The following is a 55,516-nucleotide window of genomic DNA, read 5'->3' as shown; positions in this document are numbered from 1 at the left end:
CCCTCTGTGGGGAATAAAGAATTTTCTCTGTGTTTTCTCTGAGCCCGCGTAGGTCGGGTAAGGCCAGGGATGGCTGCCACCCGACAATCGTCTTTGCGTCGAGTGGCGGCGCGCCAAGCATCGCAGCCGGCATGACCACCACAGATGCGCCTTATCCGACCTACGTGGGCTTATGCCTATCTGAACCGGCTTGGTGAGGCGCTGCGACGCGAACACTGTGCTCTGCACGCCGACTTTCCGATGACGAACCATGTCCGGCTGCCGGTTACACCGGAACGTGCAGCATCGATTCCACGACTCACGATAGCAATCTGCACAATCTGCACAATCTGCGCAATCTGCGATTAAAGAGTAATCGTTCAGACTCCTACTGTTGTAGTGAAACTATTGCGATAATAGGGAAGAAGTATGGCAAAGATCATCCCCCAACTAAATAAAGAAACCCTCAGCCGCATGACCGGGGGTGAAAAATGGCTTGCCCGACGCCTGGAGGCGTTGCTGGAGGATGATTACGCGGTCTGGTATGATATTCCTGTCGGTAAAAATCGCCGCTACCCGGACTTTATCATCTTGCATCCAGCCCGCGGTCTGCTGTTTCTGGAGGTCAAGGATTGGAAACTGTCAACCCTCAAAAAGATCAGTAAATCCGATGTCTCTTTGTTGACCAGCAATGGCTTGGTCACTAAGCCGCACCCGCTGGAACAGGCCCGCCAGTACACCTATAAGGCGGTGGATATGCTGTCACGCGATCCCATGCTGCGCCAAACTACCGGGGCCTACAAGGGCAATCTAATCATGCCCTATGGGTGGGGAGTGGTGTTCACCAATATCTCTCGTAAGCAGATCGAGCAGGCGATTCCTGATGACCGACGCGAGGATCTGCTGCCGGATCATCTGATGATCTATCAGGATGAAATGACCGCGAGTGCCGATGCGGAGTGCTTCCAGGAACAGTTGTGGGGGATGTTCAACTATCAGTTTGGTGAAACGCTGACTCTGCCGCAGATCGACCGTATCCGCTGGTACCTCTTTCCTGAGATGCGTATCGACGATGCCGGACAGGCCGATCTGTTTGATGCTGATGAGGAGGACTTGGCTACTTTGGAGCGGAGTCTGCCGGATATTATTAAAATCATGGATATCCAACAAGAGCAGCTGGCCCGCAGCCTTGGGCAGGGGCATCGCGTGATCCATGGCGTGGCCGGTTCCGGTAAGACCTTGATCCTGGGATATCGTTGCCTGCATCTCGCCCAGGCAATGAACAAACCGATCTTGGTGCTCTGCTTCAATATTACCCTTGCAGCTAAGTTAAGGGCCTTCATCTCTGCCAAGGGGATCGGTGGCCAGGTACAGGTCTACCATTTCCACGATTGGTGCGGACAACAGATCAAGACCTATCATGTCGATATGGTCAAGTCGGACAAACCCTATTGGGAACGCCAGGTGGATACGGTCATAAGGGCTGTGGACAAGGGGCAGATCCCCAGGGCTCAGTATGGTGCCCTGCTGATCGATGAAGGCCACGATTTCGAGGCGGAGTGGTTGAAATTGGTAACGCAGATGGTGGACCCGGAAACAGATTCACTGCTGCTGCTCTATTATGATGCCCAGTCCATCTACAAGAAACGTTCGGGCCTGGGCTTTAGCCTCTCCAGCGTAGGGATTAGAGCGCAGGGCAGAACGACAATTCTGAAGGCCAATTACCGCAACACGCGTGAGATCCTCGATTTTGCCTATGCCTTCGCCCGTGATTATATCGACCCACAAAGTGCCGGCGATGATCATATCCCCCTTATCGAACCCATGCCAGCGGGAAGCAGTGGCCCGAAACCGGTGGTAAGAGCCTTTAATACTTTGGCAGATGAGATCAGTTTTGCTGCGGCTTGCCTGAAGAAATGGCATGAACAGGGTACTGCCTGGGGTGATATGGCGGTGCTCTATGCGGCAGGTTATCAAGGAGACAAGCTTGCGACTGAATTAAAAAAGGCTTCGTTACCTCATCTATGGATGGCATCGAAGGATCATAAGGCTGCCTACCAGCCCGGGGACGACAGGGTTTCTCTGCTAACCATTCATAGCAGTAAGGGTTTGGAGTTTTCCCGTGTAATTATGATGGGTGTGGGCCACTTCAAAGACGATGAGGAACAACTGTCTCAGAAGGCCCGCCTGCTCTATGTCGGTATGACACGTGCCATGGAATGCTTGCTGGTAACTACTTCTGCAGAAAACAAATTCAGCCGAAAGTTATCGGCAGTTGCAGTTCAATAGCTTCTTTCTTGTCATAGGAAATGAGGAAAAGGGGCAACGTCCAATCTCTGCTACACTCATGCCCGGCCGCCTGCACATTGACTTCGACGGTATTCCTCTTTACCAGGTGGCCGCTTTGTTCCCATGAGCCCGCGTAGGTCGAGTAAGGCCAGGCGACGATCGTCACCCGACACGGCGTAGCCTACTTTGCATCGGGTGAGGGCGCACCAATCATTGCAGCCGACGTGACCACCACAGACGCGCCTCACCCGACCTACGGGGGCTCTGTTTTTTCGATGAGTAAGACTCTCACGCCTACCTGCACCGGCTTGGCACAGAGTAAAGCGGTGCCTCGCTTGGGGCAATGAAAGCCCCATGACCCCTTGACCGTGTCAACCCGTGGGATTCACCTCCCATCAGGGCATGACCTCAGGTCGGCGCTCAGAGATTTTGCGTGCTGTACTTGACGGTGTTTTCGTAGGTCCGCTCGTCGGTGTGGGGGATTCGCTGAATGATCTTTTTCTCGCCGGTCGCGTGGTTTTTCTCTATGACGGCGGCGTCGTAGAGCGCTCCGGTGGCGGTGTAGGCCTTGTAGCTCGCCCGGTCGCCATCGATTTCGATTACCTGGAAAAACTGGGTGTTGCGGGCCTTGCGCTGGGTGGTGTAGCCCTCGGATGCATACGACTCTAGCTGGCCTTGCTTGATCTTGTACTGCTTGGGGCCGCTGACCGAGGTCACATAGAGGGTTTGGAAGTCGCTGCCCGGCGTTCCATCATTGTCGATGACGGGAACCTGTCCGCGAACATAGCTGTGGTCGTGCCCCTGCAGGACGAAGTCGACCTTGTGCTTGGCGAACAGCGCTTTCCATTTTTGACGGTCTTGCTCATCGTAGTTCTTTCTTCCCATCGGCGAAAAGATGGGGTGGTGGAAGGTGACGACGCTCCAGCGATAGCCTGGCTTCTTCAGCTGGGCCTCCAGATAAGCCACCTGTTCGGAAACCTTTTCATTGGAGTTCAGCACGATGATCCGCACGCCCTGATAGTCGACGGTGTAGACGGTTTCATGCAGGGCTTGGGGCAGAGAAGATTCCACCGGCAGGGTGAATTGCGGCCGCCAGAGCATCGACTTCACGCCTGCATACTCATGGTTTCCAGTCACTGGAATTCCGGTCCATTGCGCATGAAGATAGCCACCCGCTTTGAACCATTCGGCCCACTCGGTGTCGGCATTGGCCCGGTCGATCAGATCGCCGGCGTGCAGCGCGAAGGCCGCATCCGGCGCGGTTTGGTGGGCCATGCGGATGACGCGTGACCAGCGGCTGAGCACGTCGTTCTGGGCGTCGCCGAAATAGATGAAGCTGAACGGCCTGGGCTCCTTCGACGCCGTGCGGAACTGGATCCACTCCGACCATCGTTTGTCGCCGTCGCCAACCCGGTAGGCGTAGAGGGTTCCGGGCCGAAGGTTCTGGAAGATGGCCGAGTGGTAGCGGACCTCGCCCTGGGTCGTGTCCAGCGCCTTGCTCAGATCGATGGTTTCCGTTTTTGCCTCGACGCGTTCGGCCATTTGGTCGAATCCAGGCTCACCCAGCGCCACGGCGATTTCCGCAACAGCGCCCTTAACACTCGCGTCCGTGCGCCAGGTAACAGCGCGGCGGGTCGCCGGATCGCCATGGAACGTCAGGAAAATCCGGTCGGGATCGGGGCTCGCAAGCTCCCAGTGGCGGAGGTCCTGATGATCTCCATTGTGAGCCGCGGCTGACAGGGTGAACGCGAGCAGGAGGGCGGGAATCGGGAACCGGATGGTGGTACGCATGGATGATGTCCTCAAAGTTTAATAGCGGTTAAGCAAACGGCTTCTCATACGCGCTCACCCTGCCCTACGGGCGGCCGACCATGGTCGCCTTTCGGCCTGAGTCAGACGCCCAGCGCCCTTAGATCGAGACGCCCGTCATGCAGCGGTGGGCACCAGAAATAGCTCCCGGAGACGGGCCGGGTGAATCGGAAGAGCGCGTCCTGGATGCGGTCCTCGGAACCGACCATCCGCCGCAGCTGGGCCTCGAAGGCGTCCAAGGTCTTGCCGAAGGCCACGAACTGGAGTCCGCCTCGGCCTTGCCCGTCGCACCAGGGCATAGAGCGTCTGAGGATGAAGGCTGCGGGCTCGAAGTCTTCCTGGGCGGTGCGCTTCACATGGGCGGATGCCGGTGCCTCCTCCAACTCCTCGTTGTCGCGCTTACGCCTGCCGATCGTGTTGTCCTGCGCTTCGGGCGACATGGCGTCGAAGCGATCGAAATCGTGCAGCCATTGTTGAACCGCTACGAAGCTGGCGCCGTCCAGACCCGGACCGGCACCCTTTACCACGGCGGCAGCCAAGGCGTCCGGCCCTTGCGGGTTCTCGGTACCGTCCTCGTATCCGGTGAGATCCAGGCCGGTTCCATGTCGGAACCCGTCCACGGCCCGCACGCGCATGAAGGCCCTAGCGATTGCCTGCTCGATCGCCCTGCCGCGGTGCAGCAAATCTCCGCGGTCGTCCCCCCGCAGCCAGCACCAGAGTGCCGCCGGCGTGGACGGCAGCGCGATGCCCTGTCCAACCAGGGCGGGAAACACCCGTAGCCCGTCGATCTCCACGCCCAAGGCGAGTGCCAGGGAATGTCCCAAGCCGACGACTGTGCCCTTGCCGTCGACCAGGTCACGCAACGCCGCCAGGGATGCACGAGGGTCCGCACCTGGGACGGGCTCGAAGAAGAGGTAACGACCCTGGAGGGGAATCGGGTCCAGGATGCCCGGCTGTGTCTGGTTCATAGGACTGCTTTCGGCTCCGAATGAAGAAAATGTCGGCGGACTCTATACCCAACCTTACCTTATTTGCCGGTCCGCGCCGAGTTCAGGAGGATGTCACAAAAGGCACTGATCTTCGCCCTTTGACCCTGAAGTATCCCCACAAATCAGCCTCTGGCTCCCACGCTCCAGCGTCATGAAACCTTGGCCGCTGGAGCGGCCACAACGGCATTCCCACGCTGGAGCCTGGGAACGAGCCATGAGGGCCTCGTGGCCGCTCATTCGCTCCATAACTCGTTGTTTTAGATTGCAATAATGTGGGGATACCTCAGCCTTTGACCCCCTCTCCCCAAGCCCCCTCGCTGCGCTCGGCGCAGACTCTCTCCCGGCGGGAGAGGGGCTTTTGCGATACCCTCGGTTCAGGGCTTGGGTAGGGTGACGCCCTGCTGGCCCTGATACTTGCCCCCATGGTCCCGGTACGAGGATTCGCAGACCTGGTCGGACTCGAAGAACAGGATCCGGGCCACGCCCTCGTTGGCGTAGATCTTGGCCGGCAGGGGCGTGGTGTTGGAGAACTCCAGGGTAACACGACCCTCCCACTCGGGCTCCAGAGGCGTGGCATTGACGATGATGCCGCAGCGCGCGTAGGTGCTCTTGCCGAGGCAGACTGCCAGCACATTGCGGGGAATGCGCAGCTATTCCATGGTCCGCGCCAAGGCGAAAGAGTTCGGCGAGATCATACAGACCTCCGACTTGAGGTCCACAAAGCTGTTGGCGTCGAAGTTCTTGGGATCGACAATGGCCGAGTTGATGTTGGTAAAGATCTTGAATTCATCGGCGCAACGGATGTCGTAACCATAGCTCGAAGTGCCGCAGGAGATGAGCCGGCCGCCGCCATCGGACCCGCGGACCTGGGACGGCTCGCAAGGCGCAATCATGCCCTCCTGCGTCGCCATGCGGCGAATCCAACGGTCGGACTTGACAGACATCGAGGATAGCCCCGGAAAGTGCACCTGGTTGCGGATTATACCCGCCGCACACAGGACGAGTGCCTATAAATCTTTCCGCAACCAGTGGGGTCCCGGAAGAACCACAATTCGTGGTTTCCGCGGGGAGACCGACCTGAACCGGTGGCTCCGACAAGCTGCACTGGGGCGGAAGATCCGGGCGGGACGGGTATAGAATACCCATCGGTCACCAATGTCCAAGCGAGGAGTTTCAAGTGGAAGAAAGAAGCGTCGACGTCGCCGTCATCGGGTCGGGCACCGCCGGCCTCAACGCCATCGGCCAGATCCGCCGTGCCGGCAAGTCCTTTGTCCTCATCAACGGCGGCGAGCCCGGAACCACCTGCGCCCGGGTGGGCTGCATGCCGTCCAAGGCCCTGATCCAGGTGGCAGAGGACTATCACCGTCGGATGGTTCTGGGCAAATACGGCGTTGACGGCTACCGGGCCCTGACCCTCGACGGCAAACAGGTCATGGAGCATGTCCAGGACCTACGGGACACCTTCGTCGACCGGGTGCTCGGCAAGTCCACCGACAACATGCCCCAGGACCGCTTTATTCAGGACTATGCCAGATTCATCGAGCCCACCCTGCTGGCGGTGGCAGGGCAGCGTATCCGCGCCCGACGCGTGGTCATCGCCACCGGCTCGCGGCCCTTGGTGCCGCAGGCTTGGCAGGCCTTCGGCGAGCGGATACTCACCACCGACGACCTCTTCGAGCTGGAGGACCTACCGACCTCCCTGGCAGTCATCGGGCTGGGCACCATCGGTATCGAGCTGGGCCAGAGCCTGCACCGCCTGGGCGTCGAGGTCACGGGCTTCGATCAGCTGACGACTATCGCCGGCACCCAGGACCCGGAGGTATCGGCCAGCGCCATCGAGCTGATGGGCAAGGAGTTTCCCATCCACTTAGGGAAGGCCGTTCAGATCGCCGAGGCAGGCGACAAGCTGCGCGTGACGGCCGGTGAGCACAGCGTGCTGGTGGATCGGGTCCTGTGCAGCATCGGCCGCGTCCCGAACCTGGAAAACCTGGGCCTGGAGAATCTGGGTGTGGACTTGGACGCCCGCGGCCTCCCGGCCTACGACCCTAACACCATGCAGGTGGGGGATCTCCCGGTCTTTCTCGCCGGCGACGTCAACGACGAACGCCAGATCCTCCACGAAGCTGGCGACGAGGGCAAGATCGCCGGCTACAACGCTGCCCGCGACCAGGTCACCGCCTTCCGCCGCAAGACACCTCTGCTCATCAACTTCTGCGACCCCAACATCTGCGCCGTGGGTAGGCGTTGGAACGACCTGGACCAGGCGGCCACCGCCGTGGGCCAGATCCGCATGGCGCCCGTGGGACGGGCGCTGATCATGGGCCAGAACAAGGGCGTGCTGCGCGTTTACGCCGATCAGCCCAGCGGCCTCATCCTGGGCGCGGAGATGATTGCGCCCAAGGGAGAAAACCTGGCCCACCTGCTGTGCTGGTGCATCGAGCAGGGGCTGACGGTCGGGCAGTTGCTGCGCATGCCCTTCTACCACCCGGTTATCGAAGAGGCCCTACAGGCGGCCCTCTACGACCTCTACGGCAAGCTCGAGGCCAAGAACGAGGGACTCACCGAGCTGGCCCCCATCACTCACCAGCCGACCCGTCCATCGCGCTGAGGTCTGCGCCAACACCCGTACAGCGCCCTGGGGGACATGGCCCCGGCGTGCTTGTATACTCAAGCACCCAATTATGAATATACTCATAGACTGGTACGGATGCTTCCAGCTGCCGATAACATTAGAATGAGCAGGATCTTCACGGATTGAGCCCTTGGGCAAAGCCCGCAGGATGGTGGTAGGGCGGGTAAGCCAGGGACGGCGCCACCCGCCATATGTGCGGTGAGCGCCTGCCGATCACCCCAGAGACGCCTGCCTGTGCCGACATGGCAGACAGGGGGCAGGCAGCGATTGAGTGGAGCCCGACCCTGATCGGAGACCGGGAGTGCCGTCACTATGCAGCCACCCAACTGTGGCCATTGCCTACGACCAGCGCAAACCAGCCGCATCGCCAGGGAGCTACTGGAGCAATGCCGTCCCATCAACCTGATCGGGGGTCGGGGTCAGGGTCGAGCCCGGCTGCTCGACGACCTGATGGGCATCGACCCCGACATCTTCTGGTTGTACGCGGATCTCAAGGAACATCGCTACCGCTTCGCCGGTCTGCTCGAGACCCTCTGGGACCAGACCGGTCTCGTCGGCTATCCGCCGTCCACCCTCGGGGGTCTAGTCGATAAGCTCACCGCCGGCAACCGGCCGGTCTGCCTGCTGCTGCACCACTTCGACGCCATCCTCGATAATCCGGATCCGAACCTGGATGCGGGCTTCGACGCGGCCTTCCTCGATACCCTGAATGCGCTCAAAAACCGCGGCGTCTCGCTCCTCTGCGTCACCAGGCGTGCCTACGACCCTTATGGGATGCTCACCCGGTCCGGCGAGCGCCGGGGCTCCACCCTGGTCCTGGAGCCTGAAGCGCTCGCGCCCCTCTCCCAGGCCGAGATCCGGGCCGAGCTCGACCGCTGCCTACCGGGCCTGGACGCCAACGACCTGGATCTGCTTGCCGCTTCCTTGCTCAGGCATCGGCACCCTCTCTCCTTTCTGGGCTACGTGCGGAGACGGCTCCGGGACGGCGATGTCGCCGCATGGCCCTTCGACGAACGCCTGAGCCATTGGGAGGACAAGTACTGGGTCCGGTATGGTGGCCTTACCACCGCCGATGCCGTTGCCCCGCGCCACCGAATCCGCTCCTGGTACCGGGCCTTATTCGGTCGCATCAAGCCCCTCTCGACAGGGCCCATCAAGCAGCTCGGGCGCCGGCTTGCGGGAAAGGACTAGTACCTCATTTCGCTTGATATTGCAGGTCGAGTCGCTTGAGCTTGATGCGAGCTTCCTCACTCTCAATGCTATGAATTTGCAATATCACATGAAACTAGGTACTAGTGCTCCGTAGCGGAAATCCTAATACCATTATGTAAACTGGACTTGTATCAGCAAACTGTTGACCGCCTGGTTGCAAGAATGGTCTTAGGATTTCCGCTACGAGGCTCTGGCGCGCCGACCTGTGTCCGTGCCATCTCCCATCAATGCCTGTCGCGCGCTAAATCGTCGTCGCCTCCTACCGCTGCCATAGGTTCCACGTCTTCCACTGAGAGACCGAGCAGCTCGGAGACCTCCGCCACACCAAGCCGGCTCAACAGAGGACGCACAACCTGTGCCTTACCTTCTTCCCGACCTTTTTTCTTACCACCTTCAAAGCCAGTGCTTTCTCTCCATGCAACCCGAGAGATTGCCTAAGAACTAACGCTTTGATTGATATATCCGTGGGGTCGGCTTGCAACCCATCGGGCCGGATAGAAGACAACTCGGAAGCTGTCTGGTTAAAACGGATCCTCGCGTCGTGTTGTGTTACGCCGTGTTGTTCCCTCAGGCGTTTTCTCGCGCGGCTTAACGCAACCTAGCACTTAAGGCGAGGTCCGCACGTGCAGACCGCGCGGGGGATCATGTGGGTGTAGGTTGTGTTAAGACGCTGGCACTAGCCTGGCCCTAGACCAACGAGCCGTTGGGCGTCGAACGCAACACATCAAACCCTGTCCCGACGCAGGAGGGATCTTCTCCCCCAAACAGCGCCGAATAATTCAGGATTGCTTTTAACCAGACAGCTTCTCAAATCATGCAAAATCAATGGGTTGGTTTTTGGACAGCCTCTAAGGGACCGGCCTCTGAGGGACCGCAGGGCAAGCTCGATTCCGTTGCCGGTTGGCTGTGGGCGACGCTGGTCTTGGTAACACTCTGGCGGGTTTGGGCGGCCTGGATGCTCCCGGTCACTCAGGACGAGGCCTATTATTTCGATTGGGCACGCAGCCTGGCATGGGGCTATTTCGATCACCCCCCCGCGGTTGCCCTGTTCGGGATCGGCACCCGTCTCGCACCGGCAGCGGCGTTTGCCGGACGCCTCGGCACTATTCTGGCCGCTACGCTTTTGCTGGTGGTGCTGGTTCGCCTCTATCGCGCCTGCAATCTGCGGGGCAATGAGCTGGTGGTCGCCGTGGTCGTCGCGTGCGCAACCTTGCCGGGCCTTGCCTCCGGGGTGCTTGCTACCCCGGATACGGCGCTCGGGCTCGCCTGGGCTCTCGCCTTGCACGAGGGTCTGGCGGCCTTGCGTGGCGAGCGGCGGCGTTGGTTGAGCGCGGGGATTGCTATCGGTCTCGGCCTGCTTAGCAAGTACACCATGGTGCTCATCGGTCCGGTTTTTCTGGGGGCGATCCTGTGGGCAGACCCCAAGGCCCTGCGGACGCCATGGCCTTATCTGGGCGGTCTATTGGCGCTCCTGGTCTGCGGCCCGAATCTCCTCTGGAACGCGCAGAACGATTGGCTGACCATTCGATTTCAGTTCGGCCACGGTTTTTCCACCGAGACCGGTACCCTGGTGACCAATTCACTGCCGGTTCCCACCGGGGATCACAAGGTTGCGACTACCCTCTCCTCCGAGCACCGCTCGGTGGCCGAAGGTCTCGGTGGCCTGCTGGATTTCTTGGGTACCCAGATCGCCCTTTGGGGGCTGCTGGCATTACCTGCGATCGCCGGTTTGTTTCGTAGGCACGGAGCCGGGCCAAAGCAGGGGCTAACGGTCTTCGATCCGGCGGCACGGGCGCTCTTGGTCACCGGGAGCCTGTTTCCACTCGCCTTCTTCGCGCTGGTGGCGACCTTCAGCGAGGTCGAGCCCAATTGGCCGGTTATATACTTATCGGCAGCCGCGCCGCTCGTCGCGCTTGCCGCGGCCAGACTGCGGATGTGGGTGCTGGCGGCAGCCGGGGGGAATCTCTTGCTTGTGGGCCTGTATGTGCTGCATGGCTCAACGGGTAGCCTGCCCCTACCCGACGGCTACAACCGGATCCTGCGGGAAACCCACGGCTATTCGGAGCTGGCGCAAAGGGTAGCAACCCTGCCCGGACCCCTGTTCTCCGACCGGTATCAGATCGTCGCCATGACGCGATTTTATGCACCGCACCGGCAGATAACCCAATGGCCGGGCATATCACGCCCTTCGGAGTATCTACGGGGCACCATTGCGCCCACTGCAACCCGGAAGCGGATCGAGCAGGCCGGTGGTTTCTGGTACCTGGGCCGCCGGGTCCTGCCAATGGGGATACCGGGCTTCAGTCTGCGTTCACAAAACAGCCTCTATTACTGTATGAACGGTGGTCTGGTGGAAACACCGACGGGTGCCGCCCAGCCATGCCCCGATCCCCTCCATCGTTGGCAGCTCTTCGCGTATACCGCGGACGGCATGTGGTAGTTGATTTCTTGTCAAGACGAATAAAACAGTATCGAAGTACCGATAACATCTGCTTGGTTCTTCCGCTGGGAAATTCTTTTTGCCGCAAATGAACGCGAATGAACGCAAATTGGTCGAAATCGATTCGGCATCATCGATAGTTCTTCATCCCATTGCGTTTATTTGCGTCCATTTGCGGCTAACTCTTCCGTGAAGATCCTGTTCACGCAATGTTGCCGGCAATTGAGAGCATTTGTACCAGCACGTGCGAAATCTCTGACGCCTCGGACAGGATAGATACATGCCGCAATTTCCAAGGCACTCGTTTCCCGTTGAGATTCATATGAAAAGGCGGTTTCTTTGGGTTCCTTTCTGGGTGTGGATCGCGTTTGCCCTGGTCAGCGCCCTGTTGGTTTTTTATCCGGAGATCGATCTTATGACTTCCCGGTTCTTCTATACGCCGGGTGTCGGCTTCGAGGCGAAAGGAACCTGGGTCGAACGCCTAATTTACAGATCCGTGGGTTTCCTGCTCGTGGTTGGAAACATCGGCCTGATTGCATGGTGGTTGTCCGCCCGCTTTGCAAGTCGGTTGCGGATTCGGTTCACTGCCAAAGAACTTGCGTTCCTGCTGCTCCTGCTCGCGTTGGGTCCCGGCTTGATCGTCAATGGACTGTTGAAGGAAAACTGGGGGCGGGCCCGACCTATCAAGCTTGCGCAGTTCGGTGGTAGCGATAGGTTCACGGCCGCTTTCGTCCTATCCGACCAGGAGGGCAAATCATTCAGCTCGGGACATACGGCTGCATCGGCCTACTGGATCGTCGCCGTGCTCCTGCTCGCACCGCGGCGAATATGGCTCTTGGGCGTTGCGATTGCGTACAGCCTTGCCGTTTCATGGATGCGGATGGCTGCCGGGGGGCACTTCCTGAGTGATGTCGTGACTTCCTATTTCATTGTGGCGATCCTGGCGCTCGCGCTCTACGGGCTCTTCTATCAGCCACCCAGGGAATCCACGGAGTCTTGAACCACTAACCCTTAACTTAATGGCATTGGGTTCAGCGCGGGTCGATTTCGCAATCGAGTTGCGGCGGGCGCAATCCTATTGTGCCCGTTTCCGTCAGTCCTCTCCGATGACACGCTCGTCCCGGGGTTTGGACAAGAGCTTCTCGGCTTCGGCCTGGCTGTTTGCAAAGGCCATCCGATACTGGAACACCGCTTCGGATGGCTGCTCTCGACGCAGCCGGCGCACCCAGGCACGCGCATTCTGATAACGGTCTTCCGTTCCTATGTGCGTCAGCAATGACGGCGGCGAGATTTTGTAGACGAAGTAGGGCATCTGATTTCAACACTCATCTTCATATGAAAAACAAAGAATTACGACATCGCTAATACGCATTCGTTTTCCTCTAATACATGGACGGCTCCCACATTTTCCTTCTTCTAATGTAATCCGTTCCAGGAAGTTACTTTTCATACCATTTTCTCCTATTTCTAGTAACAGTTAACTAACATGCACGAGCCTGATGGTGTGCTAGGATGCACACATATTAGCACACATTGGCATTTATTTGCGGCAAAGAAATGATTCCCATGTTATTCGGTACTGCGGTGCCGTTGTACTAGAACGGCAGTCCGCGATGGGATATGCGGGCTAGCCAGCGGACCAAAGGCTCTATTGCTGCACCCATAAACACAGTTTTTGACGGGGAAAAGCGGCGACTATGGTATGGTTTGTACCCTAAATAATGCCGTTGCTCCAACCCCTATAGCACGACGGCCACACAACTCCGCAACCTACCACAAGGTCTGCATAAGCTATCGCAAACGAGATTTGCCTCGTCGCGCGTGCCTGTATCGGACGCCCGAGCGCAAGTCCTAAGGAGAGGCAGAAGATGATCAAACCAGTCGGCTCCGACGAGCTGCAACCATTGTTCGTTTATGATCCGGACCAGCACCATGAGCTGATGCGTGAGGCGAGGGATTTGCCCTCGGTGATGATCAGCTCCCAGGCTGCGGGTAACGCGGTCATGATGGGCGGCGGCTATTTCAGTCCGCTCAAGGGCTATATGAGGGTGGAAGACGCCGTGAGCGTAGCCCGAACCATGAAGACCACCGATGGTCTGTTTTTCCCCGTGCCTGTGCTGTGCCTGCTCGACAGCGTCGCTACCATCGAGGGGGCCCGCCGCATTGCCCTGTGCGACCCGAACATGGAGGGCAATCCGGTTCTCGCGGTCATGGATGTAGAGGACATCGAGACCGTCAGTGACGAACAGATGACCCTGATGACCGACCAGGTCTACCGCACGGATGATATGGGACATCCAGGTGTTGCCGCCTTTAATCGTCAAGGTCGGTTTGCGGTCTCCGGCCCCATCCGGGTGCTGCATTTTTCCTATTTCCAGGACGATTTCCCGGACACCTTCCGCACCGCAGTGGAGATTCGTCACGAGATCGCCGAGCGCGGATGGAGCAAGATCGTCGCCTTCCAGACCCGCAACCCGATGCACCTGGCCCACGAGGAGCTGTGCCATATGGCCATGGAGCGCCTCGGGTGCGATGGCTTGGTCATCCACATGCTCCTGGGCAAGCTCAAGTCCGGTGACATCCCCGCTCCGGTGCGGGATGCAGCTATCCGCAAGATGGTTGAGCTTTATTTCCCGCCGAACAGCGCCATGGTCACCGGCTACGGCTTCGATATGCTCTACGCCGGCCCGCGCGAGGCGGTTTTGCACGCCTATTTCCGCCAGAACATGGGCGCGACCCACTTCATCATCGGTCGCGATCACGCCGGGGTAGGGGACTACTACGGGGCCTTCGATGCCCAGACCATCTTCGACGAGGAGGTCCCGAAGGGGGCGCTGGAAATCGGGATCTTCAAGGCCGATCACACCGCCTGGTCCAAGAAGCTCGGCAAGGTGGTGATGATGCGTGAGGCACCGGATCACACCAAGGAGGACTTCGTGCTCCTGTCCGGCACCAAGGTGCGGCAGATGTTGTCCGAGGGCGTTGCCCCGCCCGAGGAGTTCTCGCGTCCTGAGGTAGCCCGGATTCTGATGGATTATTATCGATCCTCGAAGTGATCCTGAATGATTTGGCACGGTTTGGGGGACCGGACGTGTTGCGTTGCGACGCTCAAAGGCTCGCTGATCGTCTGCTTGGGTCATGCCGGCGTCTTAACGCAACCTACACCCACATTACCCCCCGCGCGGCCGTCGCGTTGCGCATAGGGCCGTAGGATGCGGTGAGCGCCTGCCCACCGCCTCAAGAACGCCTGCCTGCTCGCTGCTCCACTTGATCACCAAGGACGTCGTGGACCAGATGAGCACCATCCCCAGCTAGGCGGCCGGAACCGACATCATCGATCCTCCGTGAGTATGCGGGCTAAGACCAAGAGCAGCCGCCGCTGGCTCGATCGGCACTTCAAGGATGCCTATGTGAAGCGAGCCCAACAGGAGGGCTACCGTTCCCGTGCCGCGTATAAGCTGTTGGAGATCCAAGCGAAGGAGCGGATCTTGGGCCCCGGTATGTCGGTTGTGGACCTAGGGGCGGCGCCGGGCGGCTGGAGCCAAGCAGTGGCCCGGATCGTCGGGCCGCAGGGGCGGATCGTCGCCCTCGACAGCTTACCGATGGAGCCCTTACCGGATGTGATCTTCATTCAGGCCGATTTCCGCGAAGAGGCCTCCCTGGCTCGGCTTCGGCAAACCCTGAACGGTGAGACAGCGGATGTCGTGCTCTCGGATATGGCACCGAATCTGAGTGGCAACCCCGCGGTGGATCAACCGCGCATGATCTATCTATGCGAGCTGGTCCTGGATCTGGCACGGCAGTTACAAAAACCCGGTGGATCACTGGTGGTCAAGACCTTTCAGGGGGAGGGCTTCGAGGCGTTCCACAAAGCGGTGCGCGCTTCCTTCAGGCGCGTTGCCAGCCGTAAGCCGAAATCCTCCCGTCCCAGGAGCCGAGAACTCTATTTAGTAGCAACAGGGTATGCTTTATAGTAAGTTGCAGCGAGTGGATTTGCTCTTTGATAGAAACCGCTGGCGTCCCCATTTTCCGAGTAGATGCTCGAAAACGCCACCGGGGCCGGTTTTCGTGGAAGCAAGAGGGCTCATGCCTTGAGCGACATGGCGAAGAATGTGATTCTATGGGTGGTCATTGCGATCGTCCTGATGTCGGTGTTCAACAACTTTACGTCGACCCAACGTGGTCCGCAGGCGATGGCCTACTCCGACTTCGTCGATCAGGTGCATCAGGGCCAGATCGCGGAGGTGACCATTACCGGCCGCACCATCGAAGGGGTGAACCAATCCGGTCAGCATTTCTCTACCTACAGCCCCGGGGATGACGGTCTGGTGGGCGATCTGCTCAACAACAAGGTGCTGATCAAGGCGGGTCCTCCGGAGAAGCCCTCGGTCCTGATGCAGATCCTGATCAACTGGTTCCCGCTGTTTATCCTCATCGGTCTGTGGATTTTCTTCATGCGCCAGATGCAGGGTGGGGCCGGTGGTCGCGGGCCCATGTCCTTCGGCAAGAGCCGCGCGCGCATGCTCTCGGAGGATCAGGTCAAGGTCACCTTCAGCGACGTGGCCGGTGCCGACGAGGCCAAGGAAGAGGTCACGGAGATGGTCGACTTCCTGCGCGATCCGTCCAAGTTCCAGAAGCTCGGTGGTAAGATCCCCAAAGGCGTGCTCATGGTGGGGGCCCCGGGTACCGGCAAGACGCTCTTGGCACGGGCCATTGCCGGTGAGGCCAAGGTGCCCTTCTTCACCATCTCCGGCTCCGACTTCGTCGAGATGTTTGTCGGCGTGGGTGCCTCCCGCGTGCGCGATATGTTCGAGCAGGCCAAGAAGCACGCCCCTTGCATCATCTTCATCGATGAAATCGACGCCGTCGGTCGCCACCGCGGTGCAGGATTGGGAGGCGGTCACGACGAGCGCGAGCAGACCTTGAACCAGCTCCTGGTGGAGATGGACGGCTTCGAGGGCAATGAGGGCGTCATCGTCATCGCCGCCACCAACCGGCCCGACGTGCTCGACCCGGCCCTGCTGCGCCCGGGCCGCTTCGACCGGCAAGTGGTGGTACCTCTGCCGGACGTGCGTGGGCGCGAGCATATCCTCAAGATCCACATGCGCAAGGTCCCGGTGGGGGAGGATGTAAAGGCCTCGATCATCGCCCGCGGCACGCCGGGCTTTTCCGGCGCCGACCTGGCCAACCTGGTGAATGAGGCGGCCCTGTTCGCTGCCCGTGCCAACAAGCGTCTGGTCGATCAGGAAGAATTCGAGAAGGCCAAGGACAAGATCATGATGGGGGCGGAACGCCGCTCCATGGTCATGTCCGAGGAGGAAAAGAAGCTCACCGCCTATCACGAGGCCGGACATGCCATCGTAGGTTACTTGGTGCCGGCCCACGATCCGGTGCACAAGGCGACTATCATTCCCCGCGGCCGGGCCCTAGGCGTGACCATGTTCCTGCCCGAGGAGGACCGCCACAGCTGGTCGAAGCAATACCTCGAGAGTAAGATCTCAAGCACATTCGGCGGGCGTATCGCCGAGGAGCTGATATTCGGCAAGGAGAAGGTGACCAACGGCGCCACCTCGGATATCGAGGTCGCTACCCGGATCGCGCGCAACATGGTTACCAAGTGGGGCCTGTCGGAGAGGCTGGGACCCCTCACATACAGCGAGGAGGAGCAGGAGGTCTTCCTCGGCCACTCGGTGACCCAGCACAAAAACGTCTCCGACGAGACAACACACCTCATCGATGAAGAGGTACGCAGCTTCATCGACCGCAACTATGAACGGGCCCGCAAGCTACTCGACGGAAACATAGACAAGCTGCACACCATGGCCGATGCCCTCATCAAATACGAGACCATCGATTCGGACCAGATCGATGACATCATGGCCGGGCGTTCCCCGCGGGCACCCAGAGACTGGGACGAAGAAACAGAGGGTGGGTCCGGCAGCGCAGGGGTGACCCTAGGCCCCAAGCCCGAAGGCAGTGCGACCGGTGAGGGTCATATCGGCGGCCCGGCGGGTGAACACTAAGAAGCTGTCCGGTTAAAACGGATCCGAGCGTCGGGTTGCGTTACACCGCGTTCGGCACTGTGCCTGTTCGGGCGCAGTCCTGGGTTATTTGGCGTTGGTTGTAGGAAAAGATCCCTCCTGCGTCGGGACCAGTCCGGCGTGTTGGGTTACGGCGCGTTCGGCCACGTCACCGTGCTTCGGGATCGGACAGCGCGCCTAACCCAACCTACACTTAACGCGAGGCCGCGCGGGCCGGCAGCGCGGGGGTAATCTGGGTGTAGGTTGCGTTGAGACGCCGGTACCGACCTGGCCGTCGATCAATGAGCCGTTGGGCGTCGCAACGCAACCCGTCAAACCCTGTTCCGACGCAGGAGGGATCTTTCCCCCCAAACCGTGCTGAATCATTGGATAGGCTGTGCCCACCGGGTAGGCACAGTATTGGTGGGCACAGCCCACCCTACGCAAAATATGCATTCACTACTCAAAAGACGGTCTACTCGGGCGTGGCGGTCTCCTCGCCGGGGGCAGTATAGTTGCAATCCTTCCGGGGACAGACCTTCCGTGCTCCATCACGCTTGGTGACCTTGAGCGTGAGCACCGGCCAGCCGCATTGGGGGCATGGCCCGGCGACCGGCTCGTTCCAGAGCGCGTAATCGCATTTGGGGTAGGTGGAGCAGGAGTAGAAGACCTTGCCCTGCCGCGACTTCTTCTTCAGCAGGGTCCCCTGGTCGCACTTGGGGCAGGTGACACCCGTATCCTGGGGACGCTCCAGGGGCTCGATATAACGACACTTGGGATAGGCGCTGCAACCGATGAACTTGCCGTATTTGCCGCGCTTCATCTGCAGCTCGGAGCCGCACTCGGGACAGCTGCGTCCCTCCACCACCTCGGCCGGGGGTTGCTCGGGCTTGGTCGCGTCCGCCAGGTCCCGCGTATAATCGCACTCCGGATACTTGGTGCAGCCGATAAAGCGGCCGTGACGCCCGAGACGAATCGATAGGGGCGCACCACACTGGGGGCAGGCCTCTTCGATGGCCTCCTGGGTAACGTCGCTGCGCTTGACGTGCTCCTGGGTGTGATCGACGCGGTCCTTGAAGGGTCGCCAGAACTGTTCCAATAGGGGGATCCAGTCCTCTTCTCCGCGGGAGACCGCGTCCAGCTCGTCCTCCAGCTTGGCCGTAAAGTCGTAATCTACGTAGGAGGTAAAGTACTCGGTCAGGAACCGGTTGACGATGCGGCCCACATCGGTCGGGTGGAAGCGTTTCTTCTCCAGCTCCGCATACTCCCGTTCTTGCAGGGTGGAGATAATGCTGGCGTAGGTGGAAGGGCGGCCGATCCCGTATTCTTCCAGGGCCTTGACCAGGGACGCCTCGGTGTAACGCGGCGGCGGCTCGGTGAAGTGCTGCTCCGGGCGGATGGCCTTCAGGTCCACCAGCTCGCCTTCCCGCAGCTGGGGCAGCATCCGCTCCTGGTCGTCGTCCGCCCCTTTGGCGTCATCGCGTCCCTCCAGGTACACGCGCATGAAGCCGGGACTGACCACCGCGGAGCCGGTGGCCCGAAACAGGTTGCCCGCTCCCGCGCTCAGATCCACTGCCACCATGTCGATCAAAGCATGGGCCATCTGACAGGCCAGGGTACGCTTCCAGATCAGCTCGTAGAGCCGGGCCTGATCCGCGGTCAGATGGGCCTTGAGGTCCTGGGGTAGGCGCCGGATGGACGTAGGCCGGACCGCCTCGTGGGCCTCCTGGGCGTTCTTGGCCTTGGTCTTGTAGATGCGCGCCTGGGGTGGCAGGTGGTCGGCGCCGTAGCGTTCGCCGATGAACCCACGGATCTCGTCCAGGGCCTCGGTAGCCAGGTTGACCGAGTCGGTACGCATATAGGTGATGAGCCCCACCGCACCGCCGCCCACGTCCACACCCTCGTAGAGCTGTTGAGCGATCTGCATGGTGCGCTGGGCGGTAAAGCCGAGCTTGCGCGCCGCCTCCTGCTGGAGGGTCGAGGTGATGAAAGGAGGGGCCGGATTGCGTTTGCGCTGCTTGCGCTCTACCAGCTCGACCTTGAGCTTCCCCCGGGCCGCCTCCACCAGGGCGCGTTTAATCTCCTCGGCCCGGGCCTCGTCCCGGATGCTGAACTGCTCTAGCTTCTCGCCGGCAAACCGGGTGAGTTTGGCCTCAAAATCTTTGTCCTCCTTGACCGCGTCCGCGATAAGGGTCCAGTACTCCCGGATCTCGAAGGCCTCGATCTCCTGCTCCCGCTCCACGATGAGCCGGAGCGCGGGGCTCTGGACCCGGCCGGCGGACAGGCCGCGCCGGATCTTCTTCCACAGCAGGGGCGAGAGGTTGAAGCCCACCAGATAATCCAGGGCCCGGCGCGCCTGCTGGGCGTTGATCAGATCCACGGAAAGCCGCCGCGGATTGGCCACCGCGTCCTGCACCGCACGCTTGGTAACCTCGTTGAAGACGACCCGGTGCACCGGCCGCTTGCCGAGCTGACGGCGGTTCTTCAAGAGCTCGTAGAGATGCCAGGAGATGGCCTCCCCTTCCCGGTCCGGGTCGGTTGCCAGATACAATGCCTCGGCCTGCCTGAGCCTCCTGGCGATGTTCTGAACGTGCCGTTCGTTGCGCTCGATGACCTGGTACTGCATGGAAAACCCCTGGTCCGGATCGACCGCCCCCTCCTTCGGGACCAGGTCGCGCACATGGCCGTAGGAGGCCATGACCTCGAAGTCGGGACCTAAATATTTCTTGATTGTCTTCGCCTTGGCGGGCGACTCCACGATGACCAGGTTCATGGGTTTGCTTAGCATCCGATGGTGAAGGGCGCATAGAAAACGCGAGAAGCCACCTCGATGTCAAGCGATTGTTGGGAACGGATACATCGCCAAATCCAAAGCGGCGGCAGGATTGTGCCACTTGGCCGACCCCCCGCTTATGCCTGGCGCTGTCGATTCCGGTAAGCATCGGGGTAAGGTTGCCGCCGCACTCCAAAACGTCCGGTGGGACCCTTCCATGATCGTTGTCAGTCTGGAATCCATAAAGAGCCTCCTGAATTATTTGGCGCGGTTTGGCGGACCGGACGTAGGGAACCTGCTGCCCGTGCCCAACACAAAGATCCCTCCCTACGGTCGGGACAAGTGTTGGGCACGCCCACCGTCCAAAGATGCGGTTCGCCGCCGGGCACGTCCCGCACCCGGCGGCTCACCACATCCTTGTATGTTCTGTTTCCAAGGGAGAGCCAAGGATAAGCTATAAAAGGATTTGATGAAGAGGACCTGGGAAGCCGTCGCATCCTGAGGCCACGAGCCTGCACGTAGATTGGCTCCCCGCCCGCTGCCAATACCGAAGCGTATCCGAGGCCGTGAGCGGTGCTCGTGAGCCTGCAGACACAAGGTCGGTAGGCGAGGGTCCAGGGTCGGGGAACCGGGTACAGATCTTACTGGTTTTTTCGGATTGGAGACATGAACATGAACGTCGCCGGAATCGATGTCAGCTACCAAACCGTTACCTTGGTCATCAGCCAAGCCGGTCGGATGGGAAAATCCCGCGAATTCAAGAACACCTCCCAGGGGCACGCGACCCTGATCAACCGCTTGCGCAAGGCTCAGGTCAGTCGCGTCGGTCTGGAGGCGACCGGTCTCTATCACCTCGATCTGGCCCTGGATGACGCCGGGTTGGAAGTCATGGTCATCAACCCCAAGGCCGCCAAACGCTTCGCCGAGGCCATGCAGACCCGGACCAAGACCGATGCCGTCGATGCCACGCTCCTCGCCCAGTTCGCCCTGCGCATGCCCTTCGAGCCCTGGCAGCGTCCCGACGCACTGGCCCTGACCATCCGCGCTTGCGCGCGCCGCATCGCTGCCCTCAACCAGCTCCGAACCCAAACCAAGAACCAGCTCCATGCCGCTGAGCAAACCGCCGCGACACCAGACTTTCTCCTCGCTGACCTGCAACAGAGCATCACCCAGCTCGATGCGCAGATCGAACACCTGCGCCAGCAGGTCTTGGACCTCATCGCCGCCGATCAAGACCTCCAACCGACCTTCGAGCTCCTCATCAGCGTCACCGGCATCGCTGCCGCCAGTGCCATTCAACTCCTTGGCAAACTGCTGGTCCTGCCCCACGACATGCGGGCCAAGCAATGGGTCGCCAGGGCCGGACTCGATCCGCGCCAACACCAATCCGGCTCCAGCGTCAACAAAAAGCTCCGCCTGTCCAAGGCCGGCAACCGCTACTTGCGTATCGCGCTCTACATGCCGGCACTCAGCGCCGCGCGCCACGACCCTAACGTCAGGGCCGACTACCGTCACCTCATCGAACGACGTGGCCTCAAGAAGATCCAAGCCGTCTGTGCCATCATGCGTTAGCTCCTGCACACCATCCATGCCATGCTTAAGAACCGCACCCCCTTCGACAGCAGCCGCTTCTTTACCCCCACTGAAACCGCTGCCTGATAAATCTAATTTATCCATCGGAGGTGAATTTTTGTGGATCAGGAGGCACATTGGACTTGCATTGGAACAGAGTATCTACATGAACTGTCAGTCATTGATCTCGTCGATGTACTCTTGATCCTTCAGCGCCTTGCCGATTGCCGTATCGAGCCGTCGTAATAGCGCATCGAGTGACTCGGAATCCCGCCTGACAAGCGCGGCCAGCATGTTATGTTCGTCGGATGCCATTGCGGCGACTTCACCAAAGTCGAGAGCCTCGGAATAACCGATCTCGATGTTGCCCCCGTTTTCAATGAGCCATTCAATGTTCGGCAGTTTCATTGTTTGCAGTCCTGTTATTTATATTAATCGCTCGTAGGATGTGGTGAGCTTGCCTGCCACGCCCCAGGGATGGGGCAGGCACGGCGAACCGCATCATTGATGCAGTGAGCGAAATGAACCATATCATCAGTACGACGAGTAACGCGAACCAAATTAATCATGTCATTCTCCGGCTTCGACCGCCTCAACCGGTTCGGTTGCCCAATCAAGCGAATAGATCCCTCGCTCCACGAACGAATGAAAACTAGAGTGTTTCCAATCCGAAACCCGCTTTACCCATCCGTGCTTAACCGGATTCCAGTGGATATAATCAACGTGATGCATATAATCCTTATCGTCGCGAATCAGGTGCTCCCAGAATCGCCGTTGCCAGATTCCACGCTCTCCTCGTTTCCGACGGCTTTCGGAACTTTGCTCTCCTTCTCCCGGAACGAGCCCGCGCGAAAATCCAGCCTTTATCAATGCCCATCGGGTTGAATAATCGCTGTCACCCCACGGCAAGGTCCAAATGCAGTGTAAGTGATCCGGCAGTACCACGACTGCGTCGATAGCGAATGGATGATCGGCTTTGACCTTTCGCAAGACCTGTCGTAATCCGTCGATGTTTTCCGTCAGCAATCGGTTGTCGTGCCTCTCTGCCAAGTTCACCGTGAAGAACCAGGTTGCGCCTGAAATCTTTGGTCTTCTGTAATCGGTCACGTGACCTAGCCTCAAGGCACACCGAACGCCGATGCGCGCCGATTCATGATAATCCACGTCAATTCACGTAGGATGCGGTGAGCGCGGTAGATCTTACAGGATGGCACCACATAGGAGACGCGAACCGCATCATCGATGCCAGCCGGGAACCACGAATGAACACGAATTTTCACGAATCGGCGTAGCCTCTCGTAGGTGTCTTCTCTGAAGGTTGGCACAGATCCACAGGTCAGCACGAGGGTCTGCCCCTCCGGTACCGACGAGTGGGTTAGCGTGCATTCATGTGGATTCGTAGTTTATCTTCCAATGCGGTTCGTGTTACTCACCGCACCCTACGTGGGCTTTTTGATATATTATCAATGTGGTGTGCCCATAATTAAATCCTGAGCCTTCTGCTCTGGCAACCACTCCATAGTAAAATTCAGATGCTCAGCTTTTTTCTCTGACTTTGAGAACTGAATAGCGCACAACCTCCCCACACCTTTGGGTAAATTATGACGCTCTCGATAACTAACTATCCTCTTTGCAGACTCTAACGCTATGTTTCGCTTAATATCCAGTAATGTGCTGGAGATTGTTCTGAAAGCCTCCCCCCAGTTGTGAAGGCTATCTATGACAGATATTTTTTCCTGTGATGTCCTGAGATCTGCTATTAATTGCTGGTTCCAAACCCCTTTTTCTTCGAGTAGTTTATCTCTCAAGATATCCAGTCGAAAGCCAATTCCTTCTTGCTCGATGCTATCCGTAAAAGATATCTGTATCGGTGGCATACCAACATGCTGACAATAATTTCTTAGTTTATAAAACAACCTATATTCAAATAGATTGTCATATTGTTCAGATTGAACTTTCTTCCATCTTCCAAATTGACCCGAGTTCCTTCCAAACTTTCGTGATAGCGAATGATTAGAATGGTCAAGTAACGACCTAAACATACTGAAAATATTTAGCAGTAGTCTAGAAAAGTTCAGAGATATTGAGTCAAATTTTTCCTCATTCATATCCCTAGTTTCTAGGAAGTTAGCTGCATAATGCACAACAGCTTCCAGAAACTGCTGAATATTTAGTTGAACACTATTAACCAACTGCAAGCTGTTGTGATATTCTGAGATAGCCCTTCTATCTTGTTCTAAAGTGTCATGGCAAATCACTTCAATTGCATTTATTTTTTGGGTTGGTTCCGCTTTCCCTTCTTCAAGCTCACCAACGACAAAAGCTAGATACCACTCTTCTTTATCTTGATTATCCATGAGCTTTTTTGGTTACCTAATAAGTTTTGCAACAGACCAGTGGATTACACTTATCCCTAGTCAACCTACTCCTATATTTCATTATCTCGGCGTCCTCTGTGTTTCTTTTGTGGTTCACCTTCCGATGCGGTTCGCTGCCTACCTGTGCGTCCCTGCACGCAAGCAGGTACTCACCACCCCATTGATGCGGTTCGCGACCCGGGTCAATGCTGTCCTGAGTGTCTGATCCGCGCTCACCGCATCCTACGCGGGTTGGCGCCTTTGCGGTTCATTTTGATGCGGTTCGCGCCCCCTGGTGGTGCCATCCTGTAAGACCTACCGCACCCACCACATCATTGATGCGGTTCGCGCTGGTCGCTCCGCTCCCGGCGCTCACCAGCATCCTACGATTCTTTGTGCCTTTGCGGTTTTATTGGCACGCCTCGCATTCGGGATCCAGTATCGAGCAGGCCTGGATTTCATCCGCCCCGTTTCCTTTACCCGAGGGGTAATGACCACCCACGGCATTCAGTTGGCTGGCCTTGGCGGCATCTGCCATGGTGGATTTCTCCAGATGGGTCGCACCCATGGAGCGCAGGTAGTAGGTGGTCTTGAGTCCCCGTACCCAGGCTAGCTTGTAGAGGTTGTCCAATTTCTTTCCGTTCGGCTCACGCATGTAGAGGTTGAGGCTCTGGGCCTGGTCGATCCATTTCTGGCGGCGACTGGCGGCCTCCACCAGCCAGCGGGGGTCGATCTCGAAGGCGGTGGCGTAGAGTTCCTTGAGTTCTTGGGGGATGCGGTCGATGGCCTGGATGGAGCCGTCGTAGTACTTGAGGTCGTTGACCATAACCGGGTCCCACAGATTCCGTTCCTTGAGGTCTTTGACCAGGTAGGGATTGACCACCGTGAACTCCCCGGACAGGTTGGATTTGACGAACAGGTTCTGATAGGTGGGCTCGATGGACTGGCCGACCCCGACGATGTTAGAGATGGTGGCCGTCGGGGCGATGGCCATGCAGTTGGAATTGCGCATGCCGACGGTGCGGACCCGCTCCCGCAACCCGTCCCAGTCCAGGGTGCTGCCGCGGTCCATCTGCAGATAACCGCCGCGGCTCCCTTCGAGCTGGGCGATGGAGTCGATGGGCAGGATGCCCCGGCTCCACAGGGAGCCCTCGAAGCTGGGGTAGCGCCCGCGCTCCTCGGCCAGGTCGGTGGAGGCGCGGATGGCGTGGTAGGCGACGACTTCCATGGAGAGATCGGCGAAGCGTACTGCTTCCTCGCCGGCGTAGGGGATGCGCAGCTTGTAGAGGGCATCCTGAAAGCCCATGATGCCGAGCCCTACCGGGCGGTGGCGCAGGTTGGACTTCCGGGCCTGGGGCACGCTGTAGTAGTTGTAGTCGATGACATTGTCGAGCATACGCATGGCGGTACTGACAGTCCTAGCCAGTCGGTCCGTGTCCAGGCCCCGTTCGCCCACATGGGCGGCCAGGTTCACCGAGCCCAGGTTGCACACGGCGATCTCCTGGTCGTTGGTGTGCAGGGTGATTTCGGTGCACAAGTTGGAGCTGTGTACCTGTCCTAAGTGCTGGTTGGTGTAACGCAGGTTGCAGGGGTCCTTGAAGGCGAGCCAGGGGTGGCCGGTCTCGAACAGCATACCGAGCATCTTGCGCCACAGGTCGACGGCCTTGAGGGTCTTGGCGACCCGCAGCTCGCCGCGGGCGGCCTTTTGCTCATAGGCGTAGTAGGTGTCCTCGAAGGCGCGGCCAGTGAGGTCGTGCAGGTCCGGGGTCTCGTCCGGGGAGAACAGGGTCCAGGGGCCGTCTTCGGCGACCCGTTTCATGAACAGGTCCGGCACCCAGTTGGCGGTATTCATGTCGTGGGTACGCCGGCGGTCGTCGCCGGTGTTCTTGCGCAGCTCCAGGAATTCCTCCACGTCGATATGCCAAGTCTCCAGATAGGCACAGACGGCGCCCTTGCGCTTGCCGCCGTTGTGGACCAGGGCGGCGGCGGTCATGTAGGTCTCGTCGCCGTCCACCTTGAGGTCGTGGACCTCGGGTACGGGCCGGATGGGGGTAACGGATTTGATCCTGGTGAAAATGCAGTTACCGAGGCGGAACCAGTTGTGCTTGGTCAGTGGCGGTACGCCCACCAGGCCGGCGATTCGGGGTACGGCGGGAATACGCAGATCGAAGCCGCAAGAGATACCGCTGAAGGCCACGATGGAGCCGTCGCTCCGGGTGCCCTCGTGGGTGTTGTTCCGCTCCCGGTACTGCCCGGCGCAGGGAACGCCGAGACGCAGGAGTTGATAGCGCAGACCTTCGGCTAGCGGAGCGGAGACGGAGGTAAAGTAGATTTCCTTGCCGCGCGAGACCCCGCCGTCGGTCTCCAGCAAGCCCTGGATCAGGGCCAGGGTCTGGTCATGGGGCAGGTGGCTGAAGCGGCGGGCGACGCGCTTATTGCCGCCGGCGTCGTAGAGGTCCTCGTAGGCGAAAGGCAGGTGGGACTGATCCAGACCCACGAAGCGCCCGGTAGTGGCACAGCGGGCTAGGCCCCGACCGACACTCCACTTGATCTGCACATAGGTATCGCCGCGCCCGTTCTCCCAGTAGCGGATACCCCGGGCATCCAGGTAGTCGCGCACGAACCGGAGCTGTCCGTTGTCGCCGCCGGGATTGCCGGAGACACCGAATTCCGAGCCGCGCGTCAGGTGACCGTCCCCGAGCAGGATGCCGTAGAGGCGGGCGTCGTCCCTGGTAAATCCGGGCACAGGGACCACTTCGTTCGGGATGACCTGGGCCACGTAGTCGCCGTGCGCGAGCCGGCCGGCCTCGATCCAGTCGGGAATGAAGCGCCCCTTCTCGATCTGTCTCAGAGTACGCTCGATGGACTGTTCCATGGGCACCCCTCGGATGGCCCAGAAGGGGTGGCCGGCGGTGACTCGCAAGTCCCGGATCGCGTGTTTGACCGCAATCCGCACCATGGGGGCGTCTTGCTGTTCGTAGACCAAGTGCTCCGTGATCTGCCGGTAGCGGCCCCGCTGGCCGAGCACCAGGTCGCCGACCTTGACTTGGTCAATGGATCGGGGTCCGTCGGCGGTGAAAACGGTGGTGTCCGGCGCGAAGCATTGGTTCACCGCCACCGCGGTGTCGTTGGCTACCTTGAGGAAGGGCACTACCCCTTGACTCTTGCCGTTGGTGCCCTTGATATGGGCGCCCATGCCCCGCACCCGGGTCCAGTCGTTACCCAGCCCACCCGCGAATTTGGACAGCAGGGCGTTGTCCTTGATGGCACCGTAGATGCCGTCCAGGTCGTCCGGGACGGTGGTCAGATAACAGGAGCTCAGCTGGGGACGCGGGGTACCGGCATTGAACAGGGTCGGGGTCGAGCTCATGAAATCGAAGGAGGACAGGAGCCGGTAGAACTCGATGGCCCGTTCCTCGCGGTCGAGCTCGTTCATGGCAAGACCCATGGCAACCCGCATGAAGAAGGCCTGGGGCAGCTCGCAGCGCACGCCGTGCGTGCTGTGGATGAAGTAGCGGTCGTAGAGGGTCTGCAACCCGAGATAGGTGAAGGCGAGATCACGCTCGGGCTCGAGGGCGGCGCCCAGGCGTTCCAGGTCGTACTGGGTCAGGCGGCGGTCCAAGAGCTCCAGGTCCGCCGCCTGCTTGACGTAGGCGGTGAAATAGTCACCGTAGCGTTCCGCCAGATCTGCTTGGGTCTCGACCCCCACGGCCATCCCCAGGAAGCCCAGAGCCTCCCGGCGTAGGATGTCCAGCAGCAGGCGGGCGGCGACAAAGCCGTACTCCGGCTCCTGCTCGATCAGGGCACGGGCGCTCATAACCAGGGCCTGGCTCACGTCCGCCTCCTTGATCCCGTCGAACAGGTTGCGGCAGGTGTCGTCCAGGACGGCCTGGCCGTCGATCGCTGCCAGGCCCCGGCAGGCCTCCGTCATCAAGCGCTGCAGACGGGCCATGTCCAACGGGTGGGTGCTGCCGTCGGCGCGGGTAACCTTGATCCGGTGTGTTTCCCGCGGTGCGACGGCGGCCTTCTCGGCCCGCTCGCGGGCCCGCTGCTCCCGGTAGAGCACATAGGCGCGGGCCACCTTGTGTTCGCCGGCACGCATCAGGGCCAGCTCCACCTGGTCCTGGATGTCCTCGATGTGCACCGTGCCGCCACCGGGCAGACGGCGGGTAAGGGCACCCACCACCTGGTCCGTGAGGGTCTTCACGGTATCATGGATCCGGCTGGAGGCGGCCGCGTTGGATCCCTCGACGGCCAGGAAGGCCTTGGTCATGGCCACCATGATCTTGTTGGGATCGAAATGGGTGACCTCGGCGTTGCGTCGGATCACCTGCACCTGTCCGGGAACACGGGCAGCGATCTCGGCCCGGTTATCCTGCGGCTCGCGCGCGGACGACGACGCAATGGGATCCGGTGGAACGATGGATGGCGCTTTATCAGGGGCCACGTTTCCTCCTCGGGCGGCTCGATTCGGGGTTTTCTCTGGGTTCTCCCACAGACGGGGTGGGTGGTGGGACACACACCCATAAACACAATATATACGCTGACAAAAGGCTGACTACTATATCTTGTGTTGACCTAGAGCAATCCTGAATTATTTGGCGTTGTCCGGAGGGTTTGACGTGTTGCGTTTCGACGCCCAACAGCTCATTGATCTACGGCCAGGCCCGGTTTGCGTCTCAACGCAACCTACACCCATATTACCTCCTGTGTTGCCTGCCCGTGCGGACCTTGCCCGAAGGCGTTGCGGGTTGCAATCCTGAGTGATTCGGCGCTGTTGGGGGGACCGGACTGAACATCCAGCAATCCTTTCACCATCCCCGGAGCGTGGGAGTCAGAAGTGGAAGCTCTTCCAGAAACCGTTCGCTCAGCCACAATCCACCACGGTCCCTCAGCTCCTCCAATGCGACAAATGGGTTCTCTATGAAGCCCGAATCAGAGGCTGCAAAGATCACACCCACGGTGCCTGTAATATTCAGATTTAACCGGGACGCTGATCGATGGCCTGCCAGATCTCGATGATCAAAAGGTCGCTCTTAATCTGTAAGGCCAATGCAATGGCTGCCGCCTCCCCGGCATCGACTTCGGCCTCCAACAGGCGCAGTAGGTTATCCGTTGCAGGGTCTATCTCCCGGACAAAGGGGAGCGAGTTCCGCCAATCGCCGTGTGTAGCCTGACCTAGGTCCAGCTCGATGGCGACAGCTTTCGGAATGGCAATGCTGCCGTAGAGTTTTTCGAGTAGATCTGCCTTTCCGATCCTCAGTAGACAAGACAGGGGGGTGGTATTGGAAACGATCATCTACCGGCCGGTTTCGCCGCGGCACGAGCGGTGTCGAGATCGCGGAGGGCGTCTGCCGGTGACCCACCCCAGGGCACTCGCCGTCGGGCAAGGAGTTCATCGAATGCGACTCGCTCCATTCGGGCGATCCGACGCGCCGGCGCTCGATCGAGCAGGCCTTCTTTTACGAGAAAGACTGCAAACTCACGCCGTAATTCCTCTTCGGCCCGCCCGGGGGGTAGCTTGAGAGAATGGGCGGCATCTTCCGGTATCTGAAGCGAGACAGCAGACATGATCGAGCCTTCCTTTCATAGCAAACGCCTTTCCGAATCCTAAGCATAGGAGGACCGCTGGACAAGCAGTAGGACTTCCTAAGTGAAAGGTTGATTGCTCAATGACTACAATAGACTGCATATCATTGCCGCCAGCCTATTACCGCTCTGGCGGTTTCTCGCTCGCCCTCGCTTGGCCGAAGCTCAACCCCCGGCAGGGCGAATAGCAGGGCGAAAAAAATTTCGCCGCGACAAATTTTGCTTGAGGCAGCGCGGGCGCGGCTGCGAATTCCACCAGGCCGGTAATCTCCTAAAAATGTGCAGGCCGGTGAGATATGAAAACCGGCCACCGACGGCAAGCGCCATCGCTTCCCTACAGCTCTACGTCCAACAGGACGCGATAGGCGGCCTGCTTATGCTCCGGTTGCCTGCGGTAGGCACACAACAGGGCGGACTCCTGGTGGGAAAGCTCGGCGGGACCCTGGCGACCCAGGAGTTCGGTAATCCGGTGCAGATCCGCTGCTTCCGCCCGGCGACTATGAGGCAGGAAGGTTTGCCGTAGCTCATAGGGACCCAGTTTGCCCGCCTGCAGCCGTTCCAGCTCCGGCTCGCCGATCGCAGTGAGATGCAGGCGATCCATTGCCATCTCCTGCATCATCGCATGTCCTACCTCGGCCACCAGGATGGTGGCTATGTATTGGGTCACGGCGTTCCGGGCAATAGGCCGCCGCTCGGAGCGAGTAAGCACCAGGGCCGGTATTCGTGTGAGCTCCGATGTGGTCAGTAGATGATACTGCTCATCTCCGTTTTGCTTCCGGAGCAGGGTTACTCCGTCCTGGTCCGTGAGGTGCCGCACACAGAAGGGTACGGCATCCCCCGTCAACAGCCAATCGATAGAGACGCCCTCTGCCCGATGAATGATCTCCAGGGCGTCCGCCGTCGGCACCTGACCCAGAAACATCTGGGTGATGCGTGTGCCTCGAATACCCAAGGCCTGTCCCCATGGGTGTTTTTTCCGCCCACCCAAAATAAAATTTATTCTCTCTAAAAAATCTTTATTACTCATTTAAAAATTATTCCTGGAATTATACTTATAAACAGTAATACGCCTTATCCGCCGTTTTGGCAAGCCAACTTCTAAGGTTCGCTCGGATCGGATTCAGATAAAGCGATGTTTTTAAAAGGTTTTATATGCGCTCATCCGGCCCGCCGGAGGCTTTGCGTACCCGTGCCGAGAGCTGGGACCATGCGCTCGCGGGTAGTGGTAAATCTTTAACTGGTAGAGGGTTAGGTTGGGTTGCTGCGCGGCTCGGCGGACTCAATTCTTTTGGGACTATCAGCTACTCTATCAGTTAGAAATTTACCACTACCCGCGCCTTTGTGGTTCAAATTGATGCGGTTCGCTCCGGTCCCGTCCCTGGGGCCGACGCTCACCCCATCCTACGCGGGCTGGTAATCAGTCCAGCATCTCCATCCCGCCCAGATAGCCCCGCAACGCCTCGGGTATCCGCACGCTGCCGTCCGCCTGCTGATAGTTCTCCAGCACTGCCACCAGGGTCCGGCCTACGGCCAGGCCCGAGCCGTTGAGGGTATGGACCAGCTCGGGCCTGCCGGTCTCCGGGTTGCGCCAACGGGCCTGCATCCGCCGCGCCTGAAAATCCTCGAAATTGCTGCAGGACGAAATCTCCCGGTATCTCTGTTGGCCCGGCAGCCAGACCTCCAGATCATAGGTCTTGGCGGCGGAGAAACCGAGATCCCCCGTGCATAGGGTCACCACCCGGTAAGGCAGGCCAAGGCGCTTAAGGATCGTCTCGGCATGGCCGGTGAGCTCTTCCAGGGTGGCATGGGAGTCCTGCGGACGCACCGCCTGTACCAGCTCCACCTTCTCGAATTGGTGGTGGCGGATCATGCCTCGGGTGTCCTTGCCGTAGGAGCCCGCCTCGCTGCGGAAACAGGGGGTGTGGGCCACCCACTTGCGGGGCATGTAATCGGCATCGATGATGCAATCCCGGACCAGATTGGTGACCGGGACCTCCGCGGTAGGGATCAGGAACAGATCCCGCTCCCCCGGAATCTTGAACAGGTCCGCCTCGAACTTCGGCAGTTGAGCCGTGCCGTACAGACTCTCCGCGTTGACCAGGTAAGGAACATAGGTCTCGGTATAGCCGTGCTCGGCGGTGTGGGTGTCCAGCATGAATTGGATCAAGGCCCGGTGTAGTCGGGCCAGGGGACCGCTCAGGACCACGAAGCGCGAGCCGGCCAGCTTGGCCGCCGTGTCGAAATCCATCCAGCCCCTGGGCACGCCCAGGTCCACGTGATCTTTGGGCGCGAAGTCGAAGACCTGCGGCTCGCCCCAACGCCGCTCCTCGCGATTGTCATTCTCCCCCGTACCGTCCGGGACGCTGGCGTGGGGGAGGTTCGGCAGATCCAGGGCGAGCCCCTGCAATGCTTCCTGCAGGTCGGCAAGCCGCGCCTGGGCCGTTTTGAGCCGCTCGCCCAGGTCGGCCACCTCCGCCAGCAGGGGTGCCGTGTCTTCCCCCGCGGCCTTGGCCTTGCCGATAGCTTTGGAACGGCGGTTGCGTTCGTTCTGCAGCGCCTGGGTCTCGACCTGCAACGCCTTGCGTTGGGTCTCCAGGGCCTCGCAGCGCTCCTTGTCCAGCGTCACGCCCCGCCGTGCCAACTGCGCGGCTACAAAGGAGCGCTCGCTCCGCAACCGTCGAGGATCTAGCATGGTTTCCCGCCCCCTTCGATGGTAACCGGCCAGGACACCACATGCCCCGGCGCGACGAAATCCGCAATCCGCTCGATGGCCCGCTCCGCCTTCTCCGGCAGGTCGAAGAACTCGAGCACCAACGGCAGATCCACCGAGAGATCCACCAGCGAGGCCTCGTGTACCACCCCCGAGCCCCCATAGCCGGCGATCCCCCGCATGACGGTGACGCCGCATACCTGCAGCTCGTCATGCAGGCATCTGAGTAGGGATTTCATCTCGTGATCCGACTCCGAGAGATAGACCCGGACCATCAGGGCACGGACGCGACTCACAGCCACCTCCCGAGCAACAGGCCCACCCAGCAGGCCAACACACAGACCAGCACACTCAGCACCAGGTTGAGCAAGGCCCGGCCCGGATAGCCCCCTTCAATCAGTGCCAGGGTCTCCATCGAGAAAGTGGAAAAGGTGGTGAAGGCCCCCAGAAACCCCACCAGCACGGCGGCCCGCAGCTCTGGCCCGGCGGTCGACCGCTCCATGAAGAGCACAAACAGCAGGCCCATCAGAAAGGACCCCAGGGTGTTTACCACCAGTGTCCCCCAGGGCAGGTCCCGGCCCAGCAGGCGATAGACACCGCTCGACATCCAAAAACGCCCCAGGGCCCCCAATGCACCGCCGCCGGCAATGGCCAAGATCTGCAGCAAGCCCCTGTCCTCCTCCCAAAGTCAGATAGTCTACACCGGTGCGCCGTCTCCCACCGTGTTTGGCACGCGGCGGCCGGGGCGAGCCTATATAACCTTGTTGTGGTGGGTCGGGTTAGACGCGCCTTCCGGCGTTGACGGGTATCTGCGGGACCGAACGCGCCGTAACCCGACAACCCCGTCTTCCGAATCCGCAGAGGCGCTCGAAGATCCCCGCTCACGGAAATCGGTTGAGCAAAGCCGTAGATACTCTGTTCCGATTATGCAGCTGATGACATAGTGCAGGAGTGTGGCCCCGACGGCGAGGAAGACGCCGACGCTCCCGGCGATGAGCTCTATCTTCCCGACCCCGGAGTAGGTGAGCGTCAACCAGGTGAGATAGGCGCTTACCCCGGCGACGAAGAACACCACGAAGAAGGACAGGGCGGGCGAGCTGCATTTCCGGCAAAGTTTCGTTGAGCGGAACCTGTTCATTCTTTTATCTTTGCCATTTTATACCTCGTTGTGTCTCGTCGCGGAGGTTTCCAATGGAAGTCGATGCTGTCCCTCGTCGCCTGCTCGCCGGAGTCTTCGATCAAGCCCTGGGGGCAGTGCGGGGGCGGTCGGTGGTGCGGCGGGCCTTGCGGGCACGGGGAATCGAGGGAGCCGTGATCCTCATCGCCGTGGGCAAGGCAGCCCAGTCCATGACCGAGGGCGCCTGGGACGCTCTGGGCGAGCAGATCCGTGGCGGGCTGGTGATCTCCAAGCCGGGCCATCTGGTCCCCGGGCAGCTGGCGCGCTTCGGCCTTGAAGGTGTTGTCGGTGGGCATCCCGTCCCCACCGCCGGCAGTCTGGATGCGGGACGGCGTCTGCAACGGGTGTTGGACGGAGCGGGCGAGGAGACCTTGCTGTTTCTGATTTCCGGTGGCGCCTCCAGTCTCGTGGAGGTGCCGGCCGCCGGGCTCGGTCGCGCGGAGTTGGCGCGCATCAACGCTTGGCTCCTGGGCAGCGGATTGCCGATCGAGGCCATGAACCTCATCCGCAAGTCGGTCTCCCGCATCAAGGGTGGTGGGCTCCTGACCAGGCTCGGGGGACGCGATCCGCGGGTGCTGGCTATCTCGGACGTGCCAGGAGACGATCCGGGCGTCATCGGCTCCGGGCTGCTGGTTCCCGAACCCCGGCTCGCGGCGCGGCTGGCGGCGCTGGAGCTGCCGGATTGGCTACGGACCTGGACCAAGCGGGCGATGGCCGAGCGTACCGGCATCCCGGAGCAAGGCCCCGAGATCGAGCTGGTGGCAACCCTGGACATCGCCAAGGATACCGCTGCGGCCGTTGCTCGGGATGCAGGGCTCGAGGTCCATCTGCATCGGGAATTCCTGGCAGGCGATGCTGCCGAGCGGGGAAGGGCGCTGGCCCGGCGGTTACTCGACGGACCGACCGGGCTACATATCTGGGGTGGCGAGACGACTGTGCGTCTGCCCGAGCGCCCTGGGCGCGGCGGGCGCAATCAGCAGCTGGCCCTGTCCGCGGCGGTGGTATTGGCCGGACGGGATGACTGCTGCCTGCTCAGCGGCGGTACCGACGGCACCGACGGCCCCACCGACGATGCCGGCGGCCTGGTGGACGGCGGCACCCTGTACCGGGCGGAACAGGCCGGATTCGACGCCGATGCCACGCTGGCCGCGGCGGATGCAGGTACCCTGCTGGCCGCCACCGGCGATCTGATCCACACCGGTCCCACCGGCACCAATGTGATGGATCTGGTGTTGGGTCTTAAGGTGGGTTGACGTTTAGCGAACCGCATCAGCCAAGTAGATAGGGATGCGCCATGCTCGAAATCGAAATCGGGGTCGAAATCGGGATTCCGATTGCGGTCCCGATCCCGATTTCGGTTTGCGTTGCGACGCACCAAATCTCGCTGATCGTCCGCCGGGTCAGTGCCGGCGTCTTAACGCAACCTACGCCCATATTTCCCACCACGCGGTCTGCCCGCACGGACCTCGCGTCGAGTGTAGGATGCGGTGAGCGCGCTGGCTCCGAGCTTACTAGCCGGTCCAGGCCCTTCTCGCGCGAACCGCATCAATGAATGGCCCGTACCCGACCAGTTGGGTACGCCCACTGTCCACAGATGCGGTTCGCGGCCTGCCTGCCCCGTCCCTGGGACGGTCGGCAGGTGCTCATCGCACCATTGATGCGGTTCGCGCCTCCTCGTGGTGCCATCCTGTAAGACCTACCACGCTCACCGCATCCTACGGGCGGTGGTGCCGGAATCGACGTCTTAACACAACACGACGCTAACCGGGCCTGATCTCTTCTCGCTCCCAGCCGTTCTCCGAAACCGCCAATATTTCACTTCGGTCTGCGTACCATTCGGCGAGCACAAGACGGGTCACGGGGTTGCCGTCGAGCGTGAAGGAATGGTCCGCCGGTCGGTGGGTATGGCCGTGGATCAGCCGTCGGGCCGAAAAACGACGCATGTATTCTTCAACCGTCCGCTGGTTCACGTCCATGATCGCTGGTGTCTTCTCTGCTATGGCCACGCCACTCTTCCGGCGGTAGTCGTCGGCGATGGCGCGCCGCTTGGGTAGGGACTTCCAGAGAAAAAGACGCCGCACGACGGGGTTGCGTATGCGTCGGCGGAACTTCTGATAGGGCACGTCGTCTGTACACAACAGATCCCCGTGCATGAGCAGGGTGGGGGTTCCCGCCAGCTCCACCGATGTAGGGTCTGCGAGCAGTGTACAGCCGGTATCACGGGTGAAGGTGCGCCCGATCAGAAAATCCCGGTTGCCGTGCATCAGGTAGCAGCTGGTGCCTGCTTCCGTCAGCCTGCGCAATGCGGCGCGGATCTCGGGATAGGGGGGTTGGTCGTCGTCATCGCCGATCCAGGTATCGAACAGATCACCGAGGATGTAGAGAGCCTGGGCCTCCCGCGCGCGCTTGCGGAGAAAGCCGAGAAAGCACTCGACCGTGACTGGTCGGTCGGGGGCCAGGTGGAGATCGGAGATGAAGAGGGTAGCGGGCATTGGGGGAGGGGTCGGTCGGGGGTCCGGAACAGAGTCCGCGGCGAGACTGTACAAAGAACTGCGTAATCTGCGGATGGAGGATGTCGTTACAAACCCTTGCCCGCGGGTGCGAGAAACGGCTTGTAGAATCACGCTGCTTTATGGCGCTTCAATCCGATAATCGCAGGCGTTCCACGCTCCGGCCTCCGACTAGGTGTTCGGTCAGGATCTCCTCGATGTCTTCCCGGTCCACATAGGTGTACCAGGTAGCCTCGGGATAGACCACGATCACCGGACCTTCGGCGCAACGGTCCAGGCAACCTGCCGTGTTGATGCGAACGCCCCCGGGACCTGCGATGCCCAGCTCCTTGGAACGCCGCTTCATGTGATCGCGCAGACCCGACGCGTCGCACTGGGCGCAACATTGGCTGCCGTCGTCCCGCTGGTTGGTGCAGAAAAATACATGGTAACGATAATAAGCCATGATCGACATCCGACTGCTGGAATGATGGGCACAGGTTACCATCTTGAACCCGCCTGATCGCCGGCGCACAATCAAAGGCAGCTATCATCGAACTACCCGCTTTATCAGCCATGACCACACGCAAGTTCAGTCCCCTCGACCGGGTCCTGCTCAATCTGGACCGGGCCGTACGCACCGTCTTCGGCAGACCGCAGACCACCGGGCGGCCCAATCCGGCCGGGGGTATCGCCGAGACCGAGCTCTCCGAGCAGGAGCGCAGACACATCGCACGCCTGATGCGGATCAACCATACCGGGGAGGTCTGTGCCCAGGCCCTTTACCAGGGTCAGGCCCTCACCGCCCGTCTACCCGAGGTACGACGCGCTATGGAGCGCTCGGCCCGGGAAGAGAACGACCACCTCCAATGGTGTGAGACCCGCATCGATGAGCTCGGCGACCGCAAGAGCCTCCTTAATCCGTTGTGGTACGCGGGTTCCTTCACCATCGGCGCCCTCGCCGGGCTGGCGGGTGACAAATGGAGCCTGGGATTCGTGGTCGAGACCGAGCGCCAGGTGGAAGGTCACCTGGACCAGCATTTAGCTAAGATCCCCGTAATCGACCGGAAGACCCGCGCCGTCCTCGACGAGATGAAGGCGGACGAGATTCACCACGCGGAAATAGCTCACGCCGCCGGAGGCGTATCCCTGCCGGGACCGGTCAAGCTCGCCATGCGCTTGGCGTCGAAGGTCATGACCCGCAGTGTTTACCGGATCTAGGGTGGGTTGACATTCACAACCGAACGGCTGATTTCGGGCGTTGGGAAAAAGGACACCGGGAGCTTGAAACGGAGGCCTTGTCACCTTACCGTTCTCGATTGGGACTCGCCTACCATGAATCCTGTCGATGACCCGCATCGAACACATTGCTCGGCCGAATCGTCCATGGGAGTGGCTTTGATCTTTGCGGCCTGGGCAAGCGGCACCCACTTGAGGCGACCTTAACCACTGCCGCGAAAATTGGAGGGGCCTAATGAAACGACAGCAACCACAGAGGAACCCGCAATCGGGATGGGTAGCGGCGCTTGGCCTCGCCCTGGTGGGCGTCAGTTGTGCGTTGCCGGCGGCCCAGACCGGCTATTGGCTCCCGAACCCTGATGACAGTGTCTTCGGCCAAATCTTCTATGTGAAGAGCGAGCGCAAGGATACCCTGTTGGATCTGGGCCGCCGGAGCGGATTCGGCTATGACGAGATGAAGTCCGCCAATCCCGGGGTGGACACCTGGTTACCGGGCAAGGGCACCCATGTCCTCGTGCCTGCTCAATATGTGTTGCCCCAGGCCCCGCGGCAGGGACTAGTGCTCAACCTGGCGGAGAAACGGCTCTATTACTTCCCCACGTCCGGCAAAGTGGTCACCTACGCCGTCAGCATCGGGCGCGAGGGCTGGGACACGCCGCTCGGTAACTTCAGCATTGTGAGCAAGGTCAAGGACCCGACCTGGACGCCCCCGGCCTCTATTCGCGCTGAGCACGCGGAGCAGGGAGAGATTCTGCCGGCGGTAGTTCCGGCAGGGCCGGACAATCCCTTGGGACAATACGCCCTGCGCCTGAGCGCCAAGAAGTATCTCATCCACGGCACCAACAAGCCCTGGGGGCTCGGTATGCAGGTCAGCCACGGTTGTATCCGTATGTACCCGGAGGACATCGAGCAGCTGTTCCCGGAGGTCCCGATCGCCACACCCGTCACGATCGTCTACCAACCCTTCAAGGTCGGTTGGCGCGACAATGACCTCTATCTGGAGGTCCACGCCAAGGACAAAGACAAGTCTAGATCCCCCAAGGAGGTCATCCCGCCGGCGATCGCCGAGGCGCAGGGGGTGAATGTGGACTGGAGGGAAGTGCGTAGGGCCATAAAAGAAAACACCGGCCTTCCACACCTGGTGGGAGGCCGGCAACAGCCGCCGCAGCGGCTCTATCTGGATAGGATCTTCTAACTGCGCTTACTTGCGCATCGTCTTCTGGAACATGCGGTCCAGGCGCTCGGTGTTGGCGTCGCAGCACGCCTGAGCGTCGGTGGCCTTGTCGTAGGCTTCCTGGACCTTCTTCTCAAGGTCCTTAGTGACCGTAGCGCATCCACCTAGTAGGCCGATGCCCAAGACGGCAGCTGCGGACAGAGAAGTGAGCGTAATCGTTTTCGACATTGGTGTGTCTCCTTGTGTGGAAAAAGCCAATCGGCCCTTTTTTATATCACATTGAGTGGGATTTTTCCGAGCATCGAGAATAATAGCGTATGTAGGATAAGGGGTCTAAACCTATTGCAAGGCTACACGCAACATGCAGCTGAGATGATATCCTCTTAATTTGAAGAAAAGCAAGGCAGTCGATCCCAACCTCGCCGGCAGCAGCCGGGACCGACGCGGGTATTTAGAGGCCTGATCCTGAGGTATCCCCACAAATCAGCCTCTGGCTCCCACGCTCCAGCGTCATGAAACCTGGTCCCGACGGAGGAGGGATCTGACGCTCCAGCGTCGATTAAGCGCCTCGGTCGGCTAACCGCCAACGCCGATTAACGCAGAGGAGCTGCGTCCGCTGGAGCGGACAAGACGGCGTTCCCATGCTGGAACGCGGGAACGAGCGCATACATGACCAAGATCCGCTGAGATGGTACGGCGCTACTACGACAAGACAGAAGATACCGGGGACGGGAACCCCTTCCGAGGCCACCAGGGCTTCCTGGGCGATGCCCACATCCGGCGCGCCGGCGGAGCGGACATGCCGATCCGCGAGCTGCCGCCGTTCCTGCGTGCCCTTCTGGTCATGGACGGCACCGTCACCAAGATCCTCGAGGCCTATTTCTGGGAGCCGGTGGAGGTCGTGACCCTAAGACAGGAGTTCGTCCACGCCGAGCGTCCCATCCCGTGGATACGGATCGACCCCGGCGACCGGGTGTTGATCCGCCGCGCGCGTCTCAACGGCATAGAAAGCAAACGCGCCTATGCCACGGCCTTCTCGGTCATACGCACCCAGCTGATGCCGGAGGCTTTCAAGTTACAGCTGATCAGCCGCCGGATCGGCATCGGCGTACTGATTCGCGACAGTGGCCTGGAGAGCTACCGCGAGGTGCTGGAGATAGGTATCGAGCCGGCGGGTGGGAGCGGCGACCCGACCGCCCTCGATGAATCGGATCTTGTCTTCCGCACCTATCGCATCCTCATCGACGGCGAGCCGGTGATCCTGATTACCGAGCACTTTCCCCTAGATTTATACAGATGATCGAATGACTAGCGAGGCTTCACCTCAAATCGACGAGTCGTGAGTCGCTGTCGGCAAGAACCACGGATGAACACGAATGGACACGGATCTTTAAAATTAGTCGCTACCAGCTACCAGCTACCAGCTTTTCTCTCGTTCCCACGCGCCGCGTGGGAACGCGGAAGCTCCGAGCCGCAGAGTGTCTCGGAGAGGCTACGAGCCCTAGTCCGCAGGTCGGGTCAAGCGCGTGCTTGGGTGTTCGGTCGAGGACCGTAGGGCGGGAAAGCGCCGCGCATCCCGCCGTGCGGTGGGATGCGGCCATCCAGCCTGTGAAAACCATTGGTCAGTGCAGATAACAACCGGCAAGGGAACCACGGATGAACACGGATGGAGACCAATCCGTGTTTATCTGTGTCTATCCGTGGTTCGATATAGCGAGGATCAGATAGTGCTCTCGTTCCCACGCGCCGCGTGGGAACGCGGAAGCTCCGCGCCGCGGAGGGTCTCGGAGAGGCTACGCGCCCTAGTCCGTCGGTCGGGTCAGCGCGTGCTTAGGTGTTCGGTCGAGGACCGTAGGGCGGGAAAGCGCCGCGCATCCCGCCTTGCGGTGGGATGCGGCCATCCCTGGCCTTTCCCACCCTACGCGGGCTGTTGGCTCACACGCTTGGCTTTCACGCTCCAGCGCCAAAACTAGCAGAATCGATCGAAACCAGGCACTAGAATTCACCACTACCCAAAATTCCAGCGGATCTGAACATGCGTTGTCGGGCACACTATCTCCTGATCGCGGTCATCACCCTGTCGGGTATGGGACAGATGATCGTCGCCTGCGGTCAAAAGGGGGATCTCTACCTCCCGGAGCCGGAACCCGCGCAGCAAACGACGGCGGGTACCGAGACCAAGGCGGTACGGCAGGCTAAAGCCGATGGCAAGGCAGCGGCGGAAGCAGGACCCGCGGCGGCTTCCGAAGCCAGGCAGCCGGGATCGGAACCCGCGCAGCAAACGATGGCCGGTGCTGAGGCCGACGCGGTGCGGCAAGTTGCAACCGAGGATGAGTCGGCAGTGAAGGCAGGGCCCACGGCGGCTTCCGGGGTTGAACAGCCGGAGCAGGAATAGATCGATGGACTACTTTCAGTACCGGGGTACCGAGTTACACGCCGAAGATCTGCCCGTCGCCGCCATCGCGGAGCGCTTCGGTACCCCCTGCTACGTCTATTCCCGCGCCGCCCTCGAGCGTCATTGGCACGCCTTCGATGATGCATTCGGAAATCGGTCTCACCTGATCTGCTTCGCCGTCAAGGCCAATCCCAACCTCGCGGTACTGAACGTCCTGGCGCGCCTGGGCTCGGGTTTCGACATCGTCTCCGTGGGTGAGCTCACCCGGGTGCTGGCCGCCGGCGGAGATGTCTCCAAGGTGATCTTCTCCGGTGTCGGCAAGCGCGGTGACGAGATCCGCCGGGCCCTGGAGCTGAACATCCGCTGCTTCAACATCGAGTCGGAGCAGGAGTTGGAGCGCATCGATGCCATCGCCGGGGAGTTGGGCACCCAGGCCCCTGTTGCCGTGCGGGTCAACCCGGACGTAGATGCCCGCACCCATCCCTACATCGCCACGGGACTCAAGGAGAACAAGTTCGGCATCGACATCCAGGCAGCGGAGGCCGTCTACCGGCGGGCGGCGACCTTACCCAATCTGCTGGTGACCGGCATCGACTGCCACATCGGCTCCCAGCTGACGGAGCTTGCCCCCTTCGTCACCGCCCTGGAACGGGTCCTGGCGTTGGCGGACAGGCTGGAGCAATCCGGTATCCCCATCGTCCATCTGGATCTGGGCGGGGGGCTCGGTATCCGCTACACCGACGAGCAACCGCCGGCGCCGGATGTCTACGCCCGGGCCCTCGATCATCTCCTCACAGGACGCCGCTACACGCTCATCCTGGAGCCGGGGCGGGCCATCGCCGGCAATGCGGGAATCCTGCTGACCCGGGTGGAGTACCTCAAGGCCACCGGGCGTCGACACTTCGCCATCGTCGATGCGGCGATGAACGACCTGCTGCGCCCGGCCCTCTACCAGGCACGGCAGCAGGTCGTACCCGTGCTGCGTAATCGCACCGGAGCGCGTGCCCGTTACGATCTGGTGGGTCCGGTCTGCGAGACGGGGGACTTTCTCGCCGAGGAGCAGGCTCTGACCTTGACCCCGGGCGACCTGCTGGCGGTGCGTTCCAGCGGTGCCTATGGCTTTAGCATGAGCTCCAACTACAACAGCCGCCCACGGGTCGCGGAGGTCATGGTGGATGGCGCCGAATCCTACCTGGTAAGACGCCGCGAATCCCTCACAGACCTTTACCGGGGCGAATCTGTCCTGCCCGGATAACCCGATGCAACGCCGACCGGAACCCGAATTGATGACGGAGGCCGAACAGGCCCGCGCCTACGCCCAAGCCGACTCCTCCGAGCCCAACGCGCTCTTCATCCGGTTGCTCGACGCCCTGAAGCCGGGCGAGCTCACCGGGGCCCGCGCCCTGGATCTGGGCTGCGGACCGGCCGACATTACCCTGCGCTTCCTTAAGGCCTACCCCCAAGCCGAATGCGATGCGCTGGACGGCTCGGCCGCCATGCTGGGGGAGGCCCGCCGGGCGCTGGACGAGCGGCCGGGATTGGCCAGGCGTTGTCGGCTGGTCCGGGATGTCCTACCCTCCACGCGCATCCCCCAATCCGCCTATGATCTGGTGCTCTCCAACAGTCTGCTCCATCACCTGCACGATCCCCAGGTCCTGTGGCAAAGCATCCGCACCGCCGCCAAGCCGGGCGCCAGCGTGCTGGTCATGGACCTGATGCGCCCCCCATCGGCCATGTGGGCCGAGTCCCTGGTGGTGGCCTACGCCGCAGATGCCCCGGAGGTGTTGCGCAAGGACTTCCGCAACTCCCTGTTCGCCGCCTTCGAGCCCCAGGAAGTGGTTGCCCAGCTCAAGCAGGCGGGGCTCTCCGAGCTCGAGGTCGGCGTCGTCAGCGATCGCCACCTGGCGGTACAGGGGCGGCTCGGTTAAGCGCAGCAGATCCCGTGCAGGGAAGAAGGTCCCTTTTTAGAGTCCGCAAATGGACACGAATCGGAAAGCTCTCCGGTGGCGGGTAAGTTTTAAGTCTATGAAATTTAAACCACAGAGAACACAGAGGACACTGAGAAGAGAACTAGTCAATTCTCTGTGTCCTCTGTGCCCTCTGTGGTTCAAAATCAAGTTAGGGTAGGGTCCGCTGTGCGGACCGCCTACAGGTTGCGACCATTTTCCTTGGTGAAAATCCGCGCAATCCGTGGATAAAGTCAGGCTCTTTATGGATTCCAGACTGTTTTGGAGTGCGCCGGCAAAGCGGCGCGGTCGAATCGAACCTCAGCAATCGGGGATACCCGTGGTGTTTACCGGGAACCTGGACGCCGGGTTGCGCACGCGCCGCGGCGACGGCGCTTTCCCCTGGCCGCCGTGCCTTTACGTTACCGAATCCAAAGCGGCGGCGGGTCGGTACGCTCGGCCCGTTCCGCGGCTGGGTCGGGTCCCGCGGATTCCGGTCGCTATCGGGGTCAGGTTGCCGCCGCACTCCAAAACATCCGGTCGTGCCCTTCCATAATCGTCAGCAGTCCGGAATCCATAAAGAGCCAACCCGGAAACATAAAAAGCCCCTCGCCGGGGGAGGGGTCGGGGAGAGGGAATCAAATGCCCAACCTGCACTCATCGTGCCTTCCCTGCGCGCAGATTGCCGAGGAGTAATAGGATCACACCCAGGGTGATGGCGCTGTCGGCCACATTGAACGCCGGCCAGTGCCAGTCGCCCACATAGAGGTCGATGAAATCCACTACGCGGCCCGTGAGCACGCGGTCGATCAGGTTTCCCACTGCCCCACCGACGATCAGAGAGAGGGCGGCGGCCATGAGGCGTTCCCGCGGCCCGAGCCGCAGCAGCCAAATGACCAGCACTACCGACATCAGGATGGCGAAGCAGGCGAAGAACCAGCGTTGCCAACCCCCGGCGCTGGCCAAGAAGCTGAAGGCGGCCCCCTCGTTATACATCAAGGTCAGGTTGAGCAGCGGTACCAGGGGCAAGGGGCGATAGGGATCCAGCATAGCCGCGGCCAACCACTTGGTCGCCTGGTCGAGCACCACGACCAGCACGGAGAGCCACAGCCATCGGGCCATCGCCGGGTTTGTTATCAGCTGCATTGGTCTGTCGATGCTCTAGTAGGTCGTCTCTCGTTCCCACGCTCCGGGACCCCGGTGATTTTGCCTCGTCGATGAAGGGCCGTACCTTGGGTCGAGGCTCCACGCTATCTGCGAAGCGTCAACTATAAAGCCGGAAACGCGACCGGACCAGCGTCGGGAAGCAAATTTGCCGGCTGCCAGCTAACAGTCACCGGCTTCCAGTGGCTGGCAGCCGGCGACTGGTAGCTGGTACTGATTTATACGCACTTGCCCTGGGGCAACCCCGATTGGTGATAGCATTATGGGTCCTGATGCCTTACCCCGAGGAGTACCCATGTCCAATGTCCGTTTCTTTCGAGGAAAACATCCCCAAATCGCCGCTGACGCCTGGATCGATGCCTCTGCTATCGTCATCGGCGATGTGAAGGTCGGCCCGCGCTCGTCGATCTGGCCCTTGTGTGTTATCCGCGGCGACGTCCATCGCATCGAGATCGGGACCGCTACCAATATTCAGGACGGCACCATCCTGCATGTCTCTCACGACAGCCGCTTCCTGCCCGGGGGCGCGCCTGTCATCATCCACGACCAGGTAACCGTGGGTCATCAGGCCGTACTGCACGGCTGCGAGATCAGAGACCATTGTCTGATCGGGATCGGCGCGCGGGTGCTGGACCGAGCGGTGCTCGAACCCCGCACCATGGTGGGTGCCGGCTCACTGGTGCCACCGGGCAAGGAGCTCGAGGGCGGCTACCTCTGGGTGGGGACGCCGGTCAAGCGCATTCGGGCTTTGAAGGATCCGGAGATCGAGTATCTGGACTATGTGGCCGAGCATTATGCCAAACTCGCAGACGGACATAGAGATGAGGCCACTGGTCAGCTGTCTTGAGCCCCGGTCGGCACGCCGGGTTTGCCGTTCGCTCCCGCAGGTAATCAGTAATCGGGTTCGCCTTCGCCTACCGTTAACGGAGGTTCCATGGGGCGACTAATCCCATGCGAAAATTAAAGGGTTCTACGATGTTCGAGATGTTTTCTTTGGGGCGGGTTCACGCACTCTGGTAACGGATCCGAAGCTGCTGTCGCCGATCAAGTGATGAGAGGAAAGGAACCATGTACCACAATCGATTTGTTCTGGCTGTCTTGGTTTTGTCCGTACTCTTCCCCGTCGCGGCGCTTAGCGGCACGTCCGAGCCCGTTCCGAGCTACCAGGAGGCCCTCGATGCCTTCAACGCCGAGCATGCCAAGTCCGATGCTCCACCTTTGGGCGCTGAGGACCGCCGGATTATGGAAGATGCCGCCCAGGAGCTGGCCGTTCGGATGCCGGAGCCTGGCCTCAAGGTCGGGGACAAGGCCCCGGACTTCAGCCTGCCTAACGCCTTCGGTCGGCAGGTACGCCTGGCCGACCTCCTGGGGCAGGGAGCGGTCGTCCTCACCTTCTACCGTGGCGCCTGGTGCCCCTATTGCAACCTCCAGCTGCACGCCCTGCACCGGACATTGCCGCACATCGAACAGCAGGGGGCACGGTTGGTGGCGGTGACCCCGCAGCTGCCGGACAAGTCCCGTGAGCAGGTCGCAAAGGACGGCTATCCGTTCGAGATCCTGAGCGACCTCGACGACCAAGTGATGAAGCAATACCGGCTCTATTTCGAGGTGCCCTCGGAACTGAGCGACCTGTACCAGCGGCGCTTCTCCCTGGATCTCGCCGACTACAACGGCGCGGGCCGCTATGTGCTGCCCGTGCCGGCCACCTTCGTGATCGATCGGGACGGTGTGGTGCGGGCCGCCTTCGCCGATGTGGACTACCGTAAGCGTATGGAGCCTGCTGCCATTCTGGCGGCGCTGAAGGGGCTTGGGACCAGGTAGGATCCAGAGGCGAACGCACGTATCCATCTTCCGGGGACATGGCCTCGGCAGACTTTTCTGCCTGGCGGTGGACAGCCGCCTGCGGATCGACTTTTTCAGCATCAGGAACTGCGGCCAGGCTCGGGTTTTGAAAAGGTTTATACGCGCTTGTCTGTCGAGCTGCCGAATCCCAGCGGTATTCTGAGGAGGATTTCCCATCATGGCGCTTTCCAGCCTGACTGCCGTATCTCCGGTAGATGGTCGCTATGGCTCTAAGACCTCGGACCTGCGGCCCATCTTCAGTGAATTTGGCCTGATCCGACACCGTATCTTGGTGGAGATACGCTGGTTCCAGGCCCTGGCCGACCACCCGGGCATCACCGAGGTCCCACCCCTATCCGAGCACGCGACCGGTATTCTGAATGGGATCCTGGAGAATTTCTCGGAAGCGGATGCGAGCCGAATCAAGGATATCGAACGCACGACCAACCACGACGTCAAGGCGGTGGAGTATTTCATCAAAGAGCGCATCGCCGGTGATGCCGAGCTCGAGGCGGTGAGCGAGTTCATCCATTTCGCCTGCACCTCCGAGGATATCAATAACCTGTCCCACGCCCTGATGTTGCGCGAAGGGCGCGGACAAGTGCTGATCCCCCGGATGGATGAAGTCGTGGAGGCGGTCCGTGGCCTTGCGCACGAGCTCGCGGGCCTGCCGATGCTCTCGCGTACCCATGGTCAACCCGCGTCCCCCACCACCCTGGGCAAGGAGATGGCCAACGTGGTCTACCGGCTCGACCGCCAGCGAAAGCAGGTGGCCGAGGTGCGGCTGCTGGGCAAGATCAACGGTGCCGTAGGTAACTATAATGCCCACCTTGCCGCCTATCCGGACCTCGACTGGCCGGGGTTTGCCTACGGTTTCGTCGAGTCGCTCGGTCTCGACTGGAATCCCTATAGCATCCAGATCGAGCCCCACGACTACATAGCGGAGCTGTTCGACGCCAGCGCCCGCTTCAACACTATCCTCATCGACTTCTGCCGCGACCTTTGGGGCTACATCGCGCTCGGTTACTTCCGGCAGAAGACGGTGGCAGACGAGATCGGTTCATCCACCATGCCCCACAAGGTCAATCCCATCGACTTCGAGAACGCCGAGGGGAACCTGGGGTTGGCAAACGCCATCTTCGGGCACCTGGCCCAGAAGCTCCCGATCTCACGTTGGCAGCGGGACCTGACCGACTCTACCGTGCTGCGTAACCTGGGGGTCGGGTTTGCCCACACCAGCATTGCGTTGCAATCCATCCTGCGCGGAGTCGGTAAGCTGGAGCCGGACACAGAGTGCCTGGCGGCCGATCTGGATGCCAATTGGGAGGTCCTGGCGGAGCCGGTCCAGACGGTGATGCGGCGCTACGGGGTCGAGCAACCCTACGAGAAGCTCAAGGCGTTGACCCGTGGTCATCGGATCACCCAGGCGGACCTGGCGCGGTTCATCGACTCCCTGGATATCCCGGACGCTGCCAAGGCCCGTCTGAAGGCGCTGAGTCCGGGGAGCTACACCGGAAATGCCTCAGCTCAGGCAAGGGCAATTTGAGATTGGAGTCCGATTCTGCGTTATTTTGGGTTGCCCGAGAAGGCGTCTTTTTAATCCGCAGATTACGCAGATTTTCACAGATTGTTTCGTTCTTAATCTGCGCAAATCTGCGTAATCTGTGGATAAAGAAAGTCCGGTCCCCCAAACAGCGCCAAATCATCCAGGATTGCTCAAGACTCCCTTCAATTGTTCTGGATCATGATCCGTGGGAACTTGGCCGCATAATCCTTCGCCTACAGGGACAGCTTGGCCGCGGTCCTGCGGGCAATCTCCCGGTAGATCTCGCTGATGCGTGAATCGGGCTGAGCCACGAGGGATCTTTTCCCTCCGGACAACACCAAATCATTCAGGATCGCACCCGCAACATCTCCGGTCCCCAAACGGCCTAATATGTCAACATGCCCTAGTACCTAGTTTCAACCGATGTTGCAAGTTCATAGTATCTGCTGGCTCACACGCTTGGCTTACCTGCTCCAGTGTGTGGACTAGCAATATCGATCGAAACTAGGTACTAGCCCTTCGGATATCTCGGTCCAGACCTCAGGTTTCTGCCCAAGCTATGCGAGCGGGCAATAAGGGTCAGCTGCGCATTATCGGCGGTCGCTACCGGGGGCGCAGGCTGTCGATACCCGCGCAACCTGGGCTGCGTCCCACGGCGGATCGGGTGCGCGAGACCCTGTTCAACTGGTTGCAGCCGGTTATCCTCGGTTCCCGTTGCCTGGATCTCTTTGCCGGCAGCGGTGCCCTGGGCTTCGAAGCGGCCTCCCGCGGCGCGGACGAGGTGCTCATGATCGACTGTTCCGAGCCCGTGACCCAGGTGCTAGCGGCCAGCGCCCGCAGCCTGGGCGCTGCTCAGGTCCGAGTCCGCAGGGCGGATGCCCTGCGCTGGCTAGCCGGGAGTGGTGGACCCTTCGATCTCGTCTTCCTGGATCCGCCCTTCCACAAGGACCTGTTGGCACCGAGTTGTACCCTGCTGAGCAGTAGAGGCTGGCTCGCCCCCGGGGCACTGGTCTACCTGGAGGTACCGGCAAACCGAGCGGTCCTTAGCCTACCTCCGGATTGGACACTGATACGCGATAAACGGGCCGGCCAGGTGCGCTTTGCGCTCGCCGCCGTTGAACCGCAAAAGTGCAACGGACCCGAAGGGTAGGTCAGGTTAGGCATGTGTTGAGCGGTTCAAATTACACAACCTGGCGTCCTGTTGCGTTACGCCGCATTCGACACCGTGCCTGTCCGGGCTCGATCCTGGGTTATTTGGTGTTGGTTGTGGGATCTGACTGGCGCTATTCGGCGTTATTTGGTGTTGTCCGCGCAGGCGTCTTTTTAATCCGCAGATTACGCAGATTTTCACAGATTGTTTCGTTCTTAATCTGTGAAAATCTGCGTAATCTGTGGATAAAGAAAGTCCGGTCCCCAAATAGCACCAAATCATCCAGGATTGCTCAAGACCCTCCTCAATTGTTCTGGATCACGATCCGTGGGAACTTGGCCGCATAATCCTTCGCCTGCAGGGACAGCTTGGCCGCGGTCCTGCGGGCAATCTCCCGGTAGATCTCGCTGCTGCGTGAATCGGGCTGAGCCACGACGGTCGGCCTACCGCCGTCCGTCTCCTGCCGGATGTCGATATCCAACGGTAGTGCGCCCAGCAGTTGCACCCCGTACTGCTCGGCCATGGCCTGACCCCCACCCTCGCCGAAGATGTGCTCCTCGTGCCCGCACTTGGAACAGATATGGATGCTCATGTTCTCCACGATACCCAGCACCGGCACCTCCACCTTCTGGAACATCTTCAGGCCCTTGCGGGCATCCAGCAGCGCGATATCCTGGGGTGTGGTGACGATGACCGCACCGGAGACGGGCACCTTTTGGGCCAGGGTGAGCTGGGTATCGCCGGTGCCGGGCGGCAGGTCGATCACCAGATAGTCCAGATCCGACCAATTGGTATCATTGAGCAATTGCTCCAGGGCCTGGGTCACCATGGGGCCACGCCAGATCATCGGCGTCTCCTCGTCGATCAGGAAACCGATAGACATGGCCTGGAGGTGGTAGCTGTTCATAGGCTCGAGCGTGTTGCCGTCCCTCGAGTCCGGTTTACCGGTGATGCCGAGCATGCGTGGCTGTGAGGGACCATAGATGTCCGCATCCAGAATACCGGTCTTGGCGCCTTCGGCGGACAGCGCCAGGGCCAGATTGACCGCAGTGGTCGACTTGCCGACGCCGCCCTTGCCGGACGCTACGGCGACGATGTTCTTGACGTTGTCGATCGGCTTCAGCGACTTCTGGACCGAGTGTGCGACCACGGACCAGGTGACATCGACCTCGGCCCGGGTGACGCCTTCCAACCCTTCCACCGCCGCTTTGACCTCGGCAGCGATCGCCGCCGCCACGGTCTTGGCCGGAAAGCCAAGGACGACCTCGATCTTGACCCGGTCCCCCTCGATCTCGACGCCCTTGACGCACCCGGCGCTGACCAGATCCTTTTCCAGGTGGGGCTCTCGGTAACCCTTGATCGCCGCTTCGACTTGTTCTTTGGTAACTGCTGACATGGTTTGCTCCATCTGGTCAGGCGCCGAACCTGTCGGTCCGCCCCGAAGTTCGCGAGAACACAATAAACAACCTGGTCGCTATTCTATCCGAATAGCCGCCGATCCCCCCGCGACAGTTGGTCTTTATGTCAGGATTTCAAGCTCGGACTGACTGATAGTGGCTCAGTTCGCGAAAAATCGGAAATTGCGAAAAAACGCAATGACGCAAGGATGCCAAGACGCAAAGAAAGAACAAAGAAACTTTGCGTCTTGGCGCCATTGCGTCGTGGCGTTAAATGGGCCGGAAAGTGAGCGGCCAAGCATAAAATTTTCAAACTGAGCCACTGCCGACTGACTCCTTCCCTTGCATCCGGGCCGTGAGCCGGCTATTTTTCCCAGCGGTTTCTTAAGATTCTCGGAGCTGATTGTGGCAGCCGTCATCGAGCGCATCGACAGCCTCGAACAGACTGTGCAGGATTTCGTCAGGAATGCCGACGTCCAGTTCAACCGGCTTTACAACTCACAGCTACAGACGGAAGCGGAGCTGCGCCTATTCAAGGACGAAATGCGCGTATTCAAGGACGAAATGCGTGTATTCAAGGATGAAATGCGCGACTTTAAGGACGAGACGCGCCGGCAGCTTCGGGAGATGAACAAAAAGTGGGGGGAGCTCTCCAACAAGCTGGGCACCCTGGTCGAAGACCTGGTTGCCCCGAGTCTACCCCGTATCATCGAGGAACGCCTGAACGAGCCCGCCTATGACCTCATGGTGCGGCTCAAGCGCCGTTTACCCGACGGGCGCGTGAAGGAATTCGACGCCCTGGTGGTCACCCCCGATTGCGTCTGCCTCAACAGCACCAAGGCGACCCTGCGCAGCGGCGACGTGGATGGCTTCGTGGCCGACATCGCCGAGTTCCGGACCTTCTTTCCTGAGCACGATGCCCTGCCCTTGGTGGGAATCCTTGCCAGTCTCAGCGTAGAAAAGAACGTGCTCACCTACGCGGAGAAACAGGGTTTTCTGGTGCTGGCGGTCGGTGATGAACTCATGGAGGTCAAGAACCGGCCCGGTTTCGAGCCGCGGCGTTGGTGACCCTAGCATCGTGTTGGGTTACGGCGCGTTTGGCCCTGTCGCTGTACTTCGGGATCGGACAGCGCGCCTAACCCAACCTACTCGCCGATGCCGACATCGGGCATTGCCGGTTCCCGCGGTTTTGCCATCCCCGACAACCGGATGCCGGCGTCCCCGCCGGAATGACGCTTTGGTTGCCGGATTGCCGGCGGGCTCGGCTTGTGGATGGGCTCGCTTTGCGGGTGGGGACGCCCGCGGTCCCAGCTAGAAGTGGCGTCTCGCCGCCTGGGACCGCGGACGTCCCGTCCGCATTTGGGTGTAGGTTGCGTTAAGACGCCGGCACTGACCTGCAGACGGTCCGAGCCTTTGGGCGTCGAACGCAACCCGTCAAACCCTGTCCCGACGCAGGAGGGATCTTTCTTGTCCCGACGTAGGAGGGATCTTTTCCCTCCGGACAACGCCGAATAATTCAGGATTGCCGGGCTCGGTTCGATGGTACCCTCGACAGGATTCGAACCTGTGACCTATCGCTTAGGAGGCGATCGCTCTATCCTGCTGAGCTACGAGGGCGGGTGATGGGAGGGCGGGTGGTGGAGCCGAGGGGGATCGAACCCCTGACCTTCGCATTGCGAACGCGACGCTCTCCCGGCTGAGCTACGGCCCCGATCTGATCTACCCATGTCACACCTGGGTTTCACGCTGCGCTACAAAGGACGCACACCCGCTCGCGACATTGCACCGCAAATCCGCAGGACCCATAGGCGACGGGTATGTTAAGAAGTCCCTATTGAAGGATAAAATTCTAGCATTTCTGCCCGGGCAGGCGCGTATAAATTTCCTTCCCGATTAACAGGCACTGGGGTCCGCTCAGCGTTGCAGGATAAGCTCTAGCACCGCCTTGCTGCCGAAGTAGGCCAGCACCAGGATAACGAAGCCGCTCAGGGTCCAGATGATGGCCGTGCGACCGCGCCAGCCGTAGCGCAGGCGCCCCAGGAGCAGGGTACCGAAGACCAGCCAGCCGAGGGTAGAGAGCACGGTCTTATGCACCAGGTGCTGGGCGAACATGTCCTCCAGGAAGGCAAAGCCGCTCGCCAAGGCGAGGGTAAGCAGCACGAATCCCACGCCGATCATCTCGAACAGCAGGCTCTCCATGGTCTGCAGCGGGGGCAGGGCGCGCAGGAAACCGGCCGGTTGTCGACTATGCAGGTGATGATCCTGCACCGCCAGCAGGATTGCCTGTACGCTGGCCAGGGTCAGCAGGCTGTAAGCGAGCATGGAGAGCAATACGTGGATCTTGATGGGCCAGCCCGTGGATTCACGCATAAAGCCCTGGCTTGGGTAGCGGGCTTCCAGAAACAGGGTCAGGGCCGCTACGGGCAGGATGAGAATCCCTAGATTCTCGACCGGCTTGGTGAGGCTGGAGACGAGCAGGAGCGCGACGACGGTCCAGGCGGCCAGGGCCAGGGCGTTGAAGAAGGCCAGGTTGAGTCCCGGCTGGCTGAAGATGGCGTCGTAAATGAGCCAGGTGTGCAGAATCAGTCCCGCGAACCCGACCATCAGGATGGAGGGGTGTCCGGGTAGAGCGGGCTGGTCACGGCGAAACAGCCGCAGGGCGATGAGAGAACCGCAGATCAGATAGAGCAGGATGGCGACAGATGAAATCAGGGTGTGACTCATGGTGGCGGATGATGACATAAAGCAGGGCGTCGGGAAAAGCCGATGCGGCACCCAGGGCGGGTGCGTATAGTTGCAAGGCCACGTGATCTCTCCGTAAGGGTGCCGGTGGAGTCGCGGCGCTTGTTCCCCATGAGGTAGCTGATGTTCGAGAATCTCCAGGATCGTCTCGGCGGTGTTCTGAAGAATGTCCGGGGCCGGGGCCGGCTCACCGAGTCGAATATCAAGGACACCATGCGCGAGGTGCGCATGGCCCTACTCGAGGCCGATGTGGCCCTTCCCGTGGTACGTGAATTTGTGGAGCAGGTGCGCGGGAAGGCTATGGGGGAGGATGTCCTCACGAGCCTCACCCCGGGCCAGGCCCTGATCAAGATCGTCAATGACGAGCTGATGGGCCTGATGGGAGAGGCCAACCAGGGTCTGGACCTGAACGTTCAGCCTCCCGCGGTGATCCTGATGGCGGGCCTGCAGGGCTCGGGAAAGACCACCAGCGTCGCTAAGCTCGCCCGCTGGCTGCTGGAGAAGCAGCACAAGAAGGTCATGGTGGTAAGCTGTGACATCTACCGGCCGGCCGCCATCGAGCAGCTGCGGACGCTCGCCGCGGAGGTGCAGGTCGAATGCTTTCCCAGCAGCGGCGACCAGGATCCGGTGGATATCGCCCGGAGGGCCCACGAGGCCGCGCAGCAGGGTCTTTTCGACGTCTTGATCGTCGACACCGCGGGCCGTCTCCACGTGGACGTGGCCATGATGGACGAGATCAGGGCCTTGCATGGGGCCATCGATCCGGCCGAGACCCTGTTCGTGGTAGACAGTATGACCGGCCAGGACGCGGCCAACACCGCCAAGGCGTTCGACGCGGCCCTGCCCCTGACCGGCGTGGTGTTGACCAAGGCCGACGGCGATGCCCGCGGCGGTGCCGCCCTCTCGATCCGCCACATCACGGGCAAGCCCATCAAGTTCCTCGGCGTGGGCGAGAAGACCGCTGCCCTGGAGCCTTTCCACCCGGACCGAGTGGCCTCGCGCATCTTGGGTATGGGGGATGTGCTCTCGCTGGTCGAAGAGGTGCAGAATAAGGTCGACCACGAACAGGCCCAAAGGTTGGTCAAGAAGCTCAAGCGGGGAAAGGGTTTCGACCTGGCGGACTTCCGTGAGCAACTGTTGCAGATGTCCAATCTCGGGGGCTTGACCGAGTTCATGGATAAGCTTCCGGGCATGAACGAGATTCCGGATCAAGTCAAGAATCAGGTGAACGACAAGGAGCTGGTCAAGCTGATCGCCATCATCAACGCTATGACCCCACACGAGCGGCAGTTCCCGGCCATCATCAAAGGCTCGCGTAAGCGCCGCATCGCTACCGGCTCGGGGACCCAGGTTCAGGACATCAACCGGCTGCTCAAACAGTTCTCCCAGATGCAGAAGATGATGAAGAAGATGAAGAGCGGGGGCATGGCGAAGATGATGCGCGGCCTCAAGGGTCGGATACCGGGCGGGATGCCGCCTGGGAGGCTGCCTTTTTAGGGCGAGTGCGTATGAACCGCTTGTGGGTAGTGGTAAATTTCTAACTGATAGAGTATTGGTAGTCCCAAAAGAATTGAGTCCGCCGAGCCGCGCAGCAACCCAAGCTACCCTCTACCAGTTAAAGATTTACCACTGCCCGCTTGTGGGGTGGTTTCGATAATACGGCACAGGGCCGCGAGAACGGCTGTGTCCGAGGCGCCGTCCGCCACCTCCACGCGGGTAAACCCGAGCGCCGTGGCGGTTTTCCCGGTACGTTCGCTGACGACCACCAGGGACGTGGCGAGCAGCAGATCCCGTCCCTTCCCCCCGATCAATGTGAGCAGATTCTCCAGTATCTCTCCGCTGGTAGCCGTGGCGAGCTGTACGTCTCGCCGCCAGCGTGTCAATAAGGAAGCGGCATCGGTGACGGGAAGCGTGCGGCGGTAAACCTCGGCGTAGGCGAGCCGTGCACCCCGCTCGATCAGGGTATTTCCCAACAGACCACGGCCGCCTACTCCGCGCACAATCAACACCCGTCGGCCGTCGAGATCCGCGAGCTCCGGGAGCGCCAGCAGAGACTCACTGTCGAAGCGGCCGGTGGGCATCAGATCCGGGACCCGACCGGCAAGGGTCAGGGCCTGGGCGGTAGCCGCGCCGACTGCACCCAATCGTGGGTCCGGGGGCAAGCGACAATCGGGGAACAAAGGCAAGGCCTGCTCAACCGCGTTGCGACTGACAAACAGGATCAGGTCCCACTCTCGGGCCAGCAGCTCCCGGGCCGGTTCCCGATTCGCTACGGGCTCGATGGCGACGGTGGGGAAACGGATGGCCCTACCTCCAGCGGCCGCGACGAGCCGACACAACCCCTCAGCCTGGGCCGCGGGACGGGTGATCAGCACCCCCCGACCAGCGAGGTCGCAGGGATTCAAGGGCTTATTGTTTGCCAATTGGATCCTGGATCACTTCGTTCTTAAGAGCGATTTTTTGTCAGAAACCGGTGGCCTTGTCCTCAGCCCGATCCGCAGGGCACCTTGAAAAATACAGTTTTCGTCAACGGTATGTCTAAATAATCAATGGGTTGGAGTCTCTCGATTGGTAAAAACACCTATTTTTCAAGGTGCCCTCAAGCAGATTGTATTCGTGCATCATTCTCCGAGGCTCCGGGGTCACATCATCTATTCCATTGGTTGTCTTCGGGATTCCGCCGTTTTCTTTGCCCGCAACCTATCCAAACACAAGTTGAAATCAATGTTCGAGGGGAGGACAGTGGGCCGTTCCCGACTTGCTACGAGCTCCCTCGCTCTCTTTTGTAACTCATCTTGGCATGTGGCAAAGAGGATATTGCCTTCCTCGAAGCCCTCCAGGGGATAGCCGTAGGGCTGTTCGGAAAAATCCGATAAGGGAGGGG

At 60.5% G+C, this 55,516-nt stretch carries 44 protein-coding genes, 2 tRNA genes and 2 pseudogenes; 22 read left to right on the top strand and 26 right to left on the bottom strand.

From position 1 onward, the window contains the following. The first annotated feature begins 408 nt into the window (after positions 1–408). A complete protein-coding gene (locus E1958_RS15590) occupies positions 409–2,268 on the top strand; it encodes a 3'-5' exonuclease (RefSeq protein WP_133512684.1) in 1,860 nt (619 codons plus the stop codon). Positions 2,269–2,688: 420 nt separating this feature from the next. On the opposite strand, the gene E1958_RS15585 is transcribed toward E1958_RS15590, so the two are convergent. The 3 genes and pseudogenes from E1958_RS15585 to dcd form a co-directional block, all read right to left on the bottom strand. Then, a complete protein-coding gene (locus tag E1958_RS15585) occupies positions 2,689–4,059 on the bottom strand; it encodes a purple acid phosphatase family protein (RefSeq protein WP_133512683.1) in 1,371 nt (456 codons plus the stop codon). 101 nt (positions 4,060–4,160) lie between these two features. Then, the gene (locus E1958_RS15580) at positions 4,161–5,045 is read right to left on the bottom strand and encodes a Dyp-type peroxidase (protein ID WP_133512682.1); all 885 of its coding nucleotides are present in this window, start codon (positions 5,043–5,045) and stop codon (positions 4,161–4,163) included. A gap of 395 nt (positions 5,046–5,440) precedes the next feature. Continuing rightward, positions 5,441–6,010, bottom strand: a pseudogene (gene dcd / locus E1958_RS15575) (dCTP deaminase). Between the two features lie 233 nt (positions 6,011–6,243). Between dcd and E1958_RS15570 the strand changes: the two are divergent. The 4 genes from E1958_RS15570 to E1958_RS15555 all read left to right on the top strand — a co-directional run bounded on the left by E1958_RS15570 (position 6,244) and on the right by E1958_RS15555 (position 12,350). Next, positions 6,244–7,674, top strand: coding sequence for a dihydrolipoyl dehydrogenase (locus E1958_RS15570; protein WP_133512681.1), 1,431 nt, complete (start codon positions 6,244–6,246; stop codon positions 7,672–7,674). A gap of 336 nt (positions 7,675–8,010) precedes the next feature. Then, positions 8,011–8,889 (top strand): hypothetical protein, encoded by an 879-nt coding sequence (locus tag E1958_RS15565; RefSeq protein ID WP_133512680.1) that lies wholly within the window; start codon positions 8,011–8,013, stop codon positions 8,887–8,889. An 835-nt stretch (positions 8,890–9,724) separates the two neighbouring features. Next, a complete protein-coding gene (locus tag E1958_RS15560) occupies positions 9,725–11,350 on the top strand; it encodes an ArnT family glycosyltransferase (RefSeq protein ID WP_133512679.1) in 1,626 nt (541 codons plus the stop codon). A gap of 322 nt (positions 11,351–11,672) precedes the next feature. Continuing rightward, positions 11,673–12,350, top strand: coding sequence for a phosphatase PAP2 family protein (locus E1958_RS15555; RefSeq protein WP_165741702.1), 678 nt, complete (start codon positions 11,673–11,675; stop codon positions 12,348–12,350). Between the two features lie 93 nt (positions 12,351–12,443). On the opposite strand, the gene E1958_RS15550 is transcribed toward E1958_RS15555, so the two are convergent. Continuing rightward, a complete protein-coding gene (locus E1958_RS15550) occupies positions 12,444–12,662 on the bottom strand; it encodes a hypothetical protein (RefSeq protein ID WP_089724456.1) in 219 nt (72 codons plus the stop codon). A 556-nt stretch (positions 12,663–13,218) separates the two neighbouring features. Between E1958_RS15550 and sat the strand changes: the two genes are divergently transcribed. The 3 genes from sat (at position 13,219) to ftsH (ending at position 17,373) form a co-directional block, all read left to right on the top strand. Further along, positions 13,219–14,406, top strand: a complete 1,188-nt coding sequence (gene sat, locus E1958_RS15540) for a sulfate adenylyltransferase (protein WP_133512676.1) — start codon at positions 13,219–13,221, stop codon at positions 14,404–14,406. Between the two features lie 294 nt (positions 14,407–14,700). Next, positions 14,701–15,324 carry a 23S rRNA (uridine(2552)-2'-O)-methyltransferase RlmE gene (rlmE, locus tag E1958_RS15530; protein WP_133512675.1) on the top strand — a complete coding sequence of 208 codons (624 nt, stop codon included), beginning with the start codon at positions 14,701–14,703 and terminating at the stop codon, positions 15,322–15,324. A 126-nt stretch (positions 15,325–15,450) separates the two neighbouring features. Then, on the top strand, positions 15,451–17,373 hold the full coding sequence (gene ftsH / locus E1958_RS15525) for an ATP-dependent zinc metalloprotease FtsH (RefSeq protein ID WP_207787654.1): 1,923 nt from the start codon (positions 15,451–15,453) through the stop codon (positions 17,371–17,373). A 472-nt stretch (positions 17,374–17,845) separates the two neighbouring features. Here the strand turns inward: ftsH and topA are convergent, their stop codons facing one another. Further along, on the bottom strand, positions 17,846–20,143 hold the full coding sequence (gene topA / locus E1958_RS15520) for a type I DNA topoisomerase (RefSeq protein WP_133512673.1): 2,298 nt from the start codon (positions 20,141–20,143) through the stop codon (positions 17,846–17,848). Positions 20,144–20,809: 666 nt separating this feature from the next. Between topA and E1958_RS15515 the strand changes: the two genes are divergently transcribed. Next, complete coding sequence (locus tag E1958_RS15515; RefSeq protein ID WP_133512672.1) at positions 20,810–21,715, top strand: IS110 family RNA-guided transposase; 906 nt, start codon at positions 20,810–20,812, stop codon at positions 21,713–21,715. A 174-nt stretch (positions 21,716–21,889) separates the two neighbouring features. Here the strand turns inward: E1958_RS15515 and E1958_RS15510 are convergent, their stop codons facing one another. From E1958_RS15510 to E1958_RS15460, 12 genes are all read right to left on the bottom strand, one after another. Further along, entirely contained in the window at positions 21,890–22,123 is a 234-nt protein-coding gene (locus E1958_RS15510; RefSeq protein ID WP_133512671.1) for a hypothetical protein, read from the bottom strand. 162 nt (positions 22,124–22,285) lie between these two features. Beyond that, a complete protein-coding gene (locus tag E1958_RS15505; protein WP_133512670.1) occupies positions 22,286–22,822 on the bottom strand; it encodes an REP-associated tyrosine transposase in 537 nt (178 codons plus the stop codon). Between the two features lie 356 nt (positions 22,823–23,178). Then, positions 23,179–24,072: a hypothetical protein gene (locus E1958_RS15500; protein WP_133512669.1), complete on the bottom strand. Its 894-nt coding sequence runs from the start codon at positions 24,070–24,072 to the stop codon at positions 23,179–23,181. A gap of 409 nt (positions 24,073–24,481) precedes the next feature. After that, positions 24,482–28,477 carry a ribonucleoside-diphosphate reductase subunit alpha gene (locus E1958_RS15495; protein WP_243725287.1) on the bottom strand — a complete coding sequence of 1,332 codons (3,996 nt, stop codon included), beginning with the start codon at positions 28,475–28,477 and terminating at the stop codon, positions 24,482–24,484. A 406-nt stretch (positions 28,478–28,883) separates the two neighbouring features. Then, positions 28,884–29,027: a hypothetical protein gene (locus E1958_RS22255; protein WP_481752903.1), complete on the bottom strand. Its 144-nt coding sequence runs from the start codon at positions 29,025–29,027 to the stop codon at positions 28,884–28,886. 26 nt (positions 29,028–29,053) lie between these two features. Continuing rightward, positions 29,054–29,371, bottom strand: coding sequence for a PIN domain-containing protein (locus E1958_RS15490; RefSeq protein WP_133512668.1), 318 nt, complete (start codon positions 29,369–29,371; stop codon positions 29,054–29,056). After that, positions 29,368–29,643 carry a UPF0175 family protein gene (locus E1958_RS15485; protein ID WP_133512667.1) on the bottom strand — a complete coding sequence of 92 codons (276 nt, stop codon included), beginning with the start codon at positions 29,641–29,643 and terminating at the stop codon, positions 29,368–29,370. The genes E1958_RS15490 and E1958_RS15485 overlap by 4 nt, the downstream gene beginning before the upstream one ends. A 352-nt stretch (positions 29,644–29,995) precedes the next feature. After that, positions 29,996–30,688: a hypothetical protein gene (locus E1958_RS15480; RefSeq protein WP_133512666.1), complete on the bottom strand. Its 693-nt coding sequence runs from the start codon at positions 30,686–30,688 to the stop codon at positions 29,996–29,998. 390 nt (positions 30,689–31,078) lie between these two features. Beyond that, complete coding sequence (gene serS, locus E1958_RS15475; protein ID WP_133512665.1) at positions 31,079–32,353, bottom strand: serine--tRNA ligase; 1,275 nt, start codon at positions 32,351–32,353, stop codon at positions 31,079–31,081. Then, positions 32,347–32,667, bottom strand: a complete 321-nt coding sequence (locus E1958_RS15470; protein WP_208108608.1) for a DUF190 domain-containing protein — start codon at positions 32,665–32,667, stop codon at positions 32,347–32,349. Before E1958_RS15470 ends, serS begins: the two co-directional genes overlap by 7 nt. Further along, the gene (gene crcB / locus E1958_RS15465; RefSeq protein ID WP_176722251.1) at positions 32,664–33,038 is read right to left on the bottom strand and encodes a fluoride efflux transporter CrcB; all 375 of its coding nucleotides are present in this window, start codon (positions 33,036–33,038) and stop codon (positions 32,664–32,666) included. The genes E1958_RS15470 and crcB overlap by 4 nt, the downstream gene beginning before the upstream one ends. 84 nt (positions 33,039–33,122) lie before the next feature. Then, the gene (locus E1958_RS15460) at positions 33,123–33,509 is read right to left on the bottom strand and encodes a hypothetical protein (protein WP_133512664.1); all 387 of its coding nucleotides are present in this window, start codon (positions 33,507–33,509) and stop codon (positions 33,123–33,125) included. A 53-nt stretch (positions 33,510–33,562) separates the two neighbouring features. Between E1958_RS15460 and E1958_RS15455 the strand changes: the two genes are divergently transcribed. Next, positions 33,563–34,801 carry a glycerate kinase type-2 family protein gene (locus E1958_RS15455; RefSeq protein ID WP_133512663.1) on the top strand — a complete coding sequence of 413 codons (1,239 nt, stop codon included), beginning with the start codon at positions 33,563–33,565 and terminating at the stop codon, positions 34,799–34,801. Positions 34,802–35,308: 507 nt separating this feature from the next. Here E1958_RS15455 and E1958_RS15450 read toward each other — a convergent pair. Both E1958_RS15450 and E1958_RS15445 read right to left on the bottom strand, forming a co-directional pair. Continuing rightward, positions 35,309–36,040, bottom strand: a complete 732-nt coding sequence (locus tag E1958_RS15450) for a UDP-2,3-diacylglucosamine diphosphatase (RefSeq protein WP_133512662.1) — start codon at positions 36,038–36,040, stop codon at positions 35,309–35,311. A 148-nt stretch (positions 36,041–36,188) separates the two neighbouring features. Then, the gene (locus tag E1958_RS15445) at positions 36,189–36,503 is read right to left on the bottom strand and encodes a (2Fe-2S) ferredoxin domain-containing protein (protein WP_089724087.1); all 315 of its coding nucleotides are present in this window, start codon (positions 36,501–36,503) and stop codon (positions 36,189–36,191) included. Between the two features lie 110 nt (positions 36,504–36,613). On the opposite strand from E1958_RS15445, the gene coq7 reads away from it, so the two are divergent. Together coq7 and E1958_RS15435 are read left to right on the top strand one after the other, a co-directional pair. Next, positions 36,614–37,258, top strand: a complete 645-nt coding sequence (coq7, locus tag E1958_RS15440) for a 2-polyprenyl-3-methyl-6-methoxy-1,4-benzoquinone monooxygenase (protein ID WP_089724088.1) — start codon at positions 36,614–36,616, stop codon at positions 37,256–37,258. A gap of 253 nt (positions 37,259–37,511) precedes the next feature. Then, entirely contained in the window at positions 37,512–38,471 is a 960-nt protein-coding gene (locus E1958_RS15435; protein WP_133512661.1) for a L,D-transpeptidase family protein, read from the top strand. 6 nt (positions 38,472–38,477) lie between these two features. On the opposite strand, the gene E1958_RS15430 is transcribed toward E1958_RS15435, so the two are convergent. Then, a complete protein-coding gene (locus E1958_RS15430; RefSeq protein WP_089724090.1) occupies positions 38,478–38,678 on the bottom strand; it encodes an alanine-zipper protein in 201 nt (66 codons plus the stop codon). Between the two features lie 460 nt (positions 38,679–39,138). Between E1958_RS15430 and E1958_RS15425 the strand changes: the two genes are divergently transcribed. The 4 genes and pseudogenes from E1958_RS15425 to E1958_RS15410 all read left to right on the top strand — a co-directional run bounded on the left by E1958_RS15425 (position 39,139) and on the right by E1958_RS15410 (position 42,773). After that, positions 39,139–39,750 carry a chorismate--pyruvate lyase family protein gene (locus E1958_RS15425; protein WP_133512660.1) on the top strand — a complete coding sequence of 204 codons (612 nt, stop codon included), beginning with the start codon at positions 39,139–39,141 and terminating at the stop codon, positions 39,748–39,750. A 735-nt stretch (positions 39,751–40,485) separates the two neighbouring features. Continuing rightward, a pseudogene (gene lptM, locus E1958_RS20425) lies at positions 40,486–40,608 on the top strand (LPS translocon maturation chaperone LptM); the annotation flags it as partial. Positions 40,609–40,849: 241 nt separating this feature from the next. Beyond that, on the top strand, positions 40,850–42,100 hold the full coding sequence (gene lysA, locus E1958_RS15415; protein ID WP_133512658.1) for a diaminopimelate decarboxylase: 1,251 nt from the start codon (positions 40,850–40,852) through the stop codon (positions 42,098–42,100). Between the two features lie 4 nt (positions 42,101–42,104). Next, positions 42,105–42,773 carry a class I SAM-dependent methyltransferase gene (locus E1958_RS15410; RefSeq protein WP_133512657.1) on the top strand — a complete coding sequence of 223 codons (669 nt, stop codon included), beginning with the start codon at positions 42,105–42,107 and terminating at the stop codon, positions 42,771–42,773. A 675-nt stretch (positions 42,774–43,448) separates the two neighbouring features. Here E1958_RS15410 and lspA read toward each other — a convergent pair. Beyond that, positions 43,449–43,913 carry a signal peptidase II gene (gene lspA / locus E1958_RS15405; protein WP_133512687.1) on the bottom strand — a complete coding sequence of 155 codons (465 nt, stop codon included), beginning with the start codon at positions 43,911–43,913 and terminating at the stop codon, positions 43,449–43,451. Between the two features lie 337 nt (positions 43,914–44,250). Here lspA and E1958_RS15400 point away from each other — a divergent pair, with 337 nt between their 5' ends. The 4 genes from E1958_RS15400 (at position 44,251) to rsmD (ending at position 48,493) form a co-directional block, all read left to right on the top strand. After that, entirely contained in the window at positions 44,251–44,802 is a 552-nt protein-coding gene (locus E1958_RS15400) for a gamma carbonic anhydrase family protein (RefSeq protein ID WP_089724829.1), read from the top strand. Between the two features lie 221 nt (positions 44,803–45,023). Then, positions 45,024–45,776, top strand: a complete 753-nt coding sequence (locus E1958_RS15395) for a peroxiredoxin-like family protein (protein ID WP_133512656.1) — start codon at positions 45,024–45,026, stop codon at positions 45,774–45,776. A gap of 199 nt (positions 45,777–45,975) precedes the next feature. Then, positions 45,976–47,343 (top strand): adenylosuccinate lyase, encoded by a 1,368-nt coding sequence (purB, locus tag E1958_RS15390; protein WP_133512655.1) that lies wholly within the window; start codon positions 45,976–45,978, stop codon positions 47,341–47,343. Between the two features lie 559 nt (positions 47,344–47,902). Continuing rightward, positions 47,903–48,493, top strand: a complete 591-nt coding sequence (rsmD, locus tag E1958_RS15385) for a 16S rRNA (guanine(966)-N(2))-methyltransferase RsmD (RefSeq protein WP_133512654.1) — start codon at positions 47,903–47,905, stop codon at positions 48,491–48,493. 304 nt (positions 48,494–48,797) lie between these two features. Here the strand turns inward: rsmD and apbC are convergent, their stop codons facing one another. Then, positions 48,798–49,901: an iron-sulfur cluster carrier protein ApbC gene (apbC, locus tag E1958_RS15380; RefSeq protein WP_279381416.1), complete on the bottom strand. Its 1,104-nt coding sequence runs from the start codon at positions 49,899–49,901 to the stop codon at positions 48,798–48,800. 394 nt (positions 49,902–50,295) lie between these two features. Between apbC and E1958_RS15375 the strand changes: the two genes are divergently transcribed. Further along, a complete protein-coding gene (locus tag E1958_RS15375) occupies positions 50,296–50,958 on the top strand; it encodes a hypothetical protein (protein ID WP_133512652.1) in 663 nt (220 codons plus the stop codon). Positions 50,959–51,430: 472 nt separating this feature from the next. Here E1958_RS15375 and E1958_RS15370 read toward each other — a convergent pair. From E1958_RS15370 to E1958_RS15360, 3 genes are all read right to left on the bottom strand, one after another. Next, positions 51,431–51,507: transfer RNA gene (locus E1958_RS15370), tRNA-Arg, on the bottom strand. Between the two features lie 18 nt (positions 51,508–51,525). After that, positions 51,526–51,601: transfer RNA gene (locus E1958_RS15365), tRNA-Ala, on the bottom strand. A gap of 203 nt (positions 51,602–51,804) precedes the next feature. Continuing rightward, positions 51,805–52,614 (bottom strand): cytochrome C assembly family protein, encoded by an 810-nt coding sequence (locus E1958_RS15360; protein WP_133512686.1) that lies wholly within the window; start codon positions 52,612–52,614, stop codon positions 51,805–51,807. Positions 52,615–52,755: 141 nt separating this feature from the next. On the opposite strand from E1958_RS15360, the gene ffh reads away from it, so the two are divergent. Next, positions 52,756–54,129: a signal recognition particle protein gene (gene ffh / locus E1958_RS15355; protein ID WP_133512651.1), complete on the top strand. Its 1,374-nt coding sequence runs from the start codon at positions 52,756–52,758 to the stop codon at positions 54,127–54,129. A 104-nt stretch (positions 54,130–54,233) separates the two neighbouring features. On the opposite strand, the gene E1958_RS15350 is transcribed toward ffh, so the two are convergent. Continuing rightward, positions 54,234–55,055 carry a uroporphyrinogen-III synthase gene (locus E1958_RS15350; protein ID WP_243448508.1) on the bottom strand — a complete coding sequence of 274 codons (822 nt, stop codon included), beginning with the start codon at positions 55,053–55,055 and terminating at the stop codon, positions 54,234–54,236. Positions 55,056–55,516 lie beyond the last annotated feature (461 nt).

This window comes from Candidatus Thiosymbion oneisti, from assembly GCF_004359955.1.
Classification (GTDB): domain Bacteria; phylum Pseudomonadota; class Gammaproteobacteria; order Chromatiales; family Chromatiaceae; genus Thiosymbion; species Thiosymbion oneisti.
Note: the sequence above shows the minus strand (reverse complement) of the source record. Positions and strands in the feature narration are given on the sequence as shown.

What these genes read in the sequence shown, in the direction of transcription:
- E1958_RS15590 (WP_133512684.1), top strand. Translation starts at nt 409, where the DNA reads ATGGCAAAGATCATCCCCCAACTAAATAAAGAAACCCTCAGCCGCATG.
- E1958_RS15585 (WP_133512683.1), bottom strand. Translation starts at nt 4,059, where the DNA reads ATGCGTACCACCATCCGGTTCCCGATTCCCGCCCTCCTGCTCGCGTTC.
- E1958_RS15580 (WP_133512682.1), bottom strand. Translation starts at nt 5,045, where the DNA reads ATGAACCAGACACAGCCGGGCATCCTGGACCCGATTCCCCTCCAGGGT.
- E1958_RS15565 (WP_133512680.1), top strand. Translation starts at nt 8,011, where the DNA reads ATGCAGCCACCCAACTGTGGCCATTGCCTACGACCAGCGCAAACCAGC.
- E1958_RS15560 (WP_133512679.1), top strand. Translation starts at nt 9,725, where the DNA reads ATGCAAAATCAATGGGTTGGTTTTTGGACAGCCTCTAAGGGACCGGCC.
- E1958_RS15555 (WP_165741702.1), top strand. Translation starts at nt 11,673, where the DNA reads ATGAAAAGGCGGTTTCTTTGGGTTCCTTTCTGGGTGTGGATCGCGTTT.
- E1958_RS15550 (WP_089724456.1), bottom strand. Translation starts at nt 12,662, where the DNA reads ATGCCCTACTTCGTCTACAAAATCTCGCCGCCGTCATTGCTGACGCAC.
- sat (WP_133512676.1), top strand. Translation starts at nt 13,219, where the DNA reads ATGATCAAACCAGTCGGCTCCGACGAGCTGCAACCATTGTTCGTTTAT.
- rlmE (WP_133512675.1), top strand. Translation starts at nt 14,701, where the DNA reads ATGCGGGCTAAGACCAAGAGCAGCCGCCGCTGGCTCGATCGGCACTTC.
- ftsH (WP_207787654.1), top strand. Translation starts at nt 15,451, where the DNA reads ATGGCGAAGAATGTGATTCTATGGGTGGTCATTGCGATCGTCCTGATG.
- topA (WP_133512673.1), bottom strand. Translation starts at nt 20,143, where the DNA reads ATGAACCTGGTCATCGTGGAGTCGCCCGCCAAGGCGAAGACAATCAAG.
- E1958_RS15515 (WP_133512672.1), top strand. Translation starts at nt 20,810, where the DNA reads ATGAACATGAACGTCGCCGGAATCGATGTCAGCTACCAAACCGTTACC.
- E1958_RS15510 (WP_133512671.1), bottom strand. Translation starts at nt 22,123, where the DNA reads ATGAAACTGCCGAACATTGAATGGCTCATTGAAAACGGGGGCAACATC.
- E1958_RS15500 (WP_133512669.1), bottom strand. Translation starts at nt 24,072, where the DNA reads ATGGATAATCAAGATAAAGAAGAGTGGTATCTAGCTTTTGTCGTTGGT.
- E1958_RS15490 (WP_133512668.1), bottom strand. Translation starts at nt 29,371, where the DNA reads ATGATCGTTTCCAATACCACCCCCCTGTCTTGTCTACTGAGGATCGGA.
- E1958_RS15485 (WP_133512667.1), bottom strand. Translation starts at nt 29,643, where the DNA reads ATGTCTGCTGTCTCGCTTCAGATACCGGAAGATGCCGCCCATTCTCTC.
- E1958_RS15480 (WP_133512666.1), bottom strand. Translation starts at nt 30,688, where the DNA reads ATGAGTAATAAAGATTTTTTAGAGAGAATAAATTTTATTTTGGGTGGG.
- serS (WP_133512665.1), bottom strand. Translation starts at nt 32,353, where the DNA reads ATGCTAGATCCTCGACGGTTGCGGAGCGAGCGCTCCTTTGTAGCCGCG.
- E1958_RS15460 (WP_133512664.1), bottom strand. Translation starts at nt 33,509, where the DNA reads ATGAACAGGTTCCGCTCAACGAAACTTTGCCGGAAATGCAGCTCGCCC.
- E1958_RS15455 (WP_133512663.1), top strand. Translation starts at nt 33,563, where the DNA reads ATGGAAGTCGATGCTGTCCCTCGTCGCCTGCTCGCCGGAGTCTTCGAT.
- E1958_RS15450 (WP_133512662.1), bottom strand. Translation starts at nt 36,040, where the DNA reads ATGCCCGCTACCCTCTTCATCTCCGATCTCCACCTGGCCCCCGACCGA.
- E1958_RS15445 (WP_089724087.1), bottom strand. Translation starts at nt 36,503, where the DNA reads ATGGCTTATTATCGTTACCATGTATTTTTCTGCACCAACCAGCGGGAC.
- coq7 (WP_089724088.1), top strand. Translation starts at nt 36,614, where the DNA reads ATGACCACACGCAAGTTCAGTCCCCTCGACCGGGTCCTGCTCAATCTG.
- E1958_RS15435 (WP_133512661.1), top strand. Translation starts at nt 37,512, where the DNA reads ATGAAACGACAGCAACCACAGAGGAACCCGCAATCGGGATGGGTAGCG.
- E1958_RS15430 (WP_089724090.1), bottom strand. Translation starts at nt 38,678, where the DNA reads ATGTCGAAAACGATTACGCTCACTTCTCTGTCCGCAGCTGCCGTCTTG.
- E1958_RS15425 (WP_133512660.1), top strand. Translation starts at nt 39,139, where the DNA reads ATGGTACGGCGCTACTACGACAAGACAGAAGATACCGGGGACGGGAAC.
- lysA (WP_133512658.1), top strand. Translation starts at nt 40,850, where the DNA reads ATGGACTACTTTCAGTACCGGGGTACCGAGTTACACGCCGAAGATCTG.
- E1958_RS15410 (WP_133512657.1), top strand. Translation starts at nt 42,105, where the DNA reads ATGCAACGCCGACCGGAACCCGAATTGATGACGGAGGCCGAACAGGCC.
- lspA (WP_133512687.1), bottom strand. Translation starts at nt 43,913, where the DNA reads ATGGCCCGATGGCTGTGGCTCTCCGTGCTGGTCGTGGTGCTCGACCAG.
- E1958_RS15400 (WP_089724829.1), top strand. Translation starts at nt 44,251, where the DNA reads ATGTCCAATGTCCGTTTCTTTCGAGGAAAACATCCCCAAATCGCCGCT.
- E1958_RS15395 (WP_133512656.1), top strand. Translation starts at nt 45,024, where the DNA reads ATGTACCACAATCGATTTGTTCTGGCTGTCTTGGTTTTGTCCGTACTC.
- purB (WP_133512655.1), top strand. Translation starts at nt 45,976, where the DNA reads ATGGCGCTTTCCAGCCTGACTGCCGTATCTCCGGTAGATGGTCGCTAT.
- rsmD (WP_133512654.1), top strand. Translation starts at nt 47,903, where the DNA reads ATGCGAGCGGGCAATAAGGGTCAGCTGCGCATTATCGGCGGTCGCTAC.
- apbC (WP_279381416.1), bottom strand. Translation starts at nt 49,901, where the DNA reads ATGGAGCAAACCATGTCAGCAGTTACCAAAGAACAAGTCGAAGCGGCG.
- E1958_RS15360 (WP_133512686.1), bottom strand. Translation starts at nt 52,614, where the DNA reads ATGAGTCACACCCTGATTTCATCTGTCGCCATCCTGCTCTATCTGATC.
- ffh (WP_133512651.1), top strand. Translation starts at nt 52,756, where the DNA reads ATGTTCGAGAATCTCCAGGATCGTCTCGGCGGTGTTCTGAAGAATGTC.